This window comes from Paraburkholderia sp. BR10141, from assembly GCF_056155635.1.
Genome location: NZ_JBMIQH010000041.1, coordinates 1 through 57,030 on the forward strand (window position 1 = coordinate 1; position 57,030 = coordinate 57,030).

A 57,030-nucleotide genomic window follows, 5' to 3' on the forward strand; every position below is an offset into this window, starting at 1 on the left:
GTAACGAGCAGATCGGCTCAGGGCTCGGACTGGCAATCGTCCGGACGATTGCCGACCGGATGGGTGCCGAAGTGAGTCTGGCGCCCACCGACACGCATACGCAACGCGGCTTGCGCGTGTCGGTGCGGATTCCACCGCACTCTCGCTGATCTCGCTGCGAGCGCACATCTTCCAGTATCCATCAGTCCGTACCCGGGGTGTCGTCAAGTTTCGGAAGTTCAAATTGACCCGGGCGGCGAGCGCTGATGGTCGCAAAGCCACGGACTTGATGAGCGGCCAATCAGCGATCTGACGTCCTCGAACAGGGAGCCGGGAAGTAACTGTGTTATGGATGAAGCCCGGTATGGGTGCCTTGGGTCGGCACACACGGCACGTTACCGGGAAACGCCGGCCGGGCGGAACACCCCGGTCCGCGGCCGCCGGATTCTCTCCGCGCCGCGGAGAGAATTCACGGCCACCACCACCGGTCACTCCGCAAGCGCGCCATCCTGATCAGAAAAGGCCGCCCTGCCGCGTGTCCCGCACCGGGGACAGCGACGCCCGGGCGCGCCGAGCCGCCGCACGTTCGCGACCGGTTTCGCCTTCACCGCTCAGGAAGCCCGTCTCGCTGACGGCATCAAGCCAACGGTTACATACGATCCCGACACGTCAGGAGGTACACTACTCCCGCAGTTACCTCACTTGCTGAAGACGGGTTTTTGCACCGTCTGCCTATGTTGGGGGGTTGGGCGCTGCAAGACCGTTAGTCGCATTTATCGGCTGGACGACCATCGCGGTTGGCAGCAGACGGATTTGACAGTTGGCCAGGTAATGTTGAAAAAGGCGCATTCGGTAATGGGCGCCCCGCAGCCGTCAACCATTGCGCGCGGCCGCAACGATATTCACAACGGTCGGCAAGCTGTGACGCCCCCCAGCATGGCCGCTACCCAAGCGTCGTGGTCGGCGTCGCGCTGGTGATGGCGCGTGAGTCGCCGGCAAGAAGCGGAGCATCCATCAGAAAGATGAGCGGCTGACGGGGCACCGTGAATCGTTCAGACTGGCCTGGTCTGCGAAACACCGGCGAGATGCAGGATCTTTGCTGCGACCCTGCGGAAAAACGCGTCGTCCCGTTCCTTCTGGGCAGCATCATCAGCGACGCGATGCTCGATCAGAATGCCGCGGCGCTTCATGATTTCCTGAGTACGCAACTTGCGCTCGAGGTAGTCAGGATCGTCGGCGCCCATCGTCTCGATGACGATACGGTGCAGCCGTGCCGCAACGCCAACCGCTGCCACCGATCGGAACGTCAGTTCAAAGTCGGGGCGGCACCACTGGCTCGGCGCGTCGGTCCGCCTCACCTCCCGGTCAAAGAGCGGTTTCCAGAGCGTCACGTCAACGCCGTGCTTTTTGACCCACGCCATGACGTCGAACAGCAATTTCAGCGTGACTCGCTCATACCGGCTGTCCAGAGGTACGGGGCGCGCAAACGAATACGCATGCTGCGCGAACGCTTCCCGAACGCGCGCGTTGCCGTCGCGATCGCGGTCTACCACGCCGAGCACCCAGTAAGGGGGCTGCGTCAGTCGCTGATCGCGGCCTCCGGCGCGGATACCCTTTTCCGGGCGAAGAATGCACTCGCCCATGCTCGTTTTCTTGATTGCAGCGCCTGCGCGAAGCTCGTCGGCGACGAACAGCAGTAGCGCACTGCGTGCCTTCTTTTTCGGCCATACCAGGGCGTCGACCTCTGTCATCTTCTCGTTGAGATGTGTCCATGGCTTGAAATAGAGTATCTGCGAGAGTGATAGCTGCGGGCTCAGCGCCTGATCTGCTGCATATGCCTCGAGCCGCTCCCACGTTCTGGACTTGTCATTTAACGCGTCGACGTGCAGCCGTGCGAACCCGGCGTCGTCAAGAAGCGTGTGCAGGATGCGTCCGAGCCGCGGCAGGCGGCGCCCCCTTTCGCCAACGCCGCCCCCTGATCCCGTCGAGCCGCCCGGTCGTGCCGCGCCTTCATTCAGATCATCCAGGTAGTCAAGCGCGTCGCCCACTGGTCTGAGCGGATTGTGCTGGCCAGGGCGCGCGCAATCATCGTCCGGCTCAACGTCTTCCGGCTCCGGTGTCTGCCGGAACGACGCCAGGGCGCAGTGGTGCTCGCCGTATTGATGCATGCGCACGAAATGACGCGGGCCGTCTTCACGCATCCGAGCGGTCAACCGCGGCCGGCCACCGGGTGCTCTGACGCAGTCGCACTCGAGCCACAGACGCACATGTCGTCCGTCGTGCATCTCTTCGAGCACGGCTTCCACGAGTCTGACGTCCTCAGGCCGCACTTGCTGTCCGTCGCCGCAGAACCGCCGCACAGCTGCAGCTTCTTCAGCACTCAGATGTCGCCTCACCGTCCCGGGGTGATCCCGCTCGACAAGTTCCATGTTGCGCTCAGTGTGAGAGTCGGACGAGCATTGCGAGGCTGTGCACGCGCAGGAGCGAAGCCTTGTAGTCCAGAAACCCGCCATGCATCTGGCGGGCGAACGGTGGGATGGATACAGCTGCGCGTGTAGCCGTGTCTGATACAAGCGGTGCCAATGGTTCGGGGCGCGAACGACAGCCGTTGAAGGCGGACGATGCGTGATGACTGACTGCTCATGCGCACAAGACCGTCTTCGGCAAGAGTGCAAAGCATGTCGTTGATCTGCACCATCGACGTATCGAATCGCCTGGCCAGCTCGCCCGCAAGGTACTCGCGGCTCGACTCCATGATCTCAAGCATTCTTGCAGAATTGAGTTTCATCGGACTCCCCAGGAACAATGCTGAGAATATACTGCCGTCGCCAGGGTCCCGTCGCCGCCCGCGCATGAAAAGCCCGAAGTGCACAGCTGGGAGCACGCCAATTTCGTGCTCACGGACATCGCGCACGCCGACGCCTTTGCGAAGATGCGCATGCAATTCCGTTGGTGAAAAACTCCTGGTGCGCCCAGACGCACGTGCCACCGGTCTGTCTGCAAAGCAGCGCCGAGCGCGCTCGTTGGCGGCGGCTGCCGGGTTCTCCAAGGGGTATCCCCTTGGAGCACGCTATATGTAGACGGAAATGCGTCAGCATTTCCGTCTACATATACGTCGTGCCTCGCCCCGCAGCCAAGCGCCGGTCGATAGATCACGCATGGATCATAATGAATCGACGCTCAATCATTTCTGGACGGCCTGCGGATCATGAAAGATCGCATACCTAACAGATAGGATGCACCTTTCGATCATTCGCGGCATACTGTGTCCGTTCCCCCTGACGTGAGCGCTCAAAATGGACGCCCTGATTGCGGTACAACGCGCGCAACGCCTCGACACCCTCGCGGCTTCGTCCGATGGCCGGTCCAAGACCGCCCAGCTTCGCGACGTGTTCGAGAGCGTTGAACGTGCCATTCGCTCGGGCGTCCGGTACGCCGCGATCATCCAGGAACTCGCCGCAACCGGACTCGTCTTCACCTATCAGACCTTTGCTCTGACACTCAAAAGAATCCGGCGCGAACGGGGCATCGTGTCCCGCCTCACGCGCGCGTCACAGGCGGAAACTGGCCCGGCAGTCAGTCGCGCTCCCGCAGACGTGCCAAGGCAGGCGGCTAACCCGGTAGCAGCCGAACGCGGTGTGCCCGACAGTGAAACTGGCGTGGACCCGGCTGTGGCGGCCGCGCGCCCCGCGGTGCGTGAGCGGCGCCCGATTGCGCCTGTCGGTGCAAAGCTGCCCGACGACTGGCTCACCGCAGAACTGACGCTTGAGCAGAAACACCTGTTGACGCACGAACAACGCATAGCACGCGCAGATGCCAAGGTCAAACAGTACTGGCCCAACCCGTTCGACCCGGTGCCCCCCGAAAAAGACCAACCGGCATGAGCGCCGGTAATTTGACCCTGCATTCGCACGTGCAATGAAAAACCGCCCGGACTTCCATCCGGACGGCTTCGTGTGGACTACTCGAATGCGCGCGACGCGCGCTCAGTACGGCGCGTCTTCCTCCTCGCCAGGCGAGGCCTGCGCTTCGGACACTCCGTCCGCTTCGGCTGCAGCGGCGTCGCCGTTTTCGTCGTATTCCTCCTCGTCATCCTCGTGGTAGCCGTACGTGACGCGCTCCGGTACCTCCCGGTTACGCAGCACTTCCGGCAGCCAGCCCGAGTCCGTCATGCGAAGTTCCGCCGTCGTCGCTGCAGCGTCCTTCTTCATGCCGCGCACTTCGCTTGCCGCCTGGGGCGATACGCTTTCGCCCACAACGGCAGCAATCCGGTCTTTCGCCACGTGTTCGAAATACCCGGAGCGCGTCGGCTTCCAGTAGCGCGAAAGATCCACCGCAAGCGTGTTCGAGATCTCGTTCACCGCGTGCGGGCGGTCTGCGCTGCTGATCCCGTCCACCGTCGCCGCCATGCAGAACGCGAAGAGATTCGACAGCACGTCCTCGCCCTGTTCCAGCAGCCATGGCAGCAGGTCTGCCGCGCGCCTGGGCAGCATGCGTGACCACTTCTCGCGTTCGCCTTCCAGTGCCTTCCAGGCCACGCTCTCGCCCATGTCGTCGGCATTCGATACCAGCGCCTCGCGCGTCGTGTGCACGTCGATCCTGACCGCGTAGTCCAAATACGCGCGCGCCCGTACACGTCATCGAAAACGACCGGAATGATGCGCTGCATCAGCACAGCAAGGGCTACGGTCGGTTGCTGCGCAAGCTCGATCTGGACGGCGGCGGTACGGTGCGCGGTCAATCGTTTGCACAGCTTCTCTCCGTGCAACGGACGCTCCTTCGGTGCGCGCGCCGCACCTGCGCTCACCGCGTGCGTTGCGCGTGCCTGCGCAGTCGGTGCCTCCTCGCGTCGCACCAGCCCCCGCTCAATACAGACTCGGCCCTCGTCATCGAGATAGACATATGCGCCTGCCTGCTTCATCTCTTCCGGGTCGAACGCCTCGAAGCGCTCCGCGTACTGGTCCACGGCAAACGTCGCCGCCGTGGCCTCAGCCTCCAGACGCTCGCCCCGTTCTTCGTCCGGCTCACCGTCCTCGTCGTTGTACGCGTTTAGCGCGGCCTGAGCGGCGTCGGTCGTTGCGGTGAGCGCGGCCAGTTCGGCTTTCTCGTCCTTCGTCGGCTTGCGGGTGGTCGAGCCGATCCGGCCACAACGCAGGATCTCCATCGCCGGGTATTGCGTCCGTGCCTCGATCCATTGCCAGCCTTCCCTTCCGACCGCCTGGGATAGCTCGATCAGCCGTTCCGTTGCGAGCCGGTGCAACAGTTCGGCATCTTCCAGGTATCCCGCGTTTGCGTCGTCGCTGAACAGGTCGCGCCTCACGCGTCCGCCTGCCGCCTCGTAGGCGTCCAGGCCAACAAACCGCGCCAGGGCGCTTTCGCGTGCATCGATTGCCGCGAGCGTGATGGCCTTGCGCAACTCGTCCGGTCGGCGCTGCCAGCTATTGACGGCTTCGCCCCATACGCGTTCCTGCGTCGCGCGGTCATCAGCCAGGGCCAGCACCTTCGCCTGTTCGTAGTCGAGCCTGTCATTACGCAACAGGTCGAGCAGTGACGGCGAAAGGTTGGCGATTTTCAGCGCGCGGCGTACCGCAACATCCGGCACCGCGAACAGCGCCACGCTCTTTCCTTCCTCCGTCAGCAGCCGGAATGCCACGCACTCATCCGCCAGATGCATAGCCTCACGTTCGCGGTTTTCGATTAGCGACGCGGCGACGGCTTCGCCCTCGCTGACGATCAGGACAGGTACTTCGTAGTCTTTAGTAATCCGCCCCTGCTCAACCAAAAGGTCGAGTGCAGCCAGGCGGCGCTGGCCCGCGCATACGCCAAGTTTCGGCAACTTCGCGCGGCCCTTCATTTCATGCACGACGAGGTTCTGCATCAAGCCTTTTTCGCCAATGGTTTCGGCTAGGGCTTCGATGCCGGTCGGCGCTTTCTTGCGAACGTTCAGGGATGACAGGCAAAGGCGGTTGTATGGAACGTACTGAATTCCACCGGCTGCGTTCGAGGTGGGTTCGGTCATCAGATTTCTCCGGTTCGGCCATCGCTTCATTGCGAGGCACAACTCTATTATATAGGGCTTTTAGCCCTTATAATGGCAATTGAAAAATATGATTGATCATCTATCTCAGTATACACATCCAATCAAAAAGCCGTAATCACTCATTGATAGTTAGGTCTTTTAGACCTAATATAAACGTGTGCCTCGCAATGAAGCGATGGCCGAACCGGAGAAATCCGATGACCACTGAAGTTCAAAACCGCGTTACTTCTTCTGTCGTTCCCGACGAGTTGCGCCTGAAAGTGCTACTGCGCTACCTCGGTCGTCACTACCTCACAGGGGAATCCTTGGTGTATGACTGGGCCGCTCGTCTGTGCAGCAGATACGAGGGAGGTTTCTGGCATTTCTTCTCCCTCTCCAATGACGGCTTTTACATGGCTCCGGCCGATTCGGGCCGCGTGCATGTGCGCTGGCATATGAACGGCTACAGCGACATGATGGGCGCGGATGCCTTCGGCATTACCGTCACCCTCTTCGCCCTCTGTCACCTCGCGGAAAAGACCCTTGATGACACGATCATCGAGCGTTACCACCAGTTGCGTGAGTTCGCCACGCAGCACGTTGAAGCCGCGAACATCCTGCGCGCCATCGACTAACCGACCGGCCCCGGCCCCCGGGCCGGGTTGGCTCCTTCATTGGGGAATCAAATGAGCAAGCTTACAACTCGTTTTAGCGGGAATGCCGTCGCGCTGCGTTCGCAGCATCCTCTGACGAATGACCAGATTGCAGAGGTTGCGCCTTCCATTCTTGCCCACACCGCGCACGAAAGCCGTTCGGCGCGCTACAGCTACATTCCGACAGTCGATGTACTCGACGCCCTGCGCAAGGAAGGGTTTCAGCCTTTCATGGTCTGCCAGACCCGAGTGCGCAATGAAGACATGCGCGATTTCACCAAGCACATGATCCGCCTGAGGCATGCCGACCAGATCGGCGGTCGCGAAGCCAACGAGGTTATCCTGGTCAACTCGCACAATGGCGCATCGAGCTACCAGATGATCGCCGGAATGATTCGCTGGGCCTGCCAGAACGGCATCGTATGCGGCAACGTGACGAACGATATCCGCATCCCGCACAAGGGTGATGTGATTGGCGAGGTCATCGAAGGCGCATTCAAGGTGGTGAAAAGCTTTGATGAGACGGCAGCGCAACGCGAAGGGATGGCGGCAACGGTGCTCGATGAGGGCGAACAGGTCGCCTTCGCCCGCGCAGCGCTCGCGTTGCGCTACGACGAGGGCGCGCCTGTGCCAGTGACGGAACGGCAGATTCTCGCGCCGCGTCGCGTCGAGGATCAGGGCTCCGATATCTGGACCACCTTCAACCGTGTGCAGGAAAACATGATTCGCGGTGGGCTGCACGGTCGGAACGCGAAGGGCAAGGCGACCACGACCCGAGCCGTCGCGGGCATCGATCAAAACATCCGTCTGAATCGTGCCTTGTGGGTGCTGGCTGACGAACTGCGCCGCCTGCGCGGCTAACCGGATCGCCCCGGCTTTGCGGTCGGGGCGCACCCAGAAAGGGGATCTCACATGGATCTGCTCAACACCCGTCCTACGTGGCTGTCCGCGCTGCTGCCGCTCCTGGCTGTTTGGCAGTACGGAGACCGTGACATCGTTCGCGGCGAACTATATCGCATGGCCCTGTCGGCTGACGCGGCGGCACAATCCGCCGATGCGCTCCGGCGCATTGCCAGCATGCTCGATCACAACGGCAATCCGGTAGAGATGCGTCGCGAGGAATTGCGCGCCATCGCCCGCGTCGCCCTGGCTGGTTTCGAGCGCGTGCCACCCTACGCACCTGTTGCCACGCTCATGGAGCACGACGGGAATCTGCATTAAATTTTGACATCCTTAATAATATTCAACGCCCGCGTAGAAATCGCGCGGGCCCGTGACGCAACCATGACTACCGTCTTAACCATTACTGAAATTGAACAGGCAATCAACTACTGGTGCGCACAGGAATCGCGTGGCCAGGGCGAGGCGCTGTGTGCGAAAGCGCGCCCCCTAGCTGAAGTGTACGGCCTGATGATCTACGAGCGCGCCACGTCTGTAGCGGTGTCGCGGCTCACGCCCGAACAGGTCGACGCCATCCGCAAGGCGCTTGGAAACCAGCAACCGCCACCGTGTTAGCCTCGCGATCTGTCGCGACGCTAACCGAACTGCCGCGCGCTGGCGTCCATCCCCCTGCAGGCCAGGAGGTTGGATAATCGCGGGAGCATCGCGCGCGCCGCGCGCCCGGATCGAGGCGCACGGGGTCCCCGATGGCCGCATCGTCGGACATGGGGAGAGCGCCGGCGCGCCGCGTAAGCGGCGGGACGATCCGGTACGGCCCAGGCCGACCAGCCCGGGTCGTCAAGCGTCCGCAGGGCGCGTGTATCCACCGCGGCGTAAGCCGTGGGGGCTGGATAATTACGGGAGTATCGCGCGCGCCGCGCGCCCGGATCGAGGCGCACGGGGTCCCCCATGGCCGCGTCGTCGGACATGGGGAGAGCGCCGGCGCGCCGCGTCAGCGGCGGGACGATCCGGTACGGCCGAGGCCGGCCACCAGCCGGGGTCGTCAAGCGCCCGCAGGGCGCGTGTATTCCCCGCGGCGTAAGCCGTGGGGGCTGGATAATCACGGGAGCATCGCGCGCGCCGCGCGCCCGGATCGAGGCGCACGGGGTCCCCCGTGGCCGCATCGTCGGACATGGGGAGAGCGCCGGCGCGCCGCGTCAGCGGCGGGACGATCCGGTTTAGCCCAGGCAGACCATGGGCCGGGGTCGTCAAGCGCCCGCAGGGCGCGTATTTCCCCCGCGGCGCGAGCCGTGGGGGCTGGATAATCACGGGAGTATCGCGCGCCGCATGCTCGGATCGAGGCGCACGGTGTCCTCATGACCGCAAGTCGAACATGGGAAGAGCACCGGAGCGCCGCGTAAGCGGCGGGACGATGCGGTAGAGCCCAAGGCGGCCACCAACCGGGGTCGTCAAGCGCCACAGCGCGCATGTTTCCCCCTCGGCGTAAGCCGTCGGGACTGGATCGTCACGAAGTACATGGAAGAATTAGCGGTTCGAGGTAAGGATGAGCTATCAAATTGAAATCCGGGCCGCCTGCCTGCGATCGGCGGAGGACGGCTGGGAACAGCCGAACGGAGCCGAAATTCAGGAGGTTATCCGTCGCACCGGCTTGCCGGGACGCGCGGTTGCGCGTTATCTCGGCTTGTCAGAATACGGCGGTCGGCAGGTGCGCCGCTGGATCAGCGAAGACGCCGCAATCCCTTACTCGGCTTGGGCCTTGTTGTGCGACCGGGCCGGGCTCGGGTGTATCTGGCGCCCAGCAGCAGACCGCGCCGGGCTGGATCCACTCCCATGACCGTGCATGTTTCGCCCGCGCAGACTCGAGGGGATGCTTTCTAGATGCAGTTGGCAATCGGGAAGCGGGAACTGGAAAGCGGGCGGGTGATGCACGAGCTCGTCAACGCCCGCCGCGCGTCGACGAACTGCGAGGCGGAAATCACTCACCTGCGGGTGACGACCCACAAGATTTGCCGCATGTGATCCATCACGCTTGAAACAGGCAGGTCGGCAGTATTCTTGCCTGACTGGGCGCCTCGGGCCTCCTGCTTCACGACGCGCGGGTTCGGTAACGCATAGCGGCGATCGCACCACGATCGATCCCTGCTGATGCCAACTATGCTGATGCGGATTTTCGCTTGCACGCGATGCGAAATCTCAGCTAGGAAAATCGCCATTCTATTTTCAATGCCATTCGATCAGGTCTCTCACGCACCCGACCTATAACTCGGCAATCCGGACGAATTGTTGCGGAAGGTGAATACCCGTCATAAAGCGAGATCGAGTGGAAGATCGATATGCGCGCTACCCATCAACCGGTCTGTCTCCAACTCAATAGGCAAAGCGTGGAGGTGCATCCGCGACGCGGCCACCTTCAGCTGCCGCACGAGAAACATGGTGGTGAAACGGTCTCGGTTAACGCAACAACCGCGAATGCGAGCTAGCGAGCTAGAGGGAGATGCTGAGCAGGTCTACAAGGTGTAAAGCCGAGAGCTCGCGTACCGTTAAGCCTTGGAGGCGGCCTTCGCTTTGGTGCGCAGAAACACGAACGAGTAGAGCGCAAAGGATAGATCCTTATGCGCCAGCACGTCCGACTCATGAATCGTCGCCGGGTTGAGCTTCACCCGCTTGATGGCCAGTTTACCGGCCGCGGAGGCGATAAAGGAACGCATGAAGTCTTTTTGCGCCTTACCGTCCGCCTTGTGATACGCCTCACGGCCGAGGTCAGCATTCTCGACGGTCTGTGTTTTGCTGCGCTCCTCTGCCGCCGCAGTGCTTGCGGCGACGGCCGCTGTCGCCAATTGCTTCGCGCTGAACTCCACCCTCTCCTGTTCCTGCTGCTGTTGCTGTACCGTTAGCATTTTGCGATCAGCGTCCGATAGCTTGTAGCCGTCGGTGATAGCTTTTAGCAGGTAGGCGCCCGGACTCTTCTTGACTTGGCCGGAGTCGACCTTGGCGCGGGTGTATTCGATCGCCTGAAGAATACGCTCATCCGACCACACGGCGCGGTTTTGCGAGATGGTGTTGAACTGCTTTTCTGTGAAACCGAATTCGTTCTTCAGCGTCGTGTATATCTCTTGCGCGCCAAGCAGGCTCGCTCGAACGGCCCCAGCGGTTTCCTTTCGCGTCAGCCTGAAACGAATCCGGTCAATCTTTTTCGACTTCGGGCTCACGGTGCGAGTCTCGTAGCTCAGATCGATGTCCGAGACTGCGTTTATCTGCTTAACCGCCTTGTCGAGGTTGTCGCGTTTGAAATACTTGAATTCGGTTGCAGTCGACGCAGCCTTCCCTGGCCAAGCACGTACCACATCGACTTCGATCCACTCGGTTATGCCTTCCGCCACGTAACCGATGACGTGGTCGTAAATGGCTCGAGCATAGGTAAGCGTAAAGGCAGAGGTGATTCTCAGACTCAACCAGTGCGACTTTACCGGGTCCTTGATGTGCGGAATGAGCGGCTCAGGAACCGCAAAAGTGATGCGCCCTTTGTCGATACCCACGATACCGATGAGCTGTACGGACACCCACTTCTCGTCCTCCGCGGACGTACTGCCAGGGGGCGAGGCCGAAACTTGAATTAAGGCTTTTTGAGCCTCGGACACCACTGTTCGCAGGTGCTTGTAGTTGTAACTGTCATAACGCATGAGCCATCGGAAGTAGCTCAGCTCGACGTCATAAACCTTCGGGGTGGTCGGCTCCTGCGCCACGATGAAGTGCGCTGCATCCAGGAATCGCCTGGCTGTAATGCCAACATCGGTAATGTCGATAAAAACGTTGTTACGCTGATAGCCAATCTCCTTCGTCGATTCGTTGATTGGCGTATCGGTGGCGAGCATCTCCTCGAACAGCTCAAACGACAGCTGGCGCGAGGTTGCGCGCGTCATGATGTTGTTTGCCATCGAGGTGCCTGTCCCTAGTTGCCGGTCGCGCAGACTGTAGCACACGTAGGTGAGATGTCAAAACAAAAAGACTCACCATGACGGGGACCGTTTCAACAAATCTGCTCACCTTCCTCTAGGCACATGTCCGTTCAACAAATCTGCTCACCTTTCTGCTTTCGAGAGGCAGAAAGCCTCGGGGCGACGGTTGTATGTTTTTCAGAATCTCTTAAAAAGCAAAACGAACGAACAAACTACAGCGAAAAACAAAGATTCTTAAAAACAATGGGTTAGTCCCATGTAGGTGAGCAGTTTTGTGCCTGAGGTGAGGACTTTTGTGGACCGAAAGTGAGGAGAAATCCATTGCGAGCGTGAGAAGTTTACCAGCGCAAAGTGAGGGATTCTGTGGCCGCAGATTGACGGTGAGCATTTTTGTTGAATGTTGCACCCGGTTGCGGAAAGCCTTACCTGGCGGGGTCCTCGGCCGAAAATCGCTCGAAATGGGTGAGTCGTTTTGTTGAAGCATGGTGAGTGCTTTTGTGGCGCAGCGCAGCTGGGCTGCTCGGTTTACCGGCATGAACCGTAACAAGGCTCGCCGCACGGCAGGTTGCGGTCTGGGCATCTGTGGATAAGTCGATAGCCGGTGGACGATGGTGAGCACTTTTGTAGGCAAGTTGCCGTCGACCCTGCGTTCAACGCTTACGTTATGGGCTGCCGGGCGACTTACGACCAGGCTGCGGAGGAGGTTTCTGAGGCAAAGGTGCCTCGCGTTGTGTGCCAAGGCGATATGCCTGCAATTGGATGGTGAGAGAAATTGTTGAAAGTGCGAGGCAGGGCGCATCAATTGGCAGATTTCAACAATTCTTCTCACCCACCTTCACCCCTCCTCCACCGACTCCTCCACCGACTCCTCCAGCGAATTTCAACAATTTTTCTCACCATGAAACGTCGGAATGCTTGCGCACGAACCGCCAATTCTGGCCCTTCCGTTGCCTCGTTCGATCTTTTTGTGTTGTTTTCCAATGGGTTAGGTGGAAAATTTAAGAAACTTACTATCTGGAAGCGATTTTTCTAATGTTTTCGAGTATTCTACGCTTCGTCCCGATTTCCGGTGAAAGTGTAAAAACCATGTCTAAAGCCGAATTTCCCGCTATCACGCGCAAGGTTCCCCTGGCGAAGATTGCCAAATTTGCGAAAAAACTGGACGGGCTGACGGCGGAGCTGCGCGAGCAAATCCTCACGCCGAGGCCGCGAAAGGCGCCGCCAAACTTTACGACTGCCGAAGTGGCAGACCTGTGCGGCTTGGACCGAACCAAGCTCCACTACCAAGCGACGCGGGAAGGAAGCGCGTTGCCGCCGGGCGTTGCGCACGGCACGGGCCGTAGCCGCCTGTTCACCTTGGCCGAGGCGCGTACCTACGTACAACAGTTGTCGGAAATCTATCAGTCGCCGCTCGTGACTGGTCGCGACGCCGACGGCAAGATTCTTCTGGTTGCCAACTTCAAGGGTGGGTCGACGAAGACCACGACGACGATGTGCATCTCGCAAGGGTTGTCGTTGCGCGGACGGAAGGTGCTCGTGGTTGACTTGGACCCGCAGGCCTCTCTGTCCGAACTCTGTGGACTCTATGCCGAGAACGAGGTCGACGAGGATTCGACCGTTCTGCCTTTTATCTATAACGAGGAGATGGAAGGCGGACTGGAATCTGCCATCAAGGAAACTTACTGGGACGGGCTGGATGTAATTCCCGCGCATCCATCGCTGTTCAGTGCTGAGTTCTTCATCCCCTCGATGCTTAAGACTCGCCCGAGCTATCAGTTTTGGGCAATCCTGCGCAAAGGCCTGGAGCCGCTGCGCAAGAAGTACGACTACATCATTCTGGACACAGCTCCCTCCCTCTCCTACCTCACATTGAACGCGCTGATGGCAGCTGATTCGATGGTGATGCCCTTGGTGCCGGAGAGCCTGGACTTCATCAGCTCGGTATCGTTCTGGGGGCTGTTTTCGGATATTGCCGCGAACTTCATGGAGAAGGAGTCAGACAAGGTCTACGACTTCATCTCCGTGATTCTGTCGAAGGTGGATACAAGCCCGACGTCGTCAGCACCCATCGTACGCTCGTGGACGCAACGCGCCTACGAAGACTGGCTGACCACCACCGAGATTCCCGCGAGTTCGGTGATGAGCAACGGCGCGCTCGCGCTCTCGACAGTGTTTGACCTCAGCAAATCCGACGGGGTCTCAAAGACGGTGCAGCGTGTACGCCAACCACTGGTTGAATACTGCAGGTGGATTGACAACATGTACATCGACGAATGGAGTCTCGCACAATGAGCAGTATTCGTGACCGTATGGCTCTCCAAACTGCCAACCTCCGGAAGACGTCCTCAATCTCTGACGATGAGATGGACGCGACCAAGCTCGCGGTCGAGAAGCCGAAGACAGGGCCTGGGATGGCAGGGGCGTTGGCAGCCGCACAACTCAAAATTCAAGAGTTGGAAGCGAGTGGTGGCCAGGCAACGATTCCTGTTGCGGAGGTTGTGCCTAATCCATGGCAACCGCGGCGGATTTTTGCCGAGGCCGAGCTTTCGGATCTTGCCGAGTCTATTCGCGAAAAGGGGTTGGTTCAGCCGGTGGCGGTGCGGCGCGTTGATTCCGTCTACCAGCTGGTCGCTGGCGAGCGGCGATTGCGTGCGCACAAGATGTTGGGCATGGAGCAAATCAAGGCGGTCATAGTCGACTGCTCTGATGAGGACATGGTTGTTCTTGCGTTGGTAGAGAACATCGGGCGGTCCAACCTAGCCGATTATGAAATTGCGATTTCGCTGCGTCGTGCGGAAGCAGAGTTTCCGAATCGAAAGCGGCTCGCCGAGTCCCTCGGTATGTCTCGCACCGGACTGTATCAGTTCTTGGCGTTCGACAAGCTGCCTGATTTCATTAAGGATCAATTGGACTTGCAGCCCGCGCTGCTTGGGTGCAATGCTGCAGAAGAAATTGTGTCGGCTATCAAAAAGCATGGCACTGCCGGTTTGGCTGCGGCAAAGGACTTGTGGCCAGACGTTGTCAAAGGAGAAATTCTTCAGGGACGATATGCTGCCGCGATCGTAGCGCAGGCCACCCGTCAGGGTTCGAGAGCGGCGGCCCGCGAGCGGAGCATCGCGAAGTTCTTTTCGGGAAAGGAACAGGCCGGGAGCATTACGAAGGACGTGAACTCGTTCACCGTCAAAATCAAGACCGGGTCCCTTAGCGAAATTCAAGAGACTCGAATCCGGCAACTTATCAGCGAGCTTTACAAGGAAGAACCAAGCGCGCAGCAGTAATCGAACTTATTGGACAGAAGCCCGCAACTTTGCGGGTTTTTTTTCGTCCCCAAAGCGATACGCCCGTAACACTAGAGTGTCGGCAATAAGGGAAGTTACAGGGAGCGCTCGGAGAGCGCGTGCCCGCGAGGTTTCGACGCGCTGAACCCGACATGGCCCCACGGCTCGGACGACGTCGTGCGGTGTCAGTAGTACCGACACTTCGGCCTTTCGTTCCGACCTGACCCGCACCGCACGTTGTACCTCGAGCGGACGTCAAGGTGTCAGTATTACTGACGCGCTGAACCTCCGGATAGCGCCATGGCTCGGGCGACGTCGTGCGGTGTCAGTAGTACCGACACTTCGGTCTTTCTGTGCGGCTTGACCCGCGCTGCACGTTGTACCTCGAGCGGATGTCGAGGTGTCAGTATTACTGACACGCTGAACCTCCGGATAGCGGCCATGGCTCAGGCGACGTCGTGATGTGTCAGTAGTACCGACACTTTGGCGACCTGTGCTTACGTCAACTGCAGGTTAGGTGTTGCCTGAATGAGAACAGGCTTAAACGAGGCCTGCCTGTCTGGAAGACGTTCCGTCGAATGGACCATGTGACGGAAGAACACGCCAAGCAACTCGAACGCCAGTATCCATGGCCTCCAGTGTTCCCGTCATCCTGACTTGAGGTCGATCGCTAGGCGCGCCCACCTAGTGCATCGCCGTCCGCCAAACGCTAATTCAAAGCGCCGCCGCCGGCCCTTCGCCGGCACGGTGTCGGCGACGCCATGCGGGCCCGTGGAGCTTCTGGCTTGGCGTATCAGAGACCCGCCGGTTCAGCGCGCCGGCAATCTTGCATGATGTCGTTGAGACTGACCGGAGAAGGCGGTGCCGGCATTTACCGTGAGCCGTGCGAGGCGATCTGCAAGTCGTTAGCAGCCTGTTTTGCGCGGGGATGGTTGCGCGCAGCCGGCGGTCGGGGCGGCCGAGATGCCGCGGTTCAGTCTTGCCTGCGGTGTGCGGGTGCGAATCGTGGTGTCGGCCCGGAGATGATCGTTTGGCATGAGCAGGAAATATCATTCATCAAGCCTCCACGCCAGCATCAACTAATAACTTCTAGGTGGCGCGCACCGTCCGGCACCGCATCGACCACCAGCCGGCGGTCGAAGGTGCCCAAGGCGCCCTCATGCAGGCGCGCGATCGCGAGCAGGTACGTGTCGGTCACCTGGTCGGTCGCGAGGATGCGGCTCGCGTCGACGTGCTCCCGATCGAGCAGGCTCAGGCCGTTGGACCAAAAGATGTGGCCAGGATGAGCGCGCAGCTTTGCGACGAGTGGCGCGACCGCGGCCGACGTCTCAATTGCTTTCGGGTAGCGCGATGATGCGCACGCCGTTTTCGATCAACGGGCAGGGTGCCCACGCCGGGTGGTTGACCCGACCGAACCATTCGTGTGCAGCTTCGCGCTGTACGTGCCCGGCGTCGAGCAGCGCAATCAGTACGTTGATGTCAAGCAGATACGCCATCAGGGTGCCTCGTCGCGGCATCTGGTTGACGGGTTCGGGCGTGACGGAGCCGGCGGCGTGAGCATGGCAATACCGGCAGGCCGTCGCGCGTGGTGGCTGCGGCTGAAGGGCGCTGCAGCGCCGTGCGGGCGAGCTGCGAGATGACGCGGCCGATCGACACGTGCTCGCGGTCGGCGCGCGCGCGGGCGAGGGCGAGCACGTCGTCATCTATATCGAGGGTGGTTCGCATACAGGGGCCTCCGCAGATACCCGGTTGTTCCACACCCGTCAGGATCGTCCGGTTCGCATCAAGCATCAAACATCATTCAGGAGTCCTTCTGACTTGGGCTGCGTTCTCCGGTAATCTGCGATGAACGACAAAAACCGGTTGTTGAGATCCGCTCTAGGCGGCACTTTGCGAAACCCGATCGCGATGAGGGCCGAAGAAACCTAGGGAACCTTCAGGCGATAATAGGGCCAATCTGTCGTCCCCGTGAAACATTCCATGGCGCATGCCGTGTCGGCGAAAATCGTTGTCTGGCAAGGCTCGCACAGTGATCGCCGAGGAATGTTTCACGAAAAGCAGGGTGCCGGCGCGTGGCCCGTTCGCCATTCCGACCTTGACCGATGGGCGACAGTGCTTTTGTCCCCATTCGCCTGCACGTTGTAGCAAAAAGAACGTAATTTGTAGCGTTCCCGCGCGCCCATGTGTGGTGCATGATCGCTGGGTGGCGGTCTCCGGAAACTGCCGACGGGACGGGCGAACTTGCGGCGGCCGTCACATGACCCATTCCGGCAGCAGAACATTGGCCGGCGCGCGCCGTCGTCAGCGGTACTAGCCGCCTTGCCGGCGGCGTGAAAGACCGCGGGAGCAGTAGATATTCATTTCACATAATGAGAAACAGTTTGTAACCGTTCCACGATTTGAACAGGTTCTTCCTCAGACTATTCGTGTCGTTGAAGTCTTAGGGGAACCAGCGATGGCCTTGTCGAAATTGCAGAGAGCTGCCTTGGCTCCTGGTCGTCTGGCCGAAGTTTTGAGCGCCTACGCGGACCGCACTTTCACGTTCCCGCTTGTCGCGCTGGTGTTAATTGCGTCTATCTGGGCAGTTACCGTTCAACGTATTCACGACGAGGGTGAGCAGGCCCATACCGCCGCGGCCGTCACGAGTTCACGCCTGGCCAGCGCCTTCGCGGCGCACATCGCAAAAACTGTTCACGACGCCGATGTAGTCGTGCAGTGGGTCAGGTATGAGTACGAGCGTTCGCCGGCGACATTTTCGCTCTCCGACTACAAGCAGCGAGGGCTTGTCTCGGCCGATACAGCGTTACAGGTAACGATCGTCGACGCGGCGGGGCAGGTTGTGCAAACAACGACGCCGGACGCGCGCGCCGTGAACCTATCAGATCGGCTGCACTTCCGGGTTCATGAGAAAGGGAACATCGGGCTCTATATCAGCCAGCCAGTGCTCGGACGCGTTTCGTCACACTGGACGCTTCAGTTCACCCGCCGACTCAATCATCTTGACGGTACATTCGCAGGGGTGGTCGTTGTCTCAGAAGATCCAAATTTTCTGACTGACGGGTTCTACAACCTTGATGGCCTTGGCCTCCACGGGATGCTGACTGTGCTGTCCGACAACGGCTATTTGCTATCGCGACTGGCCGGTGGGGCGCCCGCGTCGCCCAATGGGCCACCCGCCTCGGCCTATTCGGCAATGACCGGAGCGAAGGGAAAGGTTGTTAAGGATCCGGTGGATGGCGTTCAGCGTGTAGTTTCATATCGCCATCTGTCTGCATATCCCGTCTCAGTAGTCGCGGGCGTTTCGGCCGAGGACGCACTGGCTCCGTATCGCCGAGCCAAGGTGCTCTACTGTGCGATCGCCTCCTTTTTGAGCCTGTCGCTTTTGGCTGCTGCTGCTTGGCAGGTGGTAGTGACCTGTCGATTTCGGAAACTGGCCGAGACGGACTCACTAACTGGACTGCCGAATCGGCACCTCATGCTGCAAACCGCGCGCCGATGGATGCGCGATGAAGAACCAGGCATGGTAGGGCTCCTATACGTCGACCTGGATAACTTCAAGGTCATCAACGATACGTTGGGGCATAAGGTTGGGGACGACCTGTTGCGTAACGTTGCCTTTCGTCTTCAAGAGTGTGCGACATCAGAAGATTTGCTGGCGCGGATAGGTGGCGACGAGTTCGCGTACGTCCTGCGAGGCGAGCACGCACTCGCGCACGCCGAACGGATAGCTGTCGATATCATTCAGGCGTTCAAACGTGTATTCGTCATGCGTGGTCACGACTACACCGTCAACGTCAGCATCGGTATTGCCTTGCATAGCGATCCGGATGACAGCGAGTTTGGACTACTGTCGAAAGCAGACCTGGCGATGTATGCGGCCAAAGAACGTGGTCGTCAGGGCGGGGAAAGTCGGTTTCATATCTATACCCGTGACCTTTCGGATCGCGCGCTATCGCTGATCGAGCGACAGCAGGCGTTGCAATACGCAATCACCAATCGTGAATTTTTCGTGCTCTATCAACCGATTGTTAGCGTCGAAGGTACGCTACGCGGCGTAGAGGCGCTTGTCCGATGGAGGCATCCGCAGAAGGGCGTATTGAAACCCGACCAGTTCATCCCCCTCGCGGAATCCTCCAGTCTGATAGTGCAACTTGGTGAGTACGTCTTGCGGCAGGCGTGCCGCGAGTTCCAGGCCTGGCAGGAAGCGAGTGACAACCGGCTCTTTCTGTCGGTCAATGTGTCGCCGGTTCAACTCGCCCGGGGAGGGTTGGCGCACACCATCAAGGAATGCCTTAACGACAATCTGATGGATCCCGATGTACTCCAGCTCGAGATAACCGAAACGGCGGTGCTTTCCGGAAGCCGCGAACTGCGATCACGGCTTCAGGATATTCGCCGACTGGGCGTCAGGGTTGTGCTGGATGATTTTGGCACCGGTCAATCGTCGCTATCGCATCTGACCTCGCAGACCGTCGACGGTATCAAGGTCGACCGGCAATTCACCGAAGCGGCGCCGGGCCAGAAGATGGCAGCGGCCCTGGTTGAAAATCTTGTTCGGCTTGCGCGGGACGTCGGGCTATCGTTGGTGGTTGAAGGTGTCGAGACCCGGGAGCAGGCAGCATGGTTATCGCGTTTCAAGGACGTGTCACTTCAAGGATACCTTTATGGTCGTCCGGCACCGATCACTGAACTAACGGCAATGCTCAAGGTAGGTCAGTAATGTTCGGCTCGGTGGTCGAAAAGTTACCAAATGCTCGCGCGAACGTCGTGTATCAACGACGTGAGAGGGGCGGGTCGGATAGCGTCATTTTGCGCCTGCGGGACTATGGCGAGGGACGCTTGATCCTCGAGCGCGTGATCTCCCGTCCGGATGATGTGAGTCTTACGCTCCTTCTACCGCTGCGGGGCGAGCGGGCGCTGCAGGAATTTTCGGGCGCTGATCCGTGGGGCGACATTCTCGCGCCGGCCTACGATGCGATCAAGAGTGCGTGCCGACAGACGTTCAATGGGAGGAAGCGCCCGCCACGGCGCATTCGATCCGTGAGCGTCGACGATGTGCTGGCAAGCATGCCTGCCTGCACCAATGAATACGATCTCGCAGCGCTGTTGGATGACCTTTCTAGTTCGCTTGGTGCTGAACAATACTGCATCACCTGGATCGATTTCGATAGTCGTGGCGACAGGGCGGAGCATCGGTATCTCGTCGGATGCGATCCTGCTTGGATGCAGAAGTACGTGTATCGATCGGGCTACATGAATGACCCATTGCTCGAATATGCGAAGCGAAACGCATCTCCGGTAACGACATCTGGTCTTCAAAACGGAGCGACAGAACACTGGTTACTTCAGGAAGCGCAGGGCCATGGTTTGTACAGCATGCTCACGTGTCCAGTGCACGAGCCCGCGAGATCGACATTAACAATTCTGCAGGCAGCTGTCGGGGCGAACTGCGCCGATGGCGATGGGATCCTTTCGCGCAATCAGAACAGGTGGCGTAGCGCCGCTGGCGCCCTGTCGGACTGGCGGCTGAATCAGCTGCGCGAGTTTGCAGGACAGTTTCAACTCGTTGGTGAGGAGTTGACCGTGTTGCGTGCCTTATTGCATTGGAAGGACAGCTCTGCAGAGACGATCGCTACCGCACTGGATATGCGTGCGCGCCACGTCAGACAGGTCGTATACCCAAGGATTACTCGAAAAATGGGTGTCTCTCACATCAAGGAAGCGGTAGCACTTGCTTTTAAATGCGGATTGATTAACTAAACAATTGGTCGCGCATATAGGGTTATCACATTTTTCAGGTGTTGGGAATAGAAAATAGAAAGTGGAATTTACGCAGGCTTGTCGGCTAAATTGACTCCAAGTTTGCGAGCCGGTTCTTCTATTCCTGACGATGAAAACTACGATTCTCGCTCGATCCGTTTGCTTCGCGGTAGCGTGCCTGCTGGTCGCTGGTGAGTCACGCGCAGCTCTCGGAGATAAGCAAGTGTACTGGTCGATGGTCACGTCATACCCTGAGGACACCGTATCAGGCCACGGTCTTCGCTCGTTCGCCGAACACGTCGCAACGGAAACGCAAGGTTACATAGCGCCGCACATCCAGTATCGGACAAGCAGGCGCGCGGCACAGCTGGTCGACGACGTACGAGCGGGCGATGTCGACGCAGCAGACATCTTCGGTGGCAATCTGGCCGCCCTCGATCCGCTGTTCGAACTGTCAACGTTGCCATTTCTTGCGCGTAGCGAAGCGGACGCGAAAGCATTGGCGTGCATTGCGGAGCCAGCCTATCGTCGCGTGCTTGCGAAAGTCGGTTTGCATCTGCTGGTGGTGTCGCCCTGGCCGCCCACGGGGCTCTGGTCGCTCACGCCTCTCAAGAACGCGAGCGATATCACGCATCTGAAAGTTCGTACCTATGACGAAACGTCGGCGACCGTGCTGGGCAACGTGGGTGCACAGGCGGCCAGTTTGCCTATGGAGCAGGTCAAGTCGTTAGTTGGCGAGGGTGGTATCAATGCAGTGCTGTCTTCCGGGGACGGATCGGTCGGTAACACCCTCGCCGGCATACTTCCGAATTTCGCTGCAGTTCGATACGCCTTCCCGGTTTCGTTTCTTGTGATGAGCGAGAGCCGCTTCAAAGCGCAGTCGGCCCAGCGGCAGCGGCAAATCACAGCTGCTGCTCGTGGTGTGCAGAGTGCGGAATGGCAAGCACTTCCTGAACGGATGGCGATCAACTATGCGCACATGAGGAATAACGGCGTGGTCATCGAGGATCCGATTTCGCCAGAGCTGCGCGCGACGCTGCAGAACGAAGGCCGGGCTAGGGCGCGCGAGTGGCTGGGTAGGGTGGGGCCAGCTGGTCAGGCCATTCTTGATGCCTACATTAATCGTCAGACTGCTCCGGCCGGCACTGGGTGCCGGCCGGGAGTGGTGGAAACACTCGACGCGGCGGTCTGGGATGAATAAACGAGCCAGGATTGCTTTCGTTGTCGCGGCAGCGAGGTGTGCAACTCGAGGAATGAGGTGGTTGGTGATGGTGCGATTTCGGTTGATACGCACTGCGAAAGTACTGTAAGAGTTGATGTGAGGGAAGAAATGAATGCAAAGTCAATCGATCTGAACGTCGATCTCGGCGAAGGGTTTGAGCATGACTTCGAGCTGATCAAGCTCGCGAGTTCGGTCAACATCGCCTGCGGCTGGCATGCTGGCGACCCTCTGACGATGCGACGGGTCACAACAGAGGCGATTCGACAAGGCGTCGCAATTGGAGCGCACCCGAGCTTTCCTGATCGCGAGAACTTCGGCCGCGCACCGATGTACCTACCGGCTGACGAAGTTTATGCCGGCGTGCAGTATCAAGTGGGTGCGTTGGCGGCTGTCGTGGCGGGCCTCAACGGCCGCCTGGTGCACGTGAAGCCTCATGGGGCACTCTACAACATGGCTGAGGTCAACGACGAGCTCGCCGTCGCCATCGTGCAGGCGATAAAAGACTACGACCCGGGGCTGCTTATCTACGGACTCGCTGGTGGTCTGCTCGTCCGCCTGGCCCGTGAAGCGGGATTGCTTGCAGTTGACGAAGGCTTTGCTGATCGCGCATACACCCCGGAAGGCAAGCTTGTGCCGCGATCGCAGGCGAATGCCGTGTTGGATAGCGATGTAGCGGCGTGTCAGCAGGCGCTGGGCATGGTGCGTGATGGCCGGATCAAGGCAATCGATGGCCGCTGCATCAAATTTCAGCCAGGGACACTGTGCCTTCACGGGGACGGTGCCCACGCTGTGGCGTTTGCGAACCAGATCGGCGATGCCTTACGCGACGCCTGCATTGCTGTCAGGGCGCCGCAGACTACGCGGCACGTTTCGGAGCACGCGTGAAAAGCGAGGTCGCCTAAAAGGCGAGATCGATTGCTTTCTTGACGAGCAACTGATCGACCTGACCGGAGTCGGCGGCACTTTGGTAAATGAGGGCGACCAGTTTGGACTTTTTCTCTGTGTCGATGGGACGCTTTTCAAGCGCGATGTCGACCGAGACGAGGACGCGGCACAGCATATGTTCATCGACAGCGCCGTGGCGCATCATACGGGTTCCCGTCACCAGGTACAGGATGTCGAAGCCGCGCTGAGCGAGAGCCGCCAGATAGCCGACATCAGGCAGACGCACGCCCTGTTCGTAGTTGAATTGCGCACGACGACTGACGCCGGAAATTGCATGCATCTCGCCTTGGGAAAATCCGAGCCGTTCGCGTTCCGCAATAAGTCGCGAGCCAAAGGTTTCTGGCATAAATGTTCTTAAAATTGACAAGTGGCACAAACGTGCCTATATTCTGCAAATGTGATCAAACTTGCTCAGTATAGAGGGGCTTGAATGGCACTCAAAACCGTGGAAGAGGTTCGGCATGAATTCGATCGATGCGGCGTCCCGGTATCAAGCTGAGGGAATCAACGCAGACGCCGCCCAATCTATCGTAAGCGGAGTGTTGCCGGAACGGTCCAAAGGCAAGTTGAGGACATGCTCATTGTGCGGCCGCCCGTATCTGACGCAGTACCACCGGAAAGGGAGGGGTAGGCGACGGTGAGCAACTAAAGCGGCGACTTCAAGCGGGCTTCGTTGCTGAAGCTGACGGCACGAACTACGGTCCGCGCATCGCGGCAAACGCGCACGGCCTTCGCTGTTGCCATTGAGTGATCTCCATCGAATGAGAGTGCAGTGCGAATCTTCAGTCGCTATATATAAAGCAGTCCTACTTATATGATAAGGAAACCTGAGTGAGGTCTGTGCGCCAGTCGAAATGGTGTGTGCAGCTCATCCGTATGCGCATCGCACGTCGAAATCGCAACTCGCCGCTTCTTCGACCAGCCAATGCACGAGTTGGCCTGTCGCGGCTTCGTTCGCGTGTGTGATGCTGGACAGGAGAGATAGCAGGAAGGGCTCCCCGGGCCGATGGCGTGCCCGTGGGAACTGACCACATCGGAGGGCACGGAAATGGGCGCAGTTTTCGGGTTGATTCAAAAGGGCGTGTGCGCACTGCTGCTGTTCGTGGCGGTGACGTCTTTCCTTGGCTTCGCGTACTGGTTGGTTGAGCGGCATTCATCGCCGCGTGAGCTGTTTGCGGTGGCGATCGTGGGTTTGGGTTGGGCCGCGATCGGCTGCGTTGCCTACAGGCGCGGTTGGCCGCGCGAGAAGCGAGGGGGGTGAGCCATGCGGAACCTCTTTGGAGATCGTCTTGTAAAACGGGGCTCAATTGGCCTGTTGCAGCTGGGCGTGCTCGCCGATTGGGGCTGCGGCGGTCCGGGCTGGCTTCTCGAACACTACGTACGCTGGGTCGACCAGCGGATGCAGGGGCTGTCGCTATCGGCCATTGTTCCGGCCGCTCTCGACTCGGGCATGGGCGGTACGGCTGCAAAGCGGGTGACGCCCCAACTGCCTGCGGTCGCGGTTGCCGTCGCTGAAGGCGTCGCGCGTCGGCTCAGGCGCGACCGAGGCGCCACATGAAAGCCCGCCTCGTGTTTGGGCCCGCAACGGAGCGGTCATGATGCCAGTCGACTTCGCGATGCTCGCGCAGCAATGCGCCCCGGCCGTCTATCCGACCACCCTGCAGGCGCTCGTCAGAGCCGAATCCGGTTTCAATCCCTTCGCCATCGGCGTGGTCGGCGGCCACCTGGTGCGCCAACCGCGCAACCGCGACGAGGCGGTGGCGACCGTGCGCGCGCTTGAGGCGGCTGGCTGGAACTACAGCATGGGCCTGGCCCAGGTCAATCGCGCGAACCTGCGGATCTATGGCCTTACCCCTGAAACCGCGTTCGATCCGTGCGCGAACCTGCGGGCGGGCGGCGCCATCCTCGCCGAATGCTACACCCGCGCGGCCGCCGGCGGACGCGTGCCGCAGGATGCCGTGCGTGCGGCGCTTAGCTGTTACTACAGCGGCAATTTCACGCGCGGCTTCAAACCGGATGTGGGTGGCACGAGTTATGTCCAGCGCGTGGCTGCGAACGTCCCCGATAGCGAAGCCAGCGCTGCTGTCGTGCCGCCGATCGCTGTCGTACCGGAGGGCAAGGCACCCGTTGTGCATACAGCATCGCGCGCAGTAGTGCACCCGGCCCGTGTGCGGCGGGCCGATGACTCAGTGAGCACCGACACCGGGGCCGAGCACGCCCAACAGGTCAATCACCATCCAGCCTGGGACGCCCTGGGCGATTTTTGACGGAGCAGGCAGATGAAGAAGATTCTTCTCGAACCCTTGACCGGCCGTGCCGCGGCTTTGGTGCGTTTGCGTGGCAGGAATGCCGGGCGCATCGGCGCCGTGGTCATGTCGATGGCCGCCCGCGGAGCCCGGGCGGGCGGTGGCCTGGCAGCGGGCACGTCGGCGGCCAACACCTTCACGCTATGGTTTTACGGATTCTGTGGCGTGATGGCTGGTTCGTATCTGCTGTGGGTTGGGGTCCAGTGCTGGTCCAACAAGGCCGACTGGATTCATGACTTCGGCGGCGGCATCGCGAAGGTGGCCGGCGTGGGTTCGGCACTCGTGCTCGCCGGCTGGGCTTTCGGACTCTTCGCCTGAATCACCATGGAAGACGAACGCACGCTGTACCCCTCCTACGCGGGTCTTAACCGTACCGCGATGATCGGCGGCGTCCCGATGTTTCCGGCGCTGATCATCGGCTGTACATCGCTGATCACCAGTATGGTCGGTGGGTTCGTGCTCGGTCCCGGTGGTCTGTTGATAGGCTCGGCTGGTGTGCCCGTCTTCCTGTTTTTCCGGCATGTCTGCGAGACAGATGACCAGGCACTGCGCCTGACGTGGCTGGAATTTCGCTGCTGGCTGGACCGCCGTCGTGTGTCGGTATTCGGCAGGACATACACGCTCGCACCGATGCGGTATGGCCGCGACCTGAACGTGTACACCCGCTCGTTTTCGCGTGGCCGGGACCTTGAGCGCTTCGAGGCGCTGCGTCAGCGCCTGCTTGCGCAGGCAGAGGAGGACGAAGATGAATGACCGCAAGCCTGCGCTGTCAACAGATGGCGCTGCCAGTTCGTGCACGCCTATTGTGGGCTACGCCATGACGGCTGGTGCTCCCGGTTCGGGCAAGACAATGTATGACGTGTTTCGCCGGCTCGCGGAGGAGCGCCGTCGCATTTGCGGCGCGGACGACATGCCGTACGCGGGAGACGAAGCATGCGCGTGACCAACGAACTGAACCGGCTTGTTACGTCCGCGGAGGACAAGCTGCCGCGCATCGGCCGTCCGGTGTCGGAAACGGTGACAAGCGTCGACAACGGCGGCGCCTTCCTGGTGATGCGCGTGAACGGCGTGCCGTTCGAATCGGTGAGCCGTGGCGAGATCGAAGCACGCTACGACGGCTGGAACCGTCAGCTGGCCGCGATGACGCTGGAGAAAGGCAATCGCCTGTCGCTGTGGACCACGTTTCGTCGGCGCAGCATCTCGTTCGGCGACGAGTACCGCTTCTACAATCCGTTCATCCAGCAGGCCGTCGACAAATACCTGCGGCGTTTCCGCAGGCACGATCACTTCGAGAACAGTTTCTACATCACCGCGATCCTGCAGGGCGACGACCTGGACGAGACGGTGCGCGAGCTCGAGGAGCTGGGCGAGGGACTGATGAAGGCTATCGTTGCCTACGATCCTCAACTGCTCGAAGCATACGGGCACAACGGCATCCTGTTCTCGGAGGCGTATCAGTTCATTGGCGAACTCGTGAATGGCGTCGACGAGCGCGTGCCGGTCACGCAGGCCACCGGACGCGACCTGATCCCGACGTCGCACCTGCACTTCCACTACGACACGGTTGAGATCCGCACCGATCGCTCAACCCGGTTCGCGGTCTGCTACGACCTGAAGGATTTTCCGAAGGCCGGCTGGGGGCAGACGAATCCGCTGCTGTCGCTGCCCGTCGAATTCACCTTCACGCAGAGCCTGGGCTGTCTGAGCACTGCCGAAGCGATGAAGGCGATCGAAGACCAGATCAATCACCTGAGGTCGGTCGAGGACAAGGCGAAACACCAGATCAAGGAACTGGAGGATGCGGTGGCGCTGATCGCCGGTCGGGATCTCGCATTCGGCGACTATCACGGGGCGCTCGTCGTGTACGGCGACACGCCGGAGAAGGCCATCAGCAACGGCGCGTACGTAACCAGTCGGGCGCTGAACGATTGCGGTTTCAAGTTCGTGAAGGCGACGGCATCGGCACCGTTCACGTACATGAGCCAGGTGCCGGGATTCAGGACGAAGCCGCGGCCGATGCCGAAATCGACCCGCAGTCTCGCGTCGTCGTTTTCGATGCATACCTATTCGGCCGGCAAGGCACGCGGCAATCCGCTCGGCGATGGCTCGGCCCTCATGCCGGTGCAGACCGTTGCGAAAAGCCTGTTCAGCCTGAACTGTCACGCTTCGCGCCTGGATGAGGACAGCGTGGGCGAGAAGGTTGCCGGCCACACGCTTATTCTCGGCTCGACCGGCACGGGCAAGACCACCCTCGAGACGATGCTGCTCGCCTTCCTCGAGCGGTTCGACCCGAAGATCTTCGCGCTCGATCTCGATCAGGGTCTGCGGATCTTCCTCGAGGAGATGGGAGCTGTCTACTACACGCTTCGCGAAGGCGAGCCGACCGGTCTTGCGCCGTTTGGCCTGCCCGAGACGAAGCGCAACCTCGCGCACCTTTACGACCTGGTGGGTGCCTGCTGCCGCGACGAGAACGGCAAGCTCAGTGCTGACGACCAGCGGCAGATCAAGCACGCGGTCGACACGGTCATGAAGCTCGAGAACATCGAGCACAGAACCTTCAGCCGCCTGCTGGAGTCGATCCCGGATACGGGCGACGAGAACGGCCTGTGGGTCCGTCTTAGCCAGTGGTGTGGTGCAACTAACGGTCGATTCTCGTGGGCGCTGGACAACATACCGGATGCGTTGACGAACATTGCCGAGGTGCGCCGGATCGGTTTCGACGTCACTGACTTCCTGAAGAAAGACTATGCCGCCACGGAGCCGGTGCTTGCACACCTGCTGTACCTCAAGGACCAGATGCAGAAGAGGGGCGGACTGCTCGCAACGGTGATTGCCGAATTCTGGCTGCCGGCCAGCTACCCCACCACGCAGGAGCTGATCCGCAAGTCGCTCAAGACGGGCCGCAAGGCAGACGAATTCCTGATCCTGGATTCGCAGTCGCCGGAGGACGCAATCCAGTGTCCGGTGTTCGCCGAGATCCGCGACCTGACGGCGACAAAGATCTATCTGCCGAACCCGGACGCGACGCGCGACGGTTACAAGCTCCTGAACCTGACCGACCGCGAATTCGACACGCTCAAGAGGCTGTCGAAGGAGTCCCGCACGTTCCTGATCAAGCAGAGCAACCAGTCGGCGTTTGCAACACTGGACCTGGGCGGCATGAACGACGAGATCGCGGTGCTTTCCAGCAGTCTGGACAACGTTGCGATCTGGGAAGAATGCACGCGCGACGCACATGGCGACACGGACCTGCGAATGCAGCTGTTCCAGGCACGCCGCAAGGGCAAACGCGATCGAAAGCACGAGGCCGAGGTTGTTGAGGAAACCGAATGACGACGACACACGATCTTCAGCGCTCGTCGTCGATCGAGCCAGCGACGGGCGAACATCCTAGCAGCCCAGCTTGGGAGCACGACGATGAAAATCATTCGCAATTTGACGGGCGCCGCATTGATCGTGGCCACATTCACGATGCAGGCAGCGCAAGCGCAGGGTGTCCCGGTGATCGACCTGCAGGCGATCGCGCAGGCGATCTCGACTGTCAAGCAGCTGGAGCAGCAATACAGCCTGCTCTCTGACCAGTACCAGTCGACGATCGGCAATCGCGGCCTAGGAATCATCTTCAATGACCCGTCGCTGCGCAACTACCTGCCGGATCAGTGGCAGTCGGTCTACGACGAAGTGAAGAGCGGACAGTTGAACGGAATCAGCGGCCTCGCCAGCAGTATCGAGAGCCAGGAGGGGATGACCGCGTACACGCCCGGGCAGCAACGTCTGAACGATACTCTGGCCGCCAACAAGGCAATGGCGATGCGCTCGTATCAGGCGTCGATCGACCGGCTGACGAACATCCAGCAGCTGATGCAGCAGTCAAACCTCACGCAGGATCCGGCGGCGAACGCCGATTTGCAAAACCGGTGGGCGGCAGAGAACTCGTCGATCAACGCGGAAAAGATGCGCCTCGATCTCGCGGCGCGACTTCAGGATGCGGAGAAGGATTTCGCGCAACAGGCTGCCCATAACGACATGCAGCAACGGCTGAATGGCGACGACAACGCCGATCAATAACGCGGAGTGCGATCGTGCAACTGCAAATCTTTACCGAAATGTTCAACTCGTTCGATCAGAACGTGCTGAACACGATCAATACCGGCTCGGCCCGGATGATCTCACTCATCAGTCCGCTGGTCGCTGCCTGCTTTAGTCTCTATGTCCTGCTCGTACTCGTGTCGTACTGGCGTGGCCACAACGACAGCCCGATATCCGACTTCCTGCTGAAGATGGCAGGGTGGGCGGCTGTGCTCACGCTCGGGATGAATATCAGCTATTACAGCGAGTACGTGGTGCCGTTCTTCAATGGCCTCGGGGACGATCTAAGTAGTGCCTTGATGGGTGGCAACAGCCTGAGTAGTGGGCTCGATACGCTGTTGAATCTCTATATATCCGCTATCAAGAGCATGTACAACGGATTAGGCGTTACTGATGTTGGTCTATTCGTCGAGGTTTCAGTGCTCGCACTCTGCATCCTCCTAGTTGGTGTGCCATTTCTTGCTATTGCTGCGGCCTACATCATCCTTGCGAAGTTCGCACTTGGATTGCTGCTTGCGCTAGGGCCTGCGTTCATCGTTGCGGCGCTGTTTCCTGCCACGCGGCAATTTTTCCAAAACTGGGTTGGGCAATGCCTGAACTATGGTCTGCTCGTTGCGCTGTTCGGTGCCGTGGGTGCAATCGAGGTGAGTTTTATGACCTCGGTGCTGCCGAAGAACTTCAGTGTCAGCGATGTCATGCTGACCTACACCATTGAGGGAAAGATTATCGCTGCAGGGCTGGTGTTCATCGTGGTGTCGCTGAGCATGCCGTCACTTGCATCGCAATTGGCAGGTGGCGTAGGTATCTCATCGATGGTCGGTAAGATCGGCAACGCGGCCAGTGGAGCCATGAGGGCGATGAAGCTGATGGGTGGTTCCAGAGGTGACGCATCGTCAGCGTCCACTAACTCAATCGGCCGCGCCTGATCTTGACTACTACCAGGAGGAATCGATGAGGGCCATCCGGTTTATGACTGCGGCAGTTGTGGTCATTGTTTCATTGACACAATTCGGTTGCGGTAAGCATGACGGCAACGAATTTGTGGGCACATGGAAACGCGTCAGCCAGAACGGCTGGTTCGAAGTGAACATTGCTCGGAATGGTGATGGAGACGACTTCTACGTTTCACACAAGGTTCCCAATCTCGGTGCCGATGGCGAAGCGGATAAATGGAAAATCGTGCGGGAACCAGCAGTAGCGCAGGACGGAAAGATGGTTGTAAGTGGTGGGGTTCCGTACGTCATCACGATCGACAAGGCAACTGGACATCTTGTTGTTCCCGGTGCCGAGTTTGAACGCTCGAAGTAAATGATGCGCCGTCCGTCGGAGCAGCCAGCGACGGCGGACACTACACCCCGATCGGAGATTGACGTGAAATTAGTCGTCGTGCTTTTCGGCGCCGCGCTGCTTGCTGCGTGCTCGTCGGCGCCAAAGCCGACCCAACCTGAGGGGCCGTGGATGCCTGTCAACCATGCGACACAGGGGAGTGCGCCATGAAATGGATGCCATGGAAGCCGGCGCGGGTGCAGGCTGAGCCAGTCGCGGTTGCCGTCGACGGCAATTGCGCGGCCGCGCTGCAGCACATTGCGGCAAAACTCGCCGACGCCGAGCCGCGCGAGATGGCGCGGATGTATTTCAGGGAAGCGCTCTCGTTCGAGAAGTCCCGGCAGCAGCTGCAGGAAAACATGACGAAGATTGCATGGCGCGTTGCGGGCGGGGCCATGTTCATCGCACTTATCTCTATTCTTGGCTCGTCAGCCTTAGTACAACTAAAGAGACCGTCACCACCCGTGATTATTAAGGATAACACCGCGACCGGCGACGTGCAGGTGATTGATGTCGCGCACAGTGGATCCGTGACGTTCGGTGAACTCGAGGTGCGGGCAGCACTGCGCACGTATGTGAAGCTACGTGAGAAGTACGACTGGTACACGATCCAGGACGCGTACGACACCGTGACGCTGATGAACTCACCACGCGAGCAGGCGTTGTACGCGGCGCTCTACAACCGCAAGAACTCGCCGCAAAACGTGCTCACCGACAAATATCGCGTGATTGTGCGCCCAGGTGCAATTACGTTCGTCGGATCCACCGCACAGGTGTTCTTCTCGAAGACGATGCTTTCGCTGCCGTCGCAGGGCGGCTCGACGTCACCGCCGCCTAAAACCGAATACTGGGTCGCGACGATCACCTACGAGATAGGCGATCTGCCGACCCGCAGCGACGAACAGGAGCTCAATCCAACGGGCTTTCGTGTCACCAGCTACTCGGTTGACCGCGACTGGACGCGCAGCACCGCAGACGGCGCGACACCGATGCCGTCCGCGGCCACATCGTCCCAGTCGGCACCGTCGAGTATGTCGTTGAGTGCACCGGCCGGAGGGGCCAATCCATGACCATCCGGTTCCCGAAAGCGCTTACTGCAGCGTCGATCGCTGCCGCGCTATTCGGCATGTGGCTACCGGCTGTCGCCGAAGTCGTGCCCGGTGCATGCGGCAGCGACCGGCACATTGCGTGCGCCGTGTATGACCCGAATGAGACGTACCGGATCGCCTATCGCCCGGGCGAGGCGACTGTCCTCGTCTTCGAGAAAGGCGAAAAGATCGACGGCGGCGGCATGGGCGACGGCAAGGCATGGACGGCTGGCCCAGCCGGCAACGGCTTCTTCTTCAAGCCGAAGGCACCGCAGGCGGCCACCAACCTGATTCTGCTCACGAACAGACGTCGCTATGTGCTCAAGCTGGTCCCGGTCAGGAGGCACGAGGAAGCAGTCTGGTCGCTGACCTTCGATTATCCGGACACGCGTGCAAAGGCGTCGGCGGCGGCCGCGGTGCGCTCGGCCGAAGCGCGGGCACTGCTGGCGCAGACCGTCAGCGCGTCTGGCGTGGGCAACTTCAATTACGACATGCATGGTGATACGACACTCGCGCCAACGGCGCTGTGGGATGACGGCCGCTTTACCTACTTCGAGTTCAGTACGAGCCGCGACCTGCCGCAGATCTATCGCGTGTACGGGGACGGCAAGGAAGCGCTCGTCAATCCTGATGACGTGCGCGGCCCCGTGCTGGTGGTGCACGACACGGCGCAGCGCTTCAACCTGCGCCTGGGGGACGCCGTACTCGGCATTCGCAACAATGCATACCGGCCAGACGGCCAGCTGAACCCGACAGGCACGACGATTCCGGGCACGGTGCGGCTCGTGAAGCAAAAGGAGGCGGGCGGTGAGTGACGATATCAATCTGAGCGGTCCGAACCCGGCGAACCCGACACCGGTCGAGCCCGCCGGCATAGGCGAGCGCGGGGTGCCGGGTGTTGGCCGCACGAAGCGCAAGAGCCCGCTCCGGATGTTACCGATCGTCATTGGGATGGTGCTGGTCCTGCTGTTCGGTGCGATCGCAGTGGGTGTCGCGATCAAACGGTGGTCGGCGCAGCATCACGCCGAGTCCGAGGCGGCAAGGGCGGAAGCGGCAAAGGACAAGCCGTCAGATGACCGGCACGACTTTGCGCGCGACAAGGCAAAGATCGAAAAGCAGCGGGCAGAGGAAGCGGCGATGGCGTCGGAAGCGGCTGTAGCAAGCGCGGCGCTTGCTACACCTGCGCATGCGAACGCAGCCAGTGCAGTGAATGGAAACGGCGCCGCTGCAGCGACGCCGGCCAGCGCCGCCGAGACGCCGGCGCAACTCAAGCTCGATGGCGACGTGCTGCTCACATCAAAGGATGAGAGGACGACCGACGCGGCAGCCCCTGGTGGCACGCCCGGGTTGACCGGTTCGCATGCCGGATTCGCGAAGGATGGACTGGACAGCAAGCTGCAGCCATCGAAGCTGGAAACGGTGAAGGCGGAACTGATGCCGTCGCGAGACTTCCTGCTGATTGCGGGGACGACGATCCCGTGCGTGCAGGGTGCGGAGATCGTGACCGACTACCCGGGCATGACCACCTGCCACGTGGCGAAAGATGTGTACTCGGCGAACGGCAAGGTGCTGCTGGTCGAGCGTGGCTCCGAGGTCGTGGGCGAGCAGCGGCAGGCGCTGATGCAGGGTCAGGCGCGGATCTTCGTGATCTGGACGCGGCTGACGACGCCTGATGGCGTAAAGGTGCAACTCGATTCGCCGGCGGCCGATGCGCTCGGCGGCAGTGGCCTGCCGGCCTACGTCGACAACCACTTCTGGACGCGGTTTGGCGGCGCCATGATGGTCAGCCTGATCAGCGATGCCGGTCAGGCGCTGTCGACACTGGCCGCGAACTCGGGCAGTAGCGGCATCCAGTTTAACAACACCACGAATGCCGGTGGTGAGGTAGCGGCCGAAGCACTGCGCAACACCATCAACGTGCCGCCGACCGCGTATTCGCAGTACGGGTCGATGACGACGATCTTCGTTGCGCGCGATGTGGACTTCTCCGACGTGTACGAACTGGCGACGCCTTGATTCATTTAATTCGAGGTGCTTATGAGTATGCAATACGACGACAGTCTTACGGTACGCAGTCACCTCAAGACACTCGGCATCGCCGCAATGCTGGCGATGCCCGGCGTCACCGAGTTTGCGATTAACCGTCCGTATGAAGGCTGGACCGAAACGCTCGACGGCTGGCAGCGCCATGATCTTCCGAATGCGTCGCTGGAAATGCTGAACCAGTTTGCACCGGCTCTGGCCATCTACAACAAGGCGAAGCCGCCGCTATCGGCGGCCGAGCCGGAGAAGCCGGTGCGCCTGCCCGACGGGGAGCGCGGCCAGATCGTGATTCCACCGGCGTGCGAGCCGGGCACTGTGTCGCTGACGATTCGCGTGCCGAATTCAACGCGCCTTTCGGTACAGCAGTGGTCGGATGCCGGGCGGTTCGCCAGGTTCCGTGATGTGGTCCGGGGCGGACCCGGCGGTAGTAGCGCAATGACGCCGGGCGAGATCGACGCTGCGGCGGCACGGGCAGGCTCAGAGGGCATGGACGTCAGTCGTGCCACTGCGGTGTTCAATCCGTCCCGGGCGCTGGGCGCCTATGGCCTGGCGCGCTTCCAGCATGAGATGCTCGACGCGCTCGCGCAGCGCGATGTCGTGCGGTTTCTGAGGCTGGCCATCCTGAACCGGCTGAACATCGTGCTCGTGGGCGGCACGGGCTCCGGCAAGACCACGCTGATGAAGGCGCTGGCGGACCTGATCCCGATCATTCCGCGCGAGGCGCGTCTGGCGACGATCGAGGATACCCACGAGCTGCCGTTGCCACTGCATCGAAATCACGTTCACCTCTTCTACAGCGAGGCGGTTCCAGCGCGACGCCTGGTGAAGGCGACGTTGCGCATGAAATGCGATCGCGTGCTGCTTGCGGAGTTGCGCGGCGACGAAACCTGGGACTACCTGACGCTGCTCAACACCGGACACCAGGGCGGGTTGACGACGGTGCACGCGAACGACTCGATCGCGACGCTCACGCGCATCGCCACGCTGGTCAAGCAAAGCCCGGTCGGCCAGACGCTCCCGTTCGATTACCTGATGCGCGAGATCCGCATGACGGTCGACGTGGTGCTGTTTATGGAGAACCGGGACCTGACAGAAATCTGGTTCGATCCGGTCAGTAAAAACAGGCTGCTGCGAGGTGATGCATGAGATTGCGATCGAACGATTCCGCCATTGGTGACAGTGGCAGGCACACCGGCCGGGAACCCCTTGAGCGGCAGACGCACGCGGCAGCGGGAGCGTCAGCATGAAAGCCCGTCTCCTTGTTGGCGGCCTGCTTGGCATTGTGTCCGGCGCAGTCGTTTTCGCCGCCGGCCGTCTGCTTCATCTCGACGCGATCAGCGATCCTGTCGAAATGGGGGCCGTGATTGCTCTCGTCGTCGTGACGTGCGCGTTGTGGGGCGTGTGTGCGAGCGCCGTGCTGCTAAAAACCGCGACGCTTGCCGACCGGGTCATCGCGGCCGGTCTGCTTGCACTGGTGGTTCTGATCGGTCTCGCTGCGGCCGGCCAGTACGTCGGCGCGATGCTGTTTGCGAAGCTGGAAAAGTTGCCGGACTCCGCAATCGGGCTGTGGACGCTGCACGACTACTGGCGCGCCTTTGGCGACGTGAAGGCGGTGAAACGCTCGCTGCAGATGGCGACAGCGGCATCGGTCATCGTGCCGCTTGTGCCGGTAGCGGCGATCGTCGCGGCGCTGGTCATGAAGCCGAAGCGCGAACTGCATGGCGATGCCCGCTTCGCCTACAGCTACGAGGTTCGGCGGTACGGCCTGCTCGATGAGGCTAACGGGCGCGGTCGAAACAGGGGCGGCCGCAAGAGCGATCACCGCGACCCGTCGATCATCGTAGGGCGGTACAAGGGCAAGTACCTGACGTTCCGCGGAACGGAGTTCGTGATGGTTGCTGCGCGAACGCGTTCACGCAAAGGTGCAGCCATTGTGATCCCGAATCTGCTCACCTTTCCGGATTCGGTGGTCGTACTCGATGTGAAGGGAGAGAACTACGACCTGACGTCGCGGTACCGGCAGGCCTGCGGCCAGCAGGTGTTTCGCTGGGCGCCATTTGATCACACTGGCTACACGCACCGCTGGAATCCGCTTTTCAGGATTGCGAAGAGTGCATCCTTCGTGCGGGTCGGTCGCCTGCAGGCGATTGCAGCGCGCCTGTATCACACGACCGACGGTCGCAACAAGTTCTTCTATGAGCAGGCGAGTGACCTGTTCATGGGCTTCGCGCTCTACCTGATGGAGATGACGGGTGACTGTACGTTCGGACAGGTGTTGCGGCTCGCGACCACGCCCGACAAGAAAGTGCGTGAGCACCTTTCGGATCTGATGCAGCACGAGCCGCAGAAGGGGGTGCCGCTGTCGGGCGATTGCCTGGGCGCGCTCTCGCGCGTGCTGGCCTCGCCCGACGAGACGATGCTGAACATTGTTGCGACGTTTAACGCCGGTCTGCGCCTGTTCAGCAACCCGATCGTCGACCAGGCGACGAGCGCATGCGACTTCGAGCTCGACCGCGTGCGGCGCGAGCTGATGTCGATCTACGTTGTGCTGCCGGTGCGTGAGCTTGCCGTCGCGAGCCTGCTCGGCAACCTGTTCTACACGCAGTGGATCGAGGACAACCTCGACGTGCTGCCGGGCGACGATCCGGCCATCAAATATCAGTGTCTTGGCGTGGGGGACGAATTTACCGCGCTCGGTCGCATCGAGGTACTCGACAAGGGCAACGCGTTCATCGCGGGCTACTGGATTCGCCTGCTCACGATCCTGCAGTCGAAGGCGCAGCTGGAGCCGAACGATCTGTACGGGCCGGCCGGGGCGCGCACGCTGATCACCAACCACGCAGTGCTGGTGGCGTACGCGCCTGGCAACCAGCAGGATGCAAAGGAACTGTCCGAGACGCTGGGGACGTTCACCGAGAAGGCAACCTCGAAAAGCCGTAATCACGGCCGCAACACGTCGACCGGCACGAACACGTCGGATCAGGGCCGCGCGTTGATGCTCGATCAGGAACTGAAGCGCATGGAGCAGGACCAGGAAATCGTGCTTGGTTTCCAGCGTCCGATCCTGTGCGAGAAGGCGACCTATTACGAGGATGACCTGTTCATCGACCGCATGCGCTCGGTCAGTCCGATGCTCGCTGCAATCAACAAGCGCCTGCCCACCGAAGACGAAATCAAGGCGGCCTGGCGTGCCGGTGAGCTGCGAGCGAACGGCATCCCGACGCACAACCCGGAGACGTATCACGCGGCGCTGTCCGCGAGGGCCGCTGGCGAAATCCGACTTGCACGTCAGGCCGGTGCGAAGCCGCTGACCGCGGCCGAGCTTCTCGTGCTCGACCAACGCGCGCCCGGGCCACTCGCGACCGGCATGGCGCTCGCGGGCTTCGAGGCTGACCTGGCCGAGCTTGGCGTCGCGATGCGCGAGGACGTGCGCGAAATGCTCGCGGGCATCCGCATCGATTTCCACGTGGCAGGCGGGGATGACGCTGTCCAGGACCGGATTGAACCGGCGCTCGCGTCTGTCGCGCCGGCGGACAACGAGGCAAAGGAGGTATCACATGGCTGACCCGAACAGGCCGAAAGGCAAACGGACGTATCTGGACGTCCCGTTCAGGGAGAAGGACGCGGCGCACGATCTGGGCGCCAGGTTCGACCGGCGATCGAAAAAATGGTACGTGCCGCGCGGCACTAACGTGGCGCCCTTTGCGCGGTGGATGCCGACGCAAGAGCCGCAGGCAGGGCAGGCACCCGGAGCAGTGCGCGGGCAGCCGCAGACGCTGTTCGGCAGTGAAGCCGACATCGAGCGGGAAGCCGTGCGGCTGAGCGAGCTAATGGGTCAACCGCTCGATGAGTCCCGCGCCTTCGTGCGGGACTCCCTTCAGGCCGCCGCGGAAAGGGCGGGACTGGAGGCACGGGACCGGTTGCGCGCGCAGGGTGCCTCTGCGTTCGAGATGATTGACGGAGTGCGGGAAGCCGGTGTCCACGCGCGGCACCAGTATTTCGCCGACCGGCAGCATCTGTATGGACGGGGCGCGCGCGTTGGCCAGCAGGCTGCACAGCCGAAGCTCGACGACGCGGCGCTCGGCCGGCGCTTTCGCGAAATGATCCAGTCGATTACGACAGCGGTCACGCTGCGTGGCAACGAGGTCAACCATACGCTTGCACTTGAGCAGCGGCTGGAGTCGATCCATCGTGAAGCGTGGCGCAAGTCCGGCAACGCTGTTGATGGCGAGCGCGCGATTGGCGAGCAGATCCGCAACCGCACTGGTTTTGCGGCGGAGACCCTGCCGCCACGGGCAGCCAAAGCGCTGGCCAAACTTCGCGATGAAGCGGGCTTGAGTCCGATGGAAATCGACGAGCGCACGCCTGCGCGCGACGTGACGGATTCCGACCCGGTGGACGACGCGCTTCCGGTTGACGGGGCAAGCGTCGCGCCGCAAAACCGGCATCGCCATCGCGAGCCAGAGCGCAGCGACGGCATTGCCACCTTCGCGGACATCGCCGAAGCGTTCGAACCGGTGGCGACGATGCCCGCGACCGGTAGTGAGCAGGAGGACAGAACGGACTGGTCGATGGTGGCGAAAGACCTGGCCGACTTTCGGGGGATGACGGGGCGTATCAGGGAGGAGTTCGGGAAAGGCAAGACCGCGCCTGAAGTTGCCGCCGCACTTGATCAAGAGCTTGCGTTTCTGTCGCCGGCCGCCCGCGAGCCGTTCGTGACCTACGTGCGCGAAGCACTCGACAGGCAGGTCGATGCATCACTGGCGCAATCTCCAGCCTCGCAGGCGCAGCCGGACGTCAAGACGGATGGCGATTTGGTGACCTTTGCCGACGTCGGCGATGCAGCGGCAATCAACGACGCAATGCGCCGCCGTGGCATCACAGGAAATGCCGTGCCCGGCAACGAGGACGTCGCTCGCCCGACTGTCGACGCGGCGGCGGCGAACGAACCCGTTGTTCAGCCCGGCCGCGCTGCGAACGATACGTCGATGGACACACCGGCGGTGTCGGGCATGATCGACACGCAGATCGGGCGCACGCAGACGCCCGCGCAGAATGAAACGGACGCAAGAAATCCGGCGAACGATCCGGAGCGCCCGGCGTTTGACTCCGTGTCGACTCAGGATCTGGAGCGCGTGCGCACGGTGCGCGAGGGCGAGCGAGTGGCCGCCGAGCGGTTGCTTCGCGAACAGGGCAAGCCGATGCCAGGGCTGCACGCGGGCGACGCCGGTGCAGCGGCAGACGCGCACGAGGCTGGCGTTGCGGGTATCGCCGACAGCAGCGACAACCAGATCGGCGTCGATCCTGCCTCACGCAAGCCGGTCGTGACGAAAGACGGCTACGACGTGCCCGCCCATATCGCGGCGCGCTACATGGTGAAGGATGGCCGGTTCTGGAAGCTCGATGGCATGGAGGCCGGGTTGGGTACGTCGGGCGCGCAGCGGGATCCGACAGCGACCACGCAGCCGCACTTCGAGGATGTCGGGGCACGCCTGTACTCCCGGCAGAACGATCGCTCAACGATTGCCGACATGATGGCAGTAGCGAAGGCCAAGAACTGGGATTCGATCGTGGTGCGCGGCAGCGAAACGTTCCGCCGCAACGCGTGGATCGAAGCGTCCCTCGCGGGTGTGGATGTAAAGGGCTTCAGGCCCGCCGAGAGCGACGAGGCATTGCTCGAGGCCGTGAAGCGTGAACGTGCGGCGCTGACGATCAAGGCCGGAACGTCGCCGACGCCGGATGTCGCGCAGAAGACGAACCCGGCGAAGGAGAATCCAGCGGCCGCGCCGTCAAACCCAAAACCGGAAGCGGCGGCCAGCGCAGCGCGTTTCTCGCCTGCTGCGGACATGGCGGCAGCGCCCACGCCTGAAGCACTCAAAACCGTCGCGCAGTTGCGCGAAGTCCTCGAAAAGTCACTTGAGCGGGCACCCGCGCGCATGCGTGCCGAGGTGATTCGCCGGTTCGATGCTCGCATGCAGGCGGGCACGGAGATCGAGGCCCGGATTGCACGCGGCGAACTGGGTCGTGACGCCGGCCCGGCCGAGATCGACAGGCGCGCGGCCGAGCTGCATGCGGCGTGGACGGCACCGAAGGCCGCGCCTGCCCAGGGCCCGTCGAACATCCCGCTGCCTGCGCAAGCGCAGACAGGCGGCATGGCACCGAAAATGATGTAAGTGGCGGCACTCCAAATATTGATGAGGATTTCGAAATGAGTATGGCTATCGTGAACTGCTCAGGCAACGTCGGCAAAACTACCGTGACCCGCGAACTGCTCGCGCCAAGGCTGCCGTCCATGTCGGTACGCCAGATTGAGTCAATCAATACGGATGACTCGGCCGGCCCGAAGGTCGAGGTGATGATTGCCGCGCGCTTTGACGAACTGCATGACGAGCTGATGCGCGGCCGTGATCTGCTGGTCGATATCGGTGCATCGAACGTCGAGGAGTATCTCAACCGCCTCAATGGTGCCAAAGGGGCACAGGAGGATTACGCGTGCTTCGTTGTGCCGGTCGAACCGGAGAGCAAGCAGATGAAGGACTCCATGAAGACGATCAACATGCTCGCGGATCTCGGCGTCGAGCCTGGGCGCATCCGTGTGCTGCTCAACAAGGTCGATCTGGTCAGGAGCGAGGACCGCGAGGTAACGCTGCGCCGGCACTTCGGGCAACTGTTCGAACTGCATGAGAGGGAGCGGACTTTCGAACTGAATCAGGATGCGCTGATCCCAAAGAACGACGTGTTTACGCTTGCGGCGGCCGCCGGTCGTACGATCCACGATATTGCGACAGACGGGGTGGACTACAAGGCGCAACTGATCGACGCTGCGAGCGCCTCTGAGAAGGACCGTCTCGTGAGGCTGGTTGGCCTCAAGCGCAAGGCGCTGTCGATCAAGCCGTTGATGGACCAGGCGTTTACCGCACTGATGGAAGGGGTCGATGCATGAACGAGCCGACGCCGCAGCCGGATCACGCCGGGCGAGCGTCTGAGCGCCTGGGCCGGGTGATCGCCACGATGCCGGCGTCGAACGAGCTGGCCGTGCTCGCGGAGATCCTGATCGAGCAGATGAAGGTCGTGGATGCGCAACACCATGTTGTCGCGCTGATGGAGTCCACTGACCAGAAACTGACCGCGACGGTGCAGGCGCTGCGCGAGGAGAACACGCAACTGACGAAGCTGCTCACGCAATCGCGCCAGGCGTTCATCGGCGAGGTAGCCGCGAAGGCGGCTGACCAGGCGCGACGTGCGGCAACAGCGGATGTCGTGGACGAACTGGCGCGGCTGCGGGCTGCCGTTGAATCGCGTGGTCGCGTCGTGCCCACGAATCCGGCAGTTGCAGCAACCGGATCGCTCGTCGCCTTCATGGGCATTGCGTTCTGCGCGGGCGCCGCGCTCATCTGGGTCGTTGCCCGTCTGGCACACACGCTCACCTAGCCGAAAACCACCGCATCTCATGGAGGGGAACCTTAGATCATGAACGCAATGAAACGACGGTCGATTGCGGCCGCGCTGTGCAGCGCGGCACTGGTCTGTGCGCTCGCCACGCCGTCGTCGCACGCCGATGATAACCAGGATGCGTGTGGCGCGGTGCTCTGTCTTGCCGGTTTGATCATGGGTGGCAATGGCGGCAAGACATGCGCCGAATACGAGGCGGGCTACTTTTCCATCGTCCGCTTTCACCACGGTCACTTCGATGAGGGCGGCACGGCCAACGCGCGAGGCGATTTCCTGAACCAGTGCCAGTCGGCCGGGAGTGACGTGAAGGGGCCAGTCAATTCGCAATACGGGCGAACCCAGTACGGCCCCTGACTCTTGCACGCCGGTGGCGGCAGTTCGCCGCCCGATGTCTCTCTGGTAACGGAAAACATGCGATGAGCGCAGACGATCTCAATGTTGTGGCGCAAGCCAGGCGCCGTGGTCGCAAAAAAGCGCAGAAGGCCCTTGGCAGGCCTGTCAGCACGCGGCTCACCGACGACCAGTGGCAGGTCTTCAATGAAAAGGTCGCACGCTCCGGCATGAGTCCGTCTGTTTTTTTGCGCGAATGCATCCTGACGAACCGCACGCAGATCGTCGCGCGCCCACCCGCGACCATTGAGCGACAACGGATCATGTACGTGATCAACAAGACCGGCAACAACCTGAACCAGCTGGTCCACGTGGCGAATACGGCGCGCGTGGCTGGCCAGCTATCCGAATCCACGTTTGTCGCCCTGGTCGACGAGCTGGAGTTGATCACGCAACTGCTGAAGGCCCATCTCCATCGTGTTGATTAGAGTGGACGGCCGTCACGACGGCGTGAAGCAGTACCTCGAGGAAGGCCGCAAGGTTGGCCGCGACCTGGATCGCGATGACCTTGACGAACGTGTGGTGCTCGCCGGTGATCTCGACCTGACCGACGCAGTGATCCAGTCGATCAATGCCGCACCCGGTGTCGAACGTTACCTGTCCATCACGCTCTCCTTCAAGGAGGATCACGTCACTCGGGAAACGATGTTTCAGATCGTGCGGGAGTTCGAGGCGTTCGCGCTGCACGCCTACCGCCCGGACGAATACAGCTTCTATGCCGAGGCACACCTGCCCCGGATCAAGAGCTATGTGGACCAGCGGACTGGCGAACTGGTTGAGCGCAAGCCACACATCCATATCGTCATTCCGCGCTGGAACCTGCTGGCTGAAAGGCACCTGGAACCGCTCGGCTACGTGCGCTCCAACCTGAGCTTCATCGACGCGTTCCAGGAGCATGTCAACGCGCGGTATGGCCTTGCGAGTCCGAAAGACAACCGGCGCACGCTGCTGACCGACGCATCGGAAATGATCAGCCGCTACCGTGGCGACCTGTTCCGTTCCAACAGTCGCGAGCTGAAGGAACAGATTCTCGACGCGGTGCTGGATCGCCAGATCGAGACCCATGCGGATTTCATGGCGCTGCTGCACGAGCACGGTGCCGTGCGCATGCGCAATACCGGTCTCGACAGCGCCTACCTGAATGTGAAGCCGGCTGGCGCCGACAAGGGCGTGAACCTCAAGGAATACGTATTCACGCCTGAATTCATCGCACTGCCGACCGCCGAAAAGCTGCAGGCGCTGTCGGCAGATGCGGCCGACTGTTATGAGGCTGGCGTTGCGCCCAGACGCACACCAGCGCATATAGCGGCAGTGCTCGATGAGTGGTACACCACCCGCGCGCGCGAAGTGAAGTATCTCAACAGCGGTAGCCGTCAGTACCAGCGTTACCAGGAATCCTCGCCCCACGACCGCGAACTGATGCTTGCAGATCTCGAACGCGGCTTCTACGCACAACATCTGAAGGTACATCATGAACGAGCAGACGACTCCCTACCCGGCTTCGCAGGACACCTTCAACGAAGCGGACGCGCATTTGAATTCGGCGCCCAGCCGCCCGACGTCGTCGACGGGCCAGGCGCGCGCGAATCAGAACACGACACGTCCGAACCCTTCGACGATGGATACGGCGGGCTCGATGCCGAGTTTGACCTTATCCCAGGTGGGGCGTACCCGGCGCCCGAACCCTTCAACTCTGTGCGAAACGTGCCCGGCCGCCCTGTGGACGGCATCAGACATCGATCTGCAGTGCTATTGCCGCATCATGCGTTTCACCAGCTGGAGCCAGACGGCGCCGTATCCGCGCACGGCCTGCGACGGGCTGCAGATCGCGATGGAGAGCCTGCAGCGCAACGAGTAGGGCACGCAGCCCCCCCAGTCGACGGGCTGGACGCGTACCACCGTGCGCTTGAGAGGCACTATGCGTTCGGCGATCCGTTCGACAGCCTGCCAATGATGCGGTCGCATCCGGCATGGACACCATCCGGCACGTCGCCGCCAGGCTGGTTTTCCGGCAACCGGCGAGACGCGTTTCCAGACCGGTTCGACTCGATCGACGCGTCGTTCGAGTTCGAGGCAAGCCGGCCAATCCTGCGGACGCCGGACGCATTCGCGGTTGATGCTCCAGCGTACCGGTCGCGCCGCTCTCGCGCCGACGACGCCACGTATGCCACACCGCGACACACGGGCCGCGTCTCGGACAACGTGGTCTCGCAACTCGCGCGCGAGCTTCGGCAGCGCGATGAATCAGGTAGTCAGCACACTGAGTTTCGTGAGATTCGCCAGGGTCTCGATGCCAGTCGCCTGCTTGCCGAACTGTCGCACACCCATGGCGTGCGGCCCGCGAAATATGCGGTCACGACGGGCCGCGACGGCGCCGATCGTATCCGCGCGGGCTCGCGCAACCTCAACGTGTCGGACTTCCTGACTAAAGAACTGAATCTGTCGTGGCGTGAAGCCGCACCATTGCTACGCGCAGTGTATGAGCGACAGCAGGCCGGTGAGCCGGTTCCGGCTCCGCGCGAGCTGCCACGCGCGGCACTTTGGCGCGAATACTCGGTCGCGCGCGAAGCGCATGTCGTGGCTCGTAGCGACGCGTGGCTCACACAGCGCGCAAATGAACAGTGGCGCCGCGCTGAGATCCGCGCAGCGTTCGACACCAGGCGCGCGGAAATCCGGCAGGATGTGCGGCTCACACCGGCTGGTCGACGAGCGGCGACGTCACTCGCACGCGCCGGGCAGCTGGGCCGCGACGACGCGCTGCGGGAGTCGATCTCACGCGAGCGGGCGGCACTCAAGGAAAAATTCGGAGCCGCAGGCGGCCCGAGCTTTTCCGGCTGGCTGCGCACGCGGGCGGAAGAGGGCGATGAGCGCGCGCTCGAGGAGTTGCGACGCACTGCGGGCCCGGAGCGTGTATCGGGCGCGGTCAAGGTCGATGCCGAGATCGGCGGCGAGGCGTTCAACGTGATCCGGCCGAACACGCCACGGCAGCACGCGCAGGACGAATACAATGCGATCATTTTCCGCTCGCCGGGCCTATCCTGGTCGGTTAACGAACGTGGCGACGTTACCTACCGGCATGACGGCCGCGACATTGTTCGTGATCGTGGCACAAGCGTTCAGGTGCTGCAGGCGGAGCGGTCCGCCATCGAAACCGGGCTGCGGCTCGCGCAGGGCAAGTTCGGCCGCACGCTCGAACTGACTGGCGACGACGCGCACCAGATGGCGGCCGCGAGGGTGGCCGTGGACGCCGGGCTGCGCGTGCAGTTCAGCGACGAGCAACTGAACCGGGCGATGGATCAGTATCGCCACGCTCGCGTCGGCCAGCGGGTGCAGGACACGCTCGGCACGTCTGGCGCCTGTCCGCCCGCCGATCCACTGCCACAGGCGCAATCCGATCGACCGGCACAGGATTGGCCGAAGCCCTCCGAGGACGGTAAGCCAACCCTCTGATGCTCGATCGGCCCGGCAACTCCGCGTCGAGCGCCTCGTGTCCGCTCGTCACCGTGCGGCCGTGCGCCGAAGCCAGTTGCGAGGCTCGCCACACAGATCCGGGTGTATCGTCTCGACGTTCAGTAGCGGCAGCGCCATGGTGCCCCCAAAGAATACCTGTATATATATACAGTAATCGTGTCGGGTCTGCTCGCAAAAGTCACGCGGTCAGTCGGTGCGTGACTGCTTTGTATTCAAATCATGCTGAACTGCGATCTTGCGCCAGGACGCACTTTCTGTAACTCCAGAAAGTCCTTGCGTGCTCCTATTTTTCGACACTACAATAAGTTGCATGCGAATCACATTTGACCTTGCGAAGGACGCGTCGAACCAGGAAAAGCACGGCGTATCACTCGCCGAGGCTGCGCGGCTCGACTGGGGTGGGATGCTGGTGGTCCAGGACATTCGGCACGAGTACGGAGAGGATCGGTACAGGGGCATCGCCCTGTTAGGGGGCAGGCTGTATAGCGTGGTTTTCACGCCCCGCGACGAAACCATGCGCATCATCAGCCTGCGCAAGGCGAGTAACACGGAGATTGAAGCTTATGAGCAAAGCTAAGCTGACACGCAACACCGCCGCAGAGGAAGCGGCAATCCAGCGCGGAATCGAGTCCGATCCGGACAACCCGGAATGGACGGCTGCGGATTTCGCCAGCGCGCGTCCATTCGCTGAAGTCATGCAAAAGCGCATGGGCCGCCCGCCGAAGGAGAATCCGAAAGAGCAGGTCACGATGCGCTATGACGCAGAGGTTCTGGAGGCGTTTCGTGCGACCGGCGCAGGCTGGCAGACGCGCATGAATGACGCGCTAAAAACCTACCTGAAAGAGCACCCGCTCAAGGCAGCATAAGAAAGCTGTGGAGTGGCTTGTGGTTGAAACGGAGTTCGTCGCGCTCCCTCATATCCATCGTCCAGGTCGGCGTGCTGTTCGTCCCATTTCATGGTGGGAAGATTGTCGTACAACGCATCCATGTGCGCTACGCCTCATATCGAAAGGTATCCTGAATATCTCGCGAGCGGCGTCCTGGCAATGGGGTCGTGGCCAGGCAGTAGACGGCACGCTTGAATGCCGATCAGGCAGGCGGGGCGCTCGACCGGAACAGATCGGGATGGATTGCCTCGACGTCCAGTAGTGACAGCGCCATGGTGCCTCCATAAAATACTGTATAAATATACAGCTATCGTAGCTGCTCTATCCTGGAAAGTCACGTCGGAGGCGCCGGTCGGCTGTGCCGGGCTGCGGAGAGCGGATTTGCCGTAAGTCAGCGGTCGCCCGCGATCGGTGCCGCGCAGACTGCACAACAGGCAAGCTCAATCTGTGGCAAAATGCCCGTATTGATTGGGCATTTTGCTTGGAGGGTCCATGGCTACCGTTGAATATCGTCCCACTGGACGGGGCAACCCGCGACATACCGAGTTTTCGCTGCTGGGAAACCTGCTCCAGGCGCACATCCGGTCCGGGAATGACCTTGCTGCGCTCGCGACCGAGCGCGTCGGCGTAGAGGTGCTCGACCGCCTGGGCGAGCACGGCCTCAAGGCTGAAGAGCTGCTCTTCATCATTCCGCGTCGAACGCTCTCACATCGTCGCCAGAATGGTGAGCGGCTCTCGACTGACGAGTCGGACAAGGCCATCCGCCTTGCAAGGATCGTTGCACAGGCGGAGACGGTCTTTGGAAATCCGGAAAAAGCCATGAACTGGCTTCGCGGCAGCAAAGATCGATTCGCCGGGAAAACGCCGCTCGAGATGGCCGCAACTGAACACGGTGCACGGCTTGTCGAGGATGCACTGGTTCAGATCGACGAGGGATACTTCGCCTGATGGAATTCTGGAGGATCAGTAATTACGCGGACCTTCGCGGCATCGGCGGGTTGAGGGCGTCTGGCCGGTGGCATTACCGGGGGCAACCCGTCGTCTATCTGGCGGAAAATCCCGCGCTTGCGCTGCTTGAGACCATGGTGCACCACGAATTCGGGTCTCCGCAGGCGTTGCCTGATAACTATCAACTGCTTCGCGTGGAAATTGCGGAGGGCGCCGCGATCGCGGAACTCACGGCAAACGTTATCCCGGATGACTGGCGTGAGAACGCGGACTGGACGCAGGCCGCCGGTAGCGAATGGCTGGCAGCCGGGCAGGAACTGCTCCTTAAGATGCCAAGCGCCATCCTCCCTCATTCGTACAACTATCTGTTTAATCCCGCCCAGCCCGGAGCAGGCTCGGCGATTGTCGCGGAAGTGCTGAAAGTGCCATACGATCCGAGAATTCGGGCTATCCTGGGTGATACGTAAGCGTGGCCGACTTACTGGAGCCCATTCGCGTAGCGGGCAAGATGATGTTCATCACCGGGGCAGGCGGTTGGATCACCCGATTTTCACTGCAGACTCATCTCCTTTGGCCTCGTCTCCAGAATTCGACGTTGCACGCAGCTTGTCCAGCACTTCCCGATAGCTGTCATGCAGTTCTGGCCAGTCTACGCCAGGCTCCAGTGCCGCCGAATCAAGTCGACCAGAGACCACTGCCAGGCGCACTGCGGGATGGTGGTGTCCGACTTTCGCCAACCATCCCGCGCACGCGAATTCCTCTCCTTCCCTGGATTGATGGCACGCAAACATGCTGGCTCCAAAATCGGGCCCCATGCCGCGGTCATCAGGGCACGTATCGGCCAGCTTCTCTGCCAGAGCGAGATCGAAGTTTGGAATATCTCCTGCACCCGCAGCGCGACGCCAGGGACATGATGCGCAAGGCTTTCCTGATGTTTTCATGATTCAATCGTTGCCCTTAACTTGGTCGGACTCCGGAATTCCAACTTCTTGCGTCCAGAAATGGGGCGCAGCCTTTCACCCTGTAACAGTATTTGCGCCCCTCATCTGCCAGGAATGAAATCGCGTAAACGTCCGAACCGATGGGGCAACGAGGGTGATTCCTGACGCTGGATTCTAGCTGGTTCCGGTCCAGCTCTCAGGCGCCAACGCCCTCTGTTTTGATTTTCGCCAGTCTGGTGCCGGCAAACGGGTCGTTGCGCCAGTCGGCACCGGCGCGTTTGCCAGGTTCCTGGGTCGATGCCGAATCAATTGCAAAATGCTCAAGAGACTGTCCGGCGCTGGTCGCCTGGACCACCCATTGTGGCGGAGCGCCTTTGCCGTCCCATGAATTGCCAGAGGCGTCGCGGAAACGCACTGCCCGCAACCGCTCCTGATCTGCCGCAATTGACGTGGCGATGTCTTCCGGTTTGATTCCAAATTCAGCCATCCGCCGCCGTAGATAGGCAACGATGCTTTCGCGCTTTCTTTCATCCATTCGGTGTACTCTCCGCGCAACAATCTGTTGTTGAGCAGGTAATTGCAAATCGCGTGCCGCCAGGATACGACGCGACCCAACGCTGCCCATGCTGCAGGCGCGAAGAGGGTGGAGCACTTTTAATCGTTTTGCTGGGAACGGCACACGGCAGGTGTCGCGACTGGCGACCGGTGTGAACCCAGTATAAATCAATCCGCAAGCGACGCCAGGTTTGCTTGCGCACCTTACGTCATCTTTTGTAGCGTGAACGATTCATCCTGTGGAAAGAAGAGGAGCTTCGCTCACAGGATCGATGATTCGTGCGTACATGTCTGGACAATTGAGAATTGAGTGTTTTGCTGCAAGGTAGCATTCGAACGGAAAAGGAGCGTTGTAGTACCCGCCGGCAACACCGGACGCAGCTCAATTTTAATCTCCAGTGACAATTTAAATCGCTGCGCACCGTGCGATAAATTTGCACGAGCGTACTGATGAAGTCATAATCACGACCGCGACGATGGCGTCAATTCTGACGGGCAGACCGAACTTCGAAGTGCCTGGGAAATAAGCCAGGGAAGTTCCAGGATCGCATGGACGGTAAACCCCACAGGGAGGAATAGACATGGTTACCTTGGACGCAATCAACTCGAAAATTGCAAAACTCCAGAAGCAGGCAGTAGCGATTGCCGAAAAGCAGTCGTCGGTGGGCCTGACCAAAATCCGTGAACTGATGCACAAGCACGGACTGACTGTTGCCGATATTGAAGGCTTTGTCGCTAAACGGCGCGGTCGCAAGCCGGCTACGGGTGCGAAGGCAGCAGCAAAATCCCCGCGGGCGGCCGTGCATCACGTTGCGCCGAAATACGCGGATCCGAAAACGGGCGCGACCTGGTCGGGCCGAGGACTTGCACCGCTCTGGATTCGCGATGTCAAGGATCGTTCGAAATTCCTGATCGAAGCCGGTGCAACGGCAAAGGTCGCCGGCGTCAAGGCTGCTCCCGCGAAGAAGGCTGCTCCTGCGAAGAAAGTTGCCGCGAAACGTGTCGTGGCTAAAAAGGCAGCGAAGACGACGGTCGCGACGAAAAAGGCTGGCCGGGCAGCGGCTGTTCCCGCAAAGGGTGTGCGTGGACGCAAGGCTGCAGCACCCGCGAAAAAGGCTTCGGCGCCGCGCAAGGTTGCAGCCAAAAAGGCACCGGCCGCAGTTGAGACTACAGCGACGCCTGAAGTCGCCGCGGCGTAACGGGGAACGGGCGATCCAGTCGTAGCTGGCGGAGCAAGATGCCGAACGCAGTGCTTTGGCGTCCCGCTACGACTGATCACTCAGGACCCCTTGTGCATCGCCTCCGTCTGGGCGACGCCACGTATGTACATGAGGAAGCACGGACACAGAACCGTACGCCTTCAACCCGATGGCACACCGTTTCGAGCTTGTTTCTCTAGCGTTGCCGGCTGATTGTCCACCGGAGTCGATTCCTTCGGTGGTCAGTCGGCTGATCTCGCTCGCGTGGCCGGGTATGAGCCGTGCACAGCTCGTGGACCGTGCTCGTCGGCTCGACATGCATGCTTCGCTGCGGGCGCAGCCCGGTATCGGACCGGATGGGCTGACGCAGTTCAGGCTCACGCTCAGCTTTGCGGACGCGCATTTCGTTCTGGTTGCCCACGTACGTCGTCTCGCTCGCCGACGCGCAGGCGCACGACGCCAGAAACCGTCACTGCCTCCAGCGCGCGATATCAGGCAACCAAGCCTTTTCTGAGTTTTTTCGAGGCCGCGCAACAACGCCGTTCGTCAGGCAGGTGTCACCGCGGGATCACCATCTGCTAGAGAATCATGAGATTGCGAATCTTTCCGATTGTCGGGGAGCGTTCGACGATCAGGCCGGTGATGAACTCCGGCAACAGCGCGCGCGGCACGTTCGCGGGAATATCGGTCACGAGCTGCGAGGGCACCAGAACGATGTATTCTTCCGGCGCGGACGCCAGGCTGTGTTCGTAAGCGACGCGGATTTCCATGTGGTTTTTTTTCTTTGGGGACGTGGTTGTCAGCCGCACAATTTATCGCGCGCAGGACTAAGCAGGGATGTGGACGCAGTGTAGCGCGGGATGCACCTGTCTTCGTTGCATTGAGCGTTACTGGATTGTCTGTTGTGAGCGCTTGCGCGCTTTCGCAGGTAATTGCAGGGTGTGCTGCTCGCGATCCACAAACCTTCGCGACGCACGCGCTGGGGTTTGGTCTCCATCTATGGGGGCTGGTTACCATCGGGCTGGCGAATACCAACCGTATGACGTTTGCACGCGACCTTCTCTCGCCCGTGCGTATTCACTTGTCCGGCGAGCTTTCATGCATGTCGCCCTGACCGATCCGTGATTCCGGCACGCGATCCGATGTGAAGTTACCGTGCAACCTGGAGTTGACTGTCGTTGGTGTGCGTGTCTCTCGCAGCCAGAGCAACAAGTTTTCCAAGGTGATCACTCGCCCGGACAACGATCTCCATCCGGGTCGCGCAGAGCTGGCGGTCGTACTCGTTAATCACGTTCGTGAGTCCCGCGACCAACGATTCAGACACATGCCACCTCCGGTGTGATCGGCCTCGCTAAGTACCTCTCCGAGGCCACGCTCAACACTTTCGATCTCCGCGATATCGAGCTGCCCGTGTCCCGCCCGGCTGATGAAGCTCGTGATGATAGCCACCTGCGAGACAAGATTGACGAGGGAGCGGTCCGCCTCACCATTGCGCAGACGCTCAAGCGCGATCCGTGCACGCAGTGCGAGATCCGAGGCTTCGTGGCGGGGCATCGGGAGATAGAGCGACTTTGCGTGCGTTCCGGCAACTGGCCGACGCGTGGATCGAGAGTTCTTCTTGTTGGGCATGTCCGGTAGGCGGTTGATCTGGATTTGACACGTCATATTGAGATCGTCACCCCGGGATCAAGAGCGCCCACCCGATTTAATTTGCATGACCGGGTCAGCGAGTTCGGTGGCGGGTCCAGACGAAAGCGGCCGCCCAGTGTGATGGTTCCGGCGGTCCTCTATCACTCCGATGAGTTCGCCCGACGCTGCGCAGCGGACGAACTCATCGGAACGGTGCGTCCGCGCAAGACTGTGTGCCGCGCGGCGAAGCTTCCTGGTCAGGTGGGACTCCCGGGCAAACAGCACCGGGAATCATGAGTACCAGATGCAACTAACCGTCAATCGCCACTTCGAACCACGAACGCCTGTCGGCGGCAAAAATCGACGTGCAGCATGGGACTGACCTGTCAGACCGTACGTCGAGGCCAGGTAAAGTCACGGCGCAAGTGAAAAAGCGCCCAGTTCGGAAGTAGAGATCAGCAGCGCCTGTTCGGGCGGGATGCCGGTAGCTCCAGGCAGATTCCACCAGCAGCTTACGTGCGTAGCTGTTGCCGGTCTTCGTAATGCTGCCTTGCCGTCGTTTCCCACTTGATGAATGTTCTGAAGGCGTCACGCCAATCCACGCCATCAACTGCCGCGGATGTTCGAAGCGCGCGAGGTCGCCCAGCTCCGAAACCAGTCCGATCGCCGACGTAAAGTTGATTCCGCGCATGGCCTGCAGGGCAAGTACGACTGGATAAAACCGCCAGTTAGTTACCGCTTCGCGCAATGCCAGTTCCAGCCGCTCGCATTGCGCGAGCCGGTCTTCAATCGTGCGCCGATGTTCGTTGAACGCCAGTTGCTGCCAGGCGCTGTCGCATGAGAACGTACTTAACCAGCGTCGGTGTGTCGGTCCCCAGTTGGGACGGCCGAGATAATGGACGCCGTGGGCAAGCAGAAACGATTTGAGCCTGCAGCGTGCTGCCTTCAGGTCTTCTCGAGCCGCCGACCAGGCGCGGGTCAGGTCGCGGAACGCTTCGTCTTCAACTGTTGGTACATGTACCGCCGACAAGTCGCCGGCGCGCAAGGAGCGCACCAACTTGATCGCTTCACGGTGGTCCGTCTTGACACGATCACCCGGCCTGCGTGGGGTGAGCGATGGTGCGCAGACCATGCAGTCGAAGCCTTTATCGACCAGCCTTCGATACAGGCCGTATCCGCATGGGCCCGCTTCATAGACAAAGCAGATGTGCCGTGCCTTCTGCTGCAGTCGCTTGCAGAGCCGGTCGACATCAATCTGCATGGCGCCCACCTTGCCGAACAGTTCGACGGTGCCCATGCCGATCGCATAGGCAACCGTGATCGAGTCCTTGTGGACATCAAGCCCCACATACAACGTGCTATCGTCTTCCATGCTGGCCTCCGCGGCGGAATACACCGTTGAGTGGCGGTTCCGTCGCCACTCAATGCGGCTCTGGCAGCCATGCTAACCCGCGCAAACTTCCCCACGGCGGCCAGCCTCGCCGAATGGGAGTCATACTGACTTGCTGAGGCTGCGCGTGAAGCATCTGGCTTTCCATGAATCTGCATACCGCGGTAGGCGGCACCGGCTTTGCTCCTCTCCATCGTGATTCACGACGCCCGAGCGTCCGCCATTGTGGATGGAGTCGCGAGGCACCTCTATCTGCAAAAAAATCCACCGACACCAGCCTGACGCAATGCCCGGCGACCGTCGTCCCAGTTCGGATCAGCGACGTACGAAAGTCACTATCATGACCCAATGATTTCCATATGCGGGAGACGCTTCGTGGCAACGTACAGCGAACTGAAAGCGCAGATCGCCGAGCTGGAGAATCAGGCAGCAGCAGTCCGTCAGGAAGAGTTCGACGCCGTCCTTGCCGATATCCGTGCGAAGGTGGGCTATTTCGGATATACACCTCAGGACATCTTTGGGCGTCGCCGCGGCAGGCCGAGAGGTTCAGGCGGTGCGCTGCCTGCGAAATACCGTGATCCGGCAAGCGGCGCCACCTGGTCCGGCAGAGGGCGCGCGCCGAACTGGATCAAGGACGTCAGGAACCGCGACCGGTTCCTGATTCACAACTAGATGGCGGATTCAAACCGGAGCCGGTCGCTGCGAGCGCTGTTCACCTGCGCCCGCGGCGAACCTATTCAAAAGTAATGAACTGGGCCGACGACCACACCTTGCTGTCGTCACGCTGTCGCCCGAAGAAGTACACCGGACGAAAGCCAAACGGCGCGTTCTGCGCGGCAACCTCGACACTGCCCGCCAGATCGACCGGCAACGGCCTGTCGGTCAGTCGCTCGACCGCGACGAACAGTTCCGTGGCGCCGAGCGCATGTGTTGCGCTGCCCCGCGCAAGCAGTTCCGCGCCGCTGACCTCGAAGCGAAACGCCGGCACATGCGCGAACGGATTGCCCGCGAGCGGATCGCCGACCTTCACGAAGCCGTCGATGGTGCCTTCGATCACGATGGTGGCCGCGGCCAGATTGCTCACGTCGATCTCGATGCTGTCCGCGTCGCCGTACGTGTCGCTACTGAATTCGATGTCCGTTGCGCCTGTGCGCCACGCGGATTCCTCGACGTGTTCGAAGCCGTGAGAACCGAAGTTGTGAATCGTGCCGTTGAGAATTCGGATGCGGCCACGCCACGCCGCCCAGCGATACCGATCCCGAATGCGCGCACCACCCCAGCGCACGCGGATCAGACGCTCAGCATAGCCGAGTTCCTCATGCAGGTTCCGCTCCCATATCAGGCCATTGTGGTCATAGGCGGCGACGTATTCCCAGCCGGCGCGTCCGAGCAGGCGGTAATCGAGCGTGGCCGGACCGCGCTGCGTGAACGCGTCGCCTTGCCAGTGATCGCCGCTGCGCACGAGCAGCGCGCTGTGTTCGCCTGTTGTCGCCCACGTGCGGCGTGAGCGTAAGGCCTGGCCGACCGTATGCCGGTCGAGTGCATCGGCGAGCACGCCCGTCAGACCACCATGCACGCCGAATACCTGCACGCCGGGCGCGCCGCCGCCGGGACGTCCGCGATGTTCGTCGCCGCTCGCAGCCACGCCGAGCTGGTAGCCCCGTGCGATGACGTCCTGGTAGAGCCAGCCGAAGTGGCCCCACGTCGAAGCGATTTCGACGAGCCGCTCAAGCTTCGGATGGTGCCAGTCCGGAATGTAGCGCCGCCCGCCAACGTGCGGCATGACGAGGTGGTGTTCGGCGTCGTCGGCGTAGGCATCCCACAGTTCCTCGACGGGCCAGCGGCCGAGTTCGACCGCGTTGCCTTTCATGTCCTCGTTCCACACGAGTGTGCGGTTGTGCTCGCCGCGCGCGTTGTACGGAAAGCCGGGACGTTCGTCGCCGAGAAATACGACGTTGTGGTCGCCACCCGCCGTCGAACTGCCACACCACTCCTGCACGGGATAGACGACGAAGTGGTCCGGTTCGTTAAACTGATCGACGGCCTCGACGCCCAGTTGCCAGTTCGCATCCGTGATCTGGAAGTCGTTCGCTGTATAACCCAGGATGTCGATTCCACCAATATCGCGCGCGTACTGCGCGTTGTATGCGGGACTGTTGGTGCCGACCGTGTCGTGCGCATGGACGTGAAGATCGGCATAGAGTGCGCGCGGGGAGGGCAGTGTGGCGTCGACCGTGAGCCACGCAACGGCTGCGCGAATTTCCGGCCGCGCGGGCACGTCTGCGACGATGTACAGCGTGCCCCGGTCCGTTGGCAGGTCGTCGAGCGCGAGCGTCGCAAATCCCTGCGTGGGGAATGCATGCTCGCGCTGATAGACCGTTGTGCCTTCTGCGTCGCGGGCGATCACGTTGGCGATGACGTTGGCGGTCAAATCGGCGACCACCGGCCGCGCCTTCGCGTTCGCGCCCAGGTCGCGGCAGGCATTGCCCCAACGATCCTGCAACGCAAGGCGAAACGGCGCAGCCTCGCCAGGACGCACGAAGCGCGGCCCGTTGAGCAGCACGTCCGTTGGATCGCCCGCATGGATGTCGATGGCGATGTCGCCAGGCACTGCAACGAAGCGCGACGTGCCCAGCGGATCGACGTAGAGCCGGAAGCGGAAATCGTCTTCGGAAAACGTCTGGATGCGCGTGCCGGGCCCCCGTCGGCGATCACCAAGACGGATCACGATGCGGTCGCCTGCGTTCAGATACCCGTCGACGACATCGACGATCACGGCTTTCTGGTACGGCCGCTCGTGGCCTTTCTGGTCGAAGCGCACATTGAGCGCCTGCACCGTGGCGGGACTCTGGCCCGGCACGAGCGGCGCCGCATGATACTCGGCGCTGATGTAGTTCGCCGCGGTGGGGTCGCTTGTCTGGAAGAGCGCCCAGTCCGAGTAAAACTTGAACGTGGCCTTCAGCCACCCGCCATCGGCAATGCCTGACGAGCCGACTTCGTAGTCGAGCACGACTTCGGCCCAGCTGCCCGCTTCGAGTCGCGAAACGCTGCAACGCACGCTGCCGGCGAAGGGACGCTGTTTCAGTTGCTCATAGAGGCCGGCCGGAGCGACATGATCGCCAAGGCGCTCGCGCAGGGCACGCGCGCGGGCGTGCAGACCGGTTTCGTTCGATTCGCTCATCTGGGGTGGGGGTCCATAAGGCGGGTAAGGGATCGCGCGCACGTGACCATGCGAGTGCGCGCAAGTATCAATGCGCAAACGGCCATGCCGCGGACGCGTCCCAGACGGGCACGCCCATGAACGCATACCACGGTGCGATCACGCACAGCCCGTACAGGATCGCGATCAGCACCGAGACCACGCCGACGCGGGCGTAATCGGCGGTCGTGAACACGCCGCTGCTGTAGGCAATCACACCTGCCGTGATCTGCGTGGGCAGCAGGTAGGCGAAGCTGTCGGTGTCGCTGACCAGCATCGTGAACGCGACCGGATGCAGACCAAGGCGCGGAGCGAGCGCAAGCGCGATCGGCGCGATCATGGTGACAGCAGCGACGTTGGACAGCATGCCGATACGGATGATGTGCGTGCCGGCCATGACGAGGCCAATGGCGAGCCACCAGCCATGCCCGTGCGCGACGAGATAGATGTGATCGGCGGCCCATTGGGCGAGCCCCGACGAACTGATCGCAGAGGACAACGAGAGCGCGCCTGCGAGCAGGAACAGCGTGCCCCAGATCGTGCGCTGCTCGACTTCGGCCCAGCCGAAGCGCAGCACGCCTGGCGCGAACAGGATGGCAAGCGCGATCAGCGCGACGATTTCCGACGACAGGTGATGCAGCGGCTCCGTTGCCCACAGGACCGCCACGCCCGCGAACAGGACCAGCACCAGCCAGTCATGGCGCGAGGCAGGCGGGAGTGCGCGACGCATCGTCGCGATGGCGGCGCGTCCGCCAGGAATCTGCACGGCGCGCGAGCGGAAATAGTACTGGACCCAGCACTGCGTGATCGCGAACATGCCCAGATACGGCCACTGGAGCTTGAACCACGTGAAGTATGAAATGTGGATGCCGAGCTGCTTTTCGAGCAGGCCTGACACGACCATGTTCGGCAGATGCGCCGTGAGAATGCACATGCCGCTGATCATCGCTCCGTAGACGAGCGACTGGATCACGATGGCCTTTTTCGCGGCGCGCTCACGCGGCGAATCGCCGAACAGCTGGACGATGCCGTTGGTGACGGGCAGCAGCGCGGCCGAGCGCGCATTCGCGGCCGGCACCACCATCGACATCACGAAGTTGACGGCGAACATTGCCCAGATCACGCCGTTGGCGGTGCGCACCTTCAGGCGCTCGAGCAGCGCCAGCGCAATGCGGCGGTCGAGGCCGCTTGCCTGCATGATCGCCGAAAAGAGGAATGCCGCGAGGCAGAGGAACACGACGGGCGCCGCAAAACCGCTTGCGGCCTTCGGAAAACCCGGACTCGCATGTGAAAGCACAAGCAGCATCGGTATCAAAACGCCGCTCACGCCGACGGGAATGGCCTCGGTCACCCAGACGATCGCGACCCACGCGACCACGGCAAGCGTGGCCTGGCCGTTCGCGTC

54 protein-coding genes and 1 pseudogene (1 of these 55 only partly in view) are annotated in these 57,030 nt (G+C 61.2%); 41 read left to right on the top strand and 14 right to left on the bottom strand.

Translation table 11 applies throughout. The features are described from left to right. Positions 1 to 11 precede the first annotated feature (11 nt). On the top strand, positions 12 to 149 hold the full coding sequence (locus ACOJB8_RS35040) for an ATP-binding protein (RefSeq protein WP_475016821.1): 138 nt from the start codon (positions 12 to 14) through the stop codon (positions 147 to 149). A gap of 882 nt (positions 150 to 1,031) precedes the next feature. On the opposite strand, the gene ACOJB8_RS35045 is transcribed toward ACOJB8_RS35040, so the two are convergent. Then, positions 1,032 to 2,408, bottom strand: coding sequence for a hypothetical protein (locus ACOJB8_RS35045; RefSeq protein ID WP_069268395.1), 1,377 nt, complete (start codon positions 2,406 to 2,408; stop codon positions 1,032 to 1,034). 867 nt (positions 2,409 to 3,275) lie between these two features. Here ACOJB8_RS35045 and ACOJB8_RS35050 point away from each other — a divergent pair. Continuing rightward, positions 3,276 to 3,863, top strand: coding sequence for a hypothetical protein (locus ACOJB8_RS35050; protein ID WP_475016764.1), 588 nt, complete (start codon positions 3,276 to 3,278; stop codon positions 3,861 to 3,863). Positions 3,864 to 3,965: 102 nt separating this feature from the next. On the opposite strand, the gene ACOJB8_RS35055 is transcribed toward ACOJB8_RS35050, so the two are convergent. Next, on the bottom strand, positions 3,966 to 4,376 hold the full coding sequence (locus ACOJB8_RS35055; protein ID WP_475016766.1) for a hypothetical protein: 411 nt from the start codon (positions 4,374 to 4,376) through the stop codon (positions 3,966 to 3,968). Further along, positions 4,337 to 5,998 (bottom strand): ParB/RepB/Spo0J family partition protein, encoded by a 1,662-nt coding sequence (locus ACOJB8_RS35060; protein ID WP_475016767.1) that lies wholly within the window; start codon positions 5,996 to 5,998, stop codon positions 4,337 to 4,339. Before ACOJB8_RS35060 ends, ACOJB8_RS35055 begins: the two co-directional genes overlap by 40 nt. Before the next feature lie 218 nt (positions 5,999 to 6,216). Here ACOJB8_RS35060 and ACOJB8_RS35065 point away from each other — a divergent pair, with 218 nt between their 5' ends. From ACOJB8_RS35065 to ACOJB8_RS35090, 6 genes are all read left to right on the top strand, one after another. Then, positions 6,217 to 6,633, top strand: coding sequence for an antirestriction protein (locus ACOJB8_RS35065; protein WP_069268392.1), 417 nt, complete (start codon positions 6,217 to 6,219; stop codon positions 6,631 to 6,633). 51 nt (positions 6,634 to 6,684) lie between these two features. After that, a complete protein-coding gene (locus tag ACOJB8_RS35070; protein WP_475016770.1) occupies positions 6,685 to 7,512 on the top strand; it encodes a DUF932 domain-containing protein in 828 nt (275 codons plus the stop codon). Between the two features lie 51 nt (positions 7,513 to 7,563). Then, a complete protein-coding gene (locus tag ACOJB8_RS35075) occupies positions 7,564 to 7,872 on the top strand; it encodes a hypothetical protein (protein ID WP_069268390.1) in 309 nt (102 codons plus the stop codon). Positions 7,873 to 7,935: 63 nt separating this feature from the next. After that, positions 7,936 to 8,166, top strand: coding sequence for a DUF3717 domain-containing protein (locus tag ACOJB8_RS35080; protein ID WP_475016772.1), 231 nt, complete (start codon positions 7,936 to 7,938; stop codon positions 8,164 to 8,166). Between the two features lie 928 nt (positions 8,167 to 9,094). After that, positions 9,095 to 9,385 carry a transcriptional regulator gene (locus ACOJB8_RS35085; RefSeq protein ID WP_069268389.1) on the top strand — a complete coding sequence of 97 codons (291 nt, stop codon included), beginning with the start codon at positions 9,095 to 9,097 and terminating at the stop codon, positions 9,383 to 9,385. A gap of 44 nt (positions 9,386 to 9,429) precedes the next feature. Next, entirely contained in the window at positions 9,430 to 9,570 is a 141-nt protein-coding gene (locus ACOJB8_RS35090) for a hypothetical protein (RefSeq protein ID WP_176732989.1), read from the top strand. A 521-nt stretch (positions 9,571 to 10,091) separates the two neighbouring features. On the opposite strand, the gene ACOJB8_RS35095 is transcribed toward ACOJB8_RS35090, so the two are convergent. Continuing rightward, positions 10,092 to 11,486, bottom strand: a complete 1,395-nt coding sequence (locus ACOJB8_RS35095) for a replication initiation protein (RefSeq protein ID WP_368618988.1) — start codon at positions 11,484 to 11,486, stop codon at positions 10,092 to 10,094. A gap of 1,107 nt (positions 11,487 to 12,593) precedes the next feature. Between ACOJB8_RS35095 and ACOJB8_RS35100 the strand changes: the two genes are divergently transcribed. Further along, positions 12,594 to 13,799, top strand: coding sequence for a ParA family protein (locus ACOJB8_RS35100; RefSeq protein ID WP_069268410.1), 1,206 nt, complete (start codon positions 12,594 to 12,596; stop codon positions 13,797 to 13,799). Beyond that, the gene (locus ACOJB8_RS35105) at positions 13,796 to 14,785 is read left to right on the top strand and encodes a ParB/RepB/Spo0J family partition protein (protein ID WP_475016776.1); all 990 of its coding nucleotides are present in this window, start codon (positions 13,796 to 13,798) and stop codon (positions 14,783 to 14,785) included. Before ACOJB8_RS35100 ends, ACOJB8_RS35105 begins: the two co-directional genes overlap by 4 nt. Before the next feature lie 1,075 nt (positions 14,786 to 15,860). On the opposite strand, the gene ACOJB8_RS35110 is transcribed toward ACOJB8_RS35105, so the two are convergent. Together ACOJB8_RS35110 and ACOJB8_RS35115 are read right to left on the bottom strand one after the other, a co-directional pair. Further along, complete coding sequence (locus tag ACOJB8_RS35110; protein ID WP_256095012.1) at positions 15,861 to 15,983, bottom strand: hypothetical protein; 123 nt, start codon at positions 15,981 to 15,983, stop codon at positions 15,861 to 15,863. Between the two features lie 130 nt (positions 15,984 to 16,113). Then, complete coding sequence (locus tag ACOJB8_RS35115; protein WP_475016778.1) at positions 16,114 to 16,281, bottom strand: hypothetical protein; 168 nt, start codon at positions 16,279 to 16,281, stop codon at positions 16,114 to 16,116. Between the two features lie 959 nt (positions 16,282 to 17,240). Between ACOJB8_RS35115 and ACOJB8_RS35120 the strand changes: the two genes are divergently transcribed. The 4 genes from ACOJB8_RS35120 to pxpA all read left to right on the top strand — a co-directional run bounded on the left by ACOJB8_RS35120 (position 17,241) and on the right by pxpA (position 22,652). Beyond that, positions 17,241 to 19,505: a bifunctional diguanylate cyclase/phosphodiesterase gene (locus ACOJB8_RS35120; protein ID WP_475016780.1), complete on the top strand. Its 2,265-nt coding sequence runs from the start codon at positions 17,241 to 17,243 to the stop codon at positions 19,503 to 19,505. Continuing rightward, complete coding sequence (locus tag ACOJB8_RS35125) at positions 19,505 to 20,545, top strand: helix-turn-helix transcriptional regulator (RefSeq protein ID WP_475016782.1); 1,041 nt, start codon at positions 19,505 to 19,507, stop codon at positions 20,543 to 20,545. Before ACOJB8_RS35120 ends, ACOJB8_RS35125 begins: the two co-directional genes overlap by 1 nt. Positions 20,546 to 20,768: 223 nt before the next feature. Beyond that, entirely contained in the window at positions 20,769 to 21,746 is a 978-nt protein-coding gene (dctP, locus tag ACOJB8_RS35130; protein ID WP_342922162.1) for a TRAP transporter substrate-binding protein DctP, read from the top strand. A gap of 129 nt (positions 21,747 to 21,875) precedes the next feature. Beyond that, a complete protein-coding gene (gene pxpA, locus ACOJB8_RS35135; protein ID WP_475016785.1) occupies positions 21,876 to 22,652 on the top strand; it encodes a 5-oxoprolinase subunit PxpA in 777 nt (258 codons plus the stop codon). A 13-nt stretch (positions 22,653 to 22,665) separates the two neighbouring features. Here pxpA and ACOJB8_RS35140 read toward each other — a convergent pair whose 3' ends face one another. After that, entirely contained in the window at positions 22,666 to 23,058 is a 393-nt protein-coding gene (locus tag ACOJB8_RS35140; RefSeq protein WP_475016787.1) for a helix-turn-helix domain-containing protein, read from the bottom strand. Between the two features lie 702 nt (positions 23,059 to 23,760). Between ACOJB8_RS35140 and ACOJB8_RS35145 the strand changes: the two genes are divergently transcribed. The 25 genes from ACOJB8_RS35145 to ACOJB8_RS35265 all read left to right on the top strand — a co-directional run bounded on the left by ACOJB8_RS35145 (position 23,761) and on the right by ACOJB8_RS35265 (position 47,179). Next, a complete protein-coding gene (locus ACOJB8_RS35145) occupies positions 23,761 to 23,973 on the top strand; it encodes a hypothetical protein (protein WP_342922160.1) in 213 nt (70 codons plus the stop codon). Positions 23,974 to 23,976: 3 nt separating this feature from the next. Continuing rightward, the gene (locus tag ACOJB8_RS35150; RefSeq protein ID WP_342922159.1) at positions 23,977 to 24,270 is read left to right on the top strand and encodes a hypothetical protein; all 294 of its coding nucleotides are present in this window, start codon (positions 23,977 to 23,979) and stop codon (positions 24,268 to 24,270) included. A gap of 37 nt (positions 24,271 to 24,307) precedes the next feature. After that, positions 24,308 to 24,979, top strand: coding sequence for a lytic transglycosylase domain-containing protein (locus ACOJB8_RS35155; RefSeq protein ID WP_069268379.1), 672 nt, complete (start codon positions 24,308 to 24,310; stop codon positions 24,977 to 24,979). A 12-nt stretch (positions 24,980 to 24,991) separates the two neighbouring features. Beyond that, entirely contained in the window at positions 24,992 to 25,336 is a 345-nt protein-coding gene (locus ACOJB8_RS35160; protein ID WP_028215745.1) for a hypothetical protein, read from the top strand. A 6-nt stretch (positions 25,337 to 25,342) separates the two neighbouring features. Further along, positions 25,343 to 25,771 (top strand): VirB3 family type IV secretion system protein, encoded by a 429-nt coding sequence (locus ACOJB8_RS35165; RefSeq protein ID WP_069268378.1) that lies wholly within the window; start codon positions 25,343 to 25,345, stop codon positions 25,769 to 25,771. Continuing rightward, a complete protein-coding gene (locus ACOJB8_RS35170; RefSeq protein WP_475016790.1) occupies positions 25,764 to 25,961 on the top strand; it encodes a hypothetical protein in 198 nt (65 codons plus the stop codon). Before ACOJB8_RS35165 ends, ACOJB8_RS35170 begins: the two co-directional genes overlap by 8 nt. Next, the gene (locus tag ACOJB8_RS35175; RefSeq protein ID WP_069268376.1) at positions 25,952 to 28,351 is read left to right on the top strand and encodes a VirB4 family type IV secretion/conjugal transfer ATPase; all 2,400 of its coding nucleotides are present in this window, start codon (positions 25,952 to 25,954) and stop codon (positions 28,349 to 28,351) included. Before ACOJB8_RS35170 ends, ACOJB8_RS35175 begins: the two co-directional genes overlap by 10 nt. Positions 28,352 to 28,474: 123 nt before the next feature. Next, positions 28,475 to 29,086 carry a type IV secretion system protein gene (locus tag ACOJB8_RS35180; RefSeq protein ID WP_475016792.1) on the top strand — a complete coding sequence of 204 codons (612 nt, stop codon included), beginning with the start codon at positions 28,475 to 28,477 and terminating at the stop codon, positions 29,084 to 29,086. Positions 29,087 to 29,100: 14 nt separating this feature from the next. Continuing rightward, positions 29,101 to 30,033, top strand: coding sequence for a TrbL/VirB6 family protein (locus ACOJB8_RS35185; protein ID WP_368618994.1), 933 nt, complete (start codon positions 29,101 to 29,103; stop codon positions 30,031 to 30,033). Positions 30,034 to 30,058: 25 nt separating this feature from the next. Next, complete coding sequence (locus ACOJB8_RS35190) at positions 30,059 to 30,415, top strand: hypothetical protein (RefSeq protein ID WP_069268373.1); 357 nt, start codon at positions 30,059 to 30,061, stop codon at positions 30,413 to 30,415. Positions 30,416 to 30,600: 185 nt separating this feature from the next. Continuing rightward, positions 30,601 to 31,503: a VirB8 family type IV secretion system protein gene (locus tag ACOJB8_RS35195; RefSeq protein WP_083245603.1), complete on the top strand. Its 903-nt coding sequence runs from the start codon at positions 30,601 to 30,603 to the stop codon at positions 31,501 to 31,503. Next, positions 31,500 to 32,336 carry a TrbG/VirB9 family P-type conjugative transfer protein gene (locus ACOJB8_RS35200; protein ID WP_069268372.1) on the top strand — a complete coding sequence of 279 codons (837 nt, stop codon included), beginning with the start codon at positions 31,500 to 31,502 and terminating at the stop codon, positions 32,334 to 32,336. Before ACOJB8_RS35195 ends, ACOJB8_RS35200 begins: the two co-directional genes overlap by 4 nt. Further along, positions 32,329 to 33,537, top strand: a complete 1,209-nt coding sequence (virB10, locus tag ACOJB8_RS35205) for a type IV secretion system protein VirB10 (RefSeq protein ID WP_475016796.1) — start codon at positions 32,329 to 32,331, stop codon at positions 33,535 to 33,537. Before ACOJB8_RS35200 ends, virB10 begins: the two co-directional genes overlap by 8 nt. 21 nt (positions 33,538 to 33,558) lie before the next feature. After that, the gene (locus tag ACOJB8_RS35210; protein WP_475016798.1) at positions 33,559 to 34,710 is read left to right on the top strand and encodes an ATPase, T2SS/T4P/T4SS family; all 1,152 of its coding nucleotides are present in this window, start codon (positions 33,559 to 33,561) and stop codon (positions 34,708 to 34,710) included. Positions 34,711 to 34,807: 97 nt separating this feature from the next. After that, positions 34,808 to 37,129 (top strand): type IV secretory system conjugative DNA transfer family protein, encoded by a 2,322-nt coding sequence (locus ACOJB8_RS35215; RefSeq protein ID WP_475016799.1) that lies wholly within the window; start codon positions 34,808 to 34,810, stop codon positions 37,127 to 37,129. Further along, complete coding sequence (locus ACOJB8_RS35220; RefSeq protein ID WP_475016801.1) at positions 37,122 to 39,737, top strand: DUF5710 domain-containing protein; 2,616 nt, start codon at positions 37,122 to 37,124, stop codon at positions 39,735 to 39,737. Before ACOJB8_RS35215 ends, ACOJB8_RS35220 begins: the two co-directional genes overlap by 8 nt. A gap of 35 nt (positions 39,738 to 39,772) precedes the next feature. Further along, positions 39,773 to 40,507, top strand: coding sequence for a StbB family protein (gene stbB, locus ACOJB8_RS35225; RefSeq protein WP_475016802.1), 735 nt, complete (start codon positions 39,773 to 39,775; stop codon positions 40,505 to 40,507). Further along, positions 40,504 to 40,995, top strand: a complete 492-nt coding sequence (locus ACOJB8_RS35230) for a hypothetical protein (RefSeq protein ID WP_069268367.1) — start codon at positions 40,504 to 40,506, stop codon at positions 40,993 to 40,995. The genes stbB and ACOJB8_RS35230 overlap by 4 nt, the downstream gene beginning before the upstream one ends. A 39-nt stretch (positions 40,996 to 41,034) precedes the next feature. Next, positions 41,035 to 41,370, top strand: coding sequence for a killer protein (locus tag ACOJB8_RS35235; protein WP_256095006.1), 336 nt, complete (start codon positions 41,035 to 41,037; stop codon positions 41,368 to 41,370). 62 nt (positions 41,371 to 41,432) lie between these two features. After that, a complete protein-coding gene (locus ACOJB8_RS35240) occupies positions 41,433 to 41,834 on the top strand; it encodes a plasmid mobilization protein (RefSeq protein ID WP_368605619.1) in 402 nt (133 codons plus the stop codon). A gap of 1 nt (position 41,835) precedes the next feature. Further along, positions 41,836 to 44,856, top strand: coding sequence for an LPD7 domain-containing protein (locus ACOJB8_RS35245; RefSeq protein WP_475016805.1), 3,021 nt, complete (start codon positions 41,836 to 41,838; stop codon positions 44,854 to 44,856). Positions 44,857 to 45,187: 331 nt separating this feature from the next. Next, the gene (locus ACOJB8_RS35250; RefSeq protein WP_475016807.1) at positions 45,188 to 45,454 is read left to right on the top strand and encodes a BrnT family toxin; all 267 of its coding nucleotides are present in this window, start codon (positions 45,188 to 45,190) and stop codon (positions 45,452 to 45,454) included. Next, a complete protein-coding gene (locus ACOJB8_RS35255) occupies positions 45,441 to 45,743 on the top strand; it encodes a BrnA antitoxin family protein (protein ID WP_069268363.1) in 303 nt (100 codons plus the stop codon). Before ACOJB8_RS35250 ends, ACOJB8_RS35255 begins: the two co-directional genes overlap by 14 nt. 513 nt (positions 45,744 to 46,256) lie before the next feature. Then, the gene (parS, locus tag ACOJB8_RS35260; protein WP_069268362.1) at positions 46,257 to 46,712 is read left to right on the top strand and encodes a type II RES/Xre toxin-antitoxin system antitoxin; all 456 of its coding nucleotides are present in this window, start codon (positions 46,257 to 46,259) and stop codon (positions 46,710 to 46,712) included. Further along, complete coding sequence (locus ACOJB8_RS35265; protein WP_342925294.1) at positions 46,709 to 47,179, top strand: RES family NAD+ phosphorylase; 471 nt, start codon at positions 46,709 to 46,711, stop codon at positions 47,177 to 47,179. Before parS ends, ACOJB8_RS35265 begins: the two co-directional genes overlap by 4 nt. A 72-nt stretch (positions 47,180 to 47,251) precedes the next feature. Here ACOJB8_RS35265 and ACOJB8_RS35270 read toward each other — a convergent pair whose 3' ends face one another. Next, positions 47,252 to 47,653, bottom strand: coding sequence for a DUF6283 family protein (locus ACOJB8_RS35270; RefSeq protein ID WP_141710876.1), 402 nt, complete (start codon positions 47,651 to 47,653; stop codon positions 47,252 to 47,254). Positions 47,654 to 47,849: 196 nt separating this feature from the next. Beyond that, positions 47,850 to 48,188 (bottom strand): H-NS family nucleoid-associated regulatory protein, encoded by a 339-nt coding sequence (locus ACOJB8_RS35275; RefSeq protein ID WP_406954414.1) that lies wholly within the window; start codon positions 48,186 to 48,188, stop codon positions 47,850 to 47,852. A gap of 601 nt (positions 48,189 to 48,789) precedes the next feature. On the opposite strand from ACOJB8_RS35275, the gene ACOJB8_RS35280 reads away from it, so the two are divergent. After that, complete coding sequence (locus ACOJB8_RS35280; RefSeq protein WP_069268360.1) at positions 48,790 to 49,407, top strand: H-NS histone family protein; 618 nt, start codon at positions 48,790 to 48,792, stop codon at positions 49,405 to 49,407. 578 nt (positions 49,408 to 49,985) lie between these two features. On the opposite strand, the gene ACOJB8_RS35285 is transcribed toward ACOJB8_RS35280, so the two are convergent. The 3 genes and pseudogenes from ACOJB8_RS35285 to ACOJB8_RS35295 all read right to left on the bottom strand — a co-directional run. Beyond that, on the bottom strand, positions 49,986 to 50,177 hold the full coding sequence (locus ACOJB8_RS35285; protein WP_475016809.1) for a hypothetical protein: 192 nt from the start codon (positions 50,175 to 50,177) through the stop codon (positions 49,986 to 49,988). Between the two features lie 517 nt (positions 50,178 to 50,694). Continuing rightward, complete coding sequence (locus tag ACOJB8_RS35290) at positions 50,695 to 51,072, bottom strand: hypothetical protein (protein WP_368619006.1); 378 nt, start codon at positions 51,070 to 51,072, stop codon at positions 50,695 to 50,697. 421 nt (positions 51,073 to 51,493) lie between these two features. Then, positions 51,494 to 52,408: pseudogene (locus ACOJB8_RS35295) on the bottom strand (IS110 family RNA-guided transposase); the annotation flags it as partial. A 393-nt stretch (positions 52,409 to 52,801) separates the two neighbouring features. Between ACOJB8_RS35295 and ACOJB8_RS35300 the strand changes: the two are divergent. Then, complete coding sequence (locus ACOJB8_RS35300) at positions 52,802 to 53,098, top strand: H-NS histone family protein (RefSeq protein WP_342925325.1); 297 nt, start codon at positions 52,802 to 52,804, stop codon at positions 53,096 to 53,098. A gap of 61 nt (positions 53,099 to 53,159) precedes the next feature. Here ACOJB8_RS35300 and ACOJB8_RS35305 read toward each other — a convergent pair whose 3' ends face one another. Further along, positions 53,160 to 55,607, bottom strand: coding sequence for a hypothetical protein (locus ACOJB8_RS35305; RefSeq protein WP_475016812.1), 2,448 nt, complete (start codon positions 55,605 to 55,607; stop codon positions 53,160 to 53,162). Positions 55,608 to 55,674: 67 nt separating this feature from the next. Next, positions 55,675 to 57,030: the 3' portion of an SLC13 family permease gene (locus tag ACOJB8_RS35310; RefSeq protein WP_475016813.1), read on the bottom strand. The gene runs 216 nt beyond the window's last position; the window shows 1,356 of its 1,572 coding nt (coding positions 217–1,572); its start codon lies beyond the right edge, outside the window — the gene reads right to left on this strand; its stop codon occupies positions 55,675 to 55,677.

Coding starts and splice junctions, on each gene's coding strand:
- ACOJB8_RS35045 (WP_069268395.1), bottom strand. CDS start 2,408: ATGGAACTTGTCGAGCGGGATCACCCCGGGACGGTGAGGCGACATCTG.
- ACOJB8_RS35050 (WP_475016764.1), top strand. CDS start 3,276: ATGGACGCCCTGATTGCGGTACAACGCGCGCAACGCCTCGACACCCTC.
- ACOJB8_RS35060 (WP_475016767.1), bottom strand. CDS start 5,998: ATGACCGAACCCACCTCGAACGCAGCCGGTGGAATTCAGTACGTTCCA.
- ACOJB8_RS35065 (WP_069268392.1), top strand. CDS start 6,217: ATGACCACTGAAGTTCAAAACCGCGTTACTTCTTCTGTCGTTCCCGAC.
- ACOJB8_RS35070 (WP_475016770.1), top strand. CDS start 6,685: ATGAGCAAGCTTACAACTCGTTTTAGCGGGAATGCCGTCGCGCTGCGT.
- ACOJB8_RS35075 (WP_069268390.1), top strand. CDS start 7,564: ATGGATCTGCTCAACACCCGTCCTACGTGGCTGTCCGCGCTGCTGCCG.
- ACOJB8_RS35080 (WP_475016772.1), top strand. CDS start 7,936: ATGACTACCGTCTTAACCATTACTGAAATTGAACAGGCAATCAACTAC.
- ACOJB8_RS35085 (WP_069268389.1), top strand. CDS start 9,095: ATGAGCTATCAAATTGAAATCCGGGCCGCCTGCCTGCGATCGGCGGAG.
- ACOJB8_RS35090 (WP_176732989.1), top strand. CDS start 9,430: ATGCAGTTGGCAATCGGGAAGCGGGAACTGGAAAGCGGGCGGGTGATG.
- ACOJB8_RS35095 (WP_368618988.1), bottom strand. CDS start 11,486: ATGGCAAACAACATCATGACGCGCGCAACCTCGCGCCAGCTGTCGTTT.
- ACOJB8_RS35100 (WP_069268410.1), top strand. CDS start 12,594: ATGTCTAAAGCCGAATTTCCCGCTATCACGCGCAAGGTTCCCCTGGCG.
- ACOJB8_RS35105 (WP_475016776.1), top strand. CDS start 13,796: ATGAGCAGTATTCGTGACCGTATGGCTCTCCAAACTGCCAACCTCCGG.
- ACOJB8_RS35115 (WP_475016778.1), bottom strand. CDS start 16,281: ATGGCGTATCTGCTTGACATCAACGTACTGATTGCGCTGCTCGACGCC.
- ACOJB8_RS35120 (WP_475016780.1), top strand. CDS start 17,241: ATGGCCTTGTCGAAATTGCAGAGAGCTGCCTTGGCTCCTGGTCGTCTG.
- ACOJB8_RS35125 (WP_475016782.1), top strand. CDS start 19,505: ATGTTCGGCTCGGTGGTCGAAAAGTTACCAAATGCTCGCGCGAACGTC.
- pxpA (WP_475016785.1), top strand. CDS start 21,876: ATGAATGCAAAGTCAATCGATCTGAACGTCGATCTCGGCGAAGGGTTT.
- ACOJB8_RS35140 (WP_475016787.1), bottom strand. CDS start 23,058: ATGCCAGAAACCTTTGGCTCGCGACTTATTGCGGAACGCGAACGGCTC.
- ACOJB8_RS35145 (WP_342922160.1), top strand. CDS start 23,761: ATGGGCGCAGTTTTCGGGTTGATTCAAAAGGGCGTGTGCGCACTGCTG.
- ACOJB8_RS35150 (WP_342922159.1), top strand. CDS start 23,977: ATGCGGAACCTCTTTGGAGATCGTCTTGTAAAACGGGGCTCAATTGGC.
- ACOJB8_RS35155 (WP_069268379.1), top strand. CDS start 24,308: ATGATGCCAGTCGACTTCGCGATGCTCGCGCAGCAATGCGCCCCGGCC.
- ACOJB8_RS35160 (WP_028215745.1), top strand. CDS start 24,992: ATGAAGAAGATTCTTCTCGAACCCTTGACCGGCCGTGCCGCGGCTTTG.
- ACOJB8_RS35165 (WP_069268378.1), top strand. CDS start 25,343: ATGGAAGACGAACGCACGCTGTACCCCTCCTACGCGGGTCTTAACCGT.
- ACOJB8_RS35170 (WP_475016790.1), top strand. CDS start 25,764: ATGAATGACCGCAAGCCTGCGCTGTCAACAGATGGCGCTGCCAGTTCG.
- ACOJB8_RS35175 (WP_069268376.1), top strand. CDS start 25,952: ATGCGCGTGACCAACGAACTGAACCGGCTTGTTACGTCCGCGGAGGAC.
- ACOJB8_RS35190 (WP_069268373.1), top strand. CDS start 30,059: ATGAGGGCCATCCGGTTTATGACTGCGGCAGTTGTGGTCATTGTTTCA.
- ACOJB8_RS35195 (WP_083245603.1), top strand. CDS start 30,601: ATGAAATGGATGCCATGGAAGCCGGCGCGGGTGCAGGCTGAGCCAGTC.
- ACOJB8_RS35200 (WP_069268372.1), top strand. CDS start 31,500: ATGACCATCCGGTTCCCGAAAGCGCTTACTGCAGCGTCGATCGCTGCC.
- ACOJB8_RS35210 (WP_475016798.1), top strand. CDS start 33,559: ATGAGTATGCAATACGACGACAGTCTTACGGTACGCAGTCACCTCAAG.
- ACOJB8_RS35215 (WP_475016799.1), top strand. CDS start 34,808: ATGAAAGCCCGTCTCCTTGTTGGCGGCCTGCTTGGCATTGTGTCCGGC.
- ACOJB8_RS35220 (WP_475016801.1), top strand. CDS start 37,122: ATGGCTGACCCGAACAGGCCGAAAGGCAAACGGACGTATCTGGACGTC.
- stbB (WP_475016802.1), top strand. CDS start 39,773: ATGAGTATGGCTATCGTGAACTGCTCAGGCAACGTCGGCAAAACTACC.
- ACOJB8_RS35230 (WP_069268367.1), top strand. CDS start 40,504: ATGAACGAGCCGACGCCGCAGCCGGATCACGCCGGGCGAGCGTCTGAG.
- ACOJB8_RS35235 (WP_256095006.1), top strand. CDS start 41,035: ATGAACGCAATGAAACGACGGTCGATTGCGGCCGCGCTGTGCAGCGCG.
- ACOJB8_RS35240 (WP_368605619.1), top strand. CDS start 41,433: ATGAGCGCAGACGATCTCAATGTTGTGGCGCAAGCCAGGCGCCGTGGT.
- ACOJB8_RS35250 (WP_475016807.1), top strand. CDS start 45,188: ATGCGAATCACATTTGACCTTGCGAAGGACGCGTCGAACCAGGAAAAG.
- ACOJB8_RS35255 (WP_069268363.1), top strand. CDS start 45,441: ATGAGCAAAGCTAAGCTGACACGCAACACCGCCGCAGAGGAAGCGGCA.
- parS (WP_069268362.1), top strand. CDS start 46,257: ATGGCTACCGTTGAATATCGTCCCACTGGACGGGGCAACCCGCGACAT.
- ACOJB8_RS35270 (WP_141710876.1), bottom strand. CDS start 47,653: ATGAAAACATCAGGAAAGCCTTGCGCATCATGTCCCTGGCGTCGCGCT.
- ACOJB8_RS35275 (WP_406954414.1), bottom strand. CDS start 48,188: ATGGATGAAAGAAAGCGCGAAAGCATCGTTGCCTATCTACGGCGGCGG.
- ACOJB8_RS35280 (WP_069268360.1), top strand. CDS start 48,790: ATGGTTACCTTGGACGCAATCAACTCGAAAATTGCAAAACTCCAGAAG.
- ACOJB8_RS35285 (WP_475016809.1), bottom strand. CDS start 50,177: ATGGAAATCCGCGTCGCTTACGAACACAGCCTGGCGTCCGCGCCGGAA.
- ACOJB8_RS35290 (WP_368619006.1), bottom strand. CDS start 51,072: ATGACGTGTCAAATCCAGATCAACCGCCTACCGGACATGCCCAACAAG.
- ACOJB8_RS35305 (WP_475016812.1), bottom strand. CDS start 55,607: ATGAGCGAATCGAACGAAACCGGTCTGCACGCCCGCGCGCGTGCCCTG.